The following is a 56,146-nucleotide window of genomic DNA, read 5'->3' on the forward strand; positions in this document are numbered from 1 at the left end:
TTATCACCATCAAGGACTTCGAGTATGGCGCGCCGCTGACCGTTGCGCCGGGCGCAATTGTCATGGTCACCAACATGGACTCAGCGGGCCATACCGTCACCGCGGACCAGGGCCAGGCATTTGACGTGGATGTCCGCGGAAGCGGCGGGACGGCCACGTTCACGGCGCCCTCGGCACCCGGGTCCTACCCGTACTTCTGCACCTATCACCCCAATATGCGCGGGACGCTGATAGTCAAATGAACATGGCACTGAGGGTACTGACAGCACTGGCTTTGTTCATCGATGCCGGGGTCCATATTTATCTGGCCCCCGGCTACCAGGCGGCCGCGCCTGGCGGAATCGGACAAGGCAACTTGTTCTATCTCGAATCGGCGGCGGCGGTGCTGACGGCGCTGTGGGTTCTGTTCCGCGGCAGCCGAGCCTCCTTTGCCCTGGCACTGGTGGTGGCCCTGAGCGCATTCGTCGCCGTGGTGTTATACCGGTATGTGGATTTTCCGGCCTTCGGACCCTTCCCCGCGATGTATGAGCCGGTGTGGTTTCTTGAGAAGTCGCTCAGCGCCGTGGCCGAAGGAGTGGGAGCACTCCTGGCCGCAGTAGGTCTGGTCCGTACCGCCCCGAAGCGACGGGCCGAGGGCAACTAGTGGGCGATCAGGGCATCTGCGCGGGTGGCAGGTTCTTGGCAGCGGGTCCCTGGATGACGGTTCCGTCGGTGGAGAATCGGGAGCCGTGGCAGGGGCAGTCCCAAGTGGTCTCGGCGGTGTTGAAGCCGACGGTGCAGCCCAGATGGGTACAGGTGGCGGAGACGGCGTGGACTTGCCCGTCTGCGTCTTTGTAGACGGCGGTGCTCTCGCCGTTGACTTTGATGACTGTCCCCTCTCCCGGCGAGAGGTCCGAGTGGCTGGGCCGGCGGCGGAGTTTGCTGGCCAGGACAGCTGCCACGGTCTTGAAGTTCTCCTCCGCGAACCGTTTCGCGCTGGCTGCCGGGGTGAACCGGTTGCTGTTGAACACCGAGGCCCAAGGGTTTTCCCGGCCGCTGAGGGTGTCGGCAAGAATGAGGGCGGCTGCGGTTCCGTTGGACAGGCCCCATTTCCGCAGACCGGTGATCACGTACACGTGCTTGGCGGCGGGGGACATGAGTCCGGCGTAGGGCAGCCCGTCGAGCGGGATGCCGTCCTGTGTGGACCAGCGGTAGGCGATCTTTTCCACGCCGAGGCGGTCGTGGGCGAAGGCTGCGAGTCTGCGGTACCGCGCGGCTGTGTCGCCGGGCTCGGATACGCGGTGGCCCTCACCGCCGGTAAGCACGTAGCTTGTGCCGTTGACGCTGGTGGTCAGAATGGATCGCATCGGTTCGTCGGCGCTGATGAACGTGGCGTCCAGCGGTGGCGTGTCCACGCGTCCGGCGACGAGGTAGGAGCGGTGCGGATGAGACCGCAGGTAGAACAATCCCTGGCCGCCCCACGGCACATTCGTGGCGACGATGATGCCGCGGGCCCGGACGGTGCCGTGTTCGGTATCGACGACGGCCGGGGAACCATCGTGGACCTGCTGCGCCCGGGTCTGCTCATAAACGAAGCTGCCCTCACCGTTGACCGCGCGGGCGAGACCCCGGAGGTATTTCACGGCATGGATTTGCGCCTGCCCGTCGAATCGGACCGCACCCTTGACCGGGAAGGGCAGCGGCACGTCGGTGGTGAAAGCGGCGGGCAGGCCGAGGCTGGCGGCAAGGTTGGCTTCCGTGCGCACGCGGCTGAGCGCGTCGTCGGATTCGGCGTAGGTGTAGTTGGCGACGCGGCGGAAGTCACAGTCGATGGCTTCCTCGGCCACGAGTTGCGCGACATGTTCGACTGCGGCCTGGTTGGCCTCCCCGTAGACACGCGCGGTGTCGTTGCCGTGTCGGCGCGCAAGTTCCGTGTAGGCAAGGCGGTGAAGGGAGGTGACCTTGCCCGTGGTGTAGCCGGTGACGCCGGTTCCGACGCGGGCGGTCTCGATGACCGCGACGGTCCGGCCGGTGCGTTTGAGTGCCAACGCGGCGGTCAGCCCGGCGACGCCGGCCCCGATAACCGCGACGTCCACCTCCAGATCCCCGCTCAAGACCGGATAATCGGTGGCTCCGGCGGTAGCGACCCAGAGTGAGCGGGGTTCACCTTCCGGCCGTCCACTGTTCGATGCGTCATTCACTGCGTCACCTCAGGATCACCCGGTACTGCTCGGCTGTGTTAAGGCTGCGTCAGCAGCAGCCGACGCCGAGGGACTGACGGCGACCGTCCCGAGGATTTTCTACTCCAGGGGACGGCCGCCGTCGTCGGTTTCCCACGAACCGTGGCGCTATGAGGTGCTTCCTTTCGTCTTCTCCATTGCATCCCTGCCCAGCCAGAGGCCCAGGCCGATCATGCCGAGGCCCAGAACCAGGTGCAGCCAGTTGTCAGCAGTGTTGAAAGGGACGAAGTTGGCAGCCGCGTTCATGTCGATGACCAGGCCGTAGATCCACAGGACCAGGTACACGATGCCGCCGCCGAGCAGGAACCAGCGGGCCATCGGGCTTGTCCGGGCCATAACGATCCCAGCCACACCGAACAGCAAATGCACGATGTTGTGCAGCACTGACACTTGGAAGACGCCAAGAAGCATGGCCCCGGACTCATGTCCCGCGAAGGTCATGGCGCCGTAATTGGTGGTGATTCCCGGGATGAACCCGAGGACTCCAACCAGCAGGAAAACTGCACCGATACCGATGGCGGTGTTGTGAAGTGTCAACCCCATCATGTGGTGTTGGGCAGGGTGTGACGCGGTAGTCATTTTGTCTCCCTTTCGCGCTGGTTGCCGGCTCTTCAGATGGAGAGCCGGCCTTGCGGCAAGGAGTCGCAAAAATCCTGCCGACGCCCACATCGTACTCCGGAAAACCGCGTGTGGGCAGGGTTCGCGTTAACAGTGCTTTGGGGGCCTCACCCAGGCGTGGACCGCCGCAGCCATCTTTCCCAGACGGCGCCGTCGCTGACATGCTGGTAGCGTGACTTCGATCTTGACCGAACCACCCCGTACCGCGCTCACATGGAAACTGGTGCCAGCGGTCCTGCTCTCGGTGTCCGGAGTGCTGCTATTCGGCGTCGAGAATGACCTCATGGGCTACGGCGTGCTTGCGTTGAGCCTCGTCACGGCCGCAGTCATCGACCGCGAATTCCTACGGCACCTCGCGCTGATTGCGGCGGGAATGGTGATCATCAGCCTGGTTCCGCTGAACGCTGATTTGAGCATCCCGCACATTGCTTTGATGGGTGGAGCCCTTGCGTTGGCCGTGCTGGTGCCGTGGCTGGTGTCCCGTTTCGCCTACCGCGAGAGGATCATCAAGTTTCCGGTGAACACGGGCCGCAAATGGCCGTTGAGCGCAAAGCTGTACCTGATCGTTGTTGTGGCCCTCGGCTACCTCATCCTTCCGGTCTACCTGATCCGCACCGGGGTGTATCAGAACTGGCCGGACGCCTCCGACCCCACCATTTTCTGGCGCCTCTTTCTCGGCGTCAACGCGGTTGGAATTTGGGACGAACTGTTCTTCATCTGCACCACGTTCACGCTGCTGCGGCGGCACTTCCCGGACTGGCTCGCCAACATCCTGCAGGCCGTGGTCTTCTCGTCCTTTCTGTGGGAGATCGGCTACATGGCCTGGGGACCGCTCCTTACGTTCCCGTTCGCGCTGCTGCAGGGATACACCTTCAAGCTGACCAAGTCGTTCACTTATGTTGTGACGGTGCACTTAGTCTTCGACTTTGTGCTGTTCCTCGCACTCGTGCACGCGCACAACCGCGACTGGCTGCCGATCTTCTTGTATTGAGGCCTGCTTGCGTGGAGCGGTCGTACCTTGGCCTATCCGGATGGACGTACTGGCTGGCGCAGCACAGTCCTTAGCTTCCCCGGAGGCACTCGCTTGGGGTCGTCCAGGTAGATCTCGTGGTGGTTCCCGTTTGGAACCAGGTTATGGGCGGGCAGGAACTTACTGTGCAGCCTGGCAAGGGTCGGCACTTCCCCACTGTTCGGCCCCACGTGCATGATCTGGGCGCACAGGCCTTCGTAAAGGCTTTCGATCCGCAGGCTGGCCGGCGGTTCACCCATGCTTGCTTTCGCCTTATCGACGGCATCCTCAAACATCGCCGCCGTCAGCCAGCCCGGTTCAAAGACGATCATCATCCGCCAGTTCAGTTTGTCTCGGTTTCCGCGGATGAGGTCCTGGATATCGTCCGCCCACCAGAGGCCTTCGAGCGGTGGTTCCACGAAGTGCTTGCCCATTTGCTTTCTGGCGAAAGGCTTCATGGGGTCGATGACTGCATACAACCACTTGATGGTGTTGCACTCGGCTACTTGATCCTGAAGCCTGCTCCAACAGGCTCAACGTCAGGGCATCCCGGCCAGGTGCGCGCACGCGTCCCACAAGCGCTTCCGGGCTTCGGGGTCCGATCCCATTCCGGGCGTCGGGAGCTCCTTGCGCTTGGCCCATAGCTTTCCGGAGACTCCCGCTGTTTCGCGTGACGTGGCGAGCCAGAGCGGTGTATCCGCGGCCTTTTCTGCGGGTGCTCCGAACGTGTTCGTGATCCAGCGGAATGGGCCCCCGACGTCCTGCAGCAGCGTCGTGTTCTTGACCAGTCCAGGATGGACGGCATTGGCGACCACGCCTGAGCCGCGCAGACGCTCAGCGAACTCCTGCGTGAGCAGAACCCGGGCCAGCATTGTGGGCGGCGTCGAGCGAAGGTAGCTGTACTTGCCGCTTGCCGTCTGGAGGTCGTCGAAGTTCAGCCTGGAATTGCCATACCGGGACGCGATGTTGACGATGCGGGGATTGCTGGGTGGTGCGGCTGCGCGGTGCGTGAGCGCGTCCAGCAGCAGGTTCGTCAGGAGGAAGTACGCCATCACATTAGTGGCGAAGGTCAGTTCTATTCCATCGCGGGTTACCTGACGCTCCTTGCGGAACACGCCCGCTGCGTTGACCAGCACGTCGAGCCGGTCGTGGCGGGACAGGAAGTCCGCCGCCGCCGCCTGGATCGAGGACTGGTCTGAGAGGTCACAGACCAGTGGTTCAAGTTTGGCGCCCGGAACGTGCCGGCGGATGCCCGCCATCGCCGCGCTCGCCGGGTTGTTGATCGCCCCGCCACGACCACCAAGGCACCCTCACGTGCAAGGCCCGATGCCACAGCGCCTCCCAAGCCGCCAGCTGGAAGTAGGAATTGTCACGGTCACGGACCTGAGGTCCGGGGAGCGATGGCCCAGCTTCGTCGAAGCCGCCCGGCGCGAGAAGGTGCTGTCGCTCCTGGCGTTGCGGATGCACCTGGAGGGCGAGGCCAGCGCAGGAATGATCTTCTACAGCTCCAGGCCGCACGGATTCGGCCGGGACGCCATGGAAGCAGCCCATTCCTTGGCTGCGGAGGCGTCGAAGGGACTGCGCCTCGTCCTCCGGATCGTGTCACTGCAGGAAACGGAGGAGAACCTTGGGGCGGCCATGGCTTCGCGGACGCCGACAGATCTCGCGCTGGGTGTCATCATCGGCCAGGAACGGTGCAGCTACGATGATGCGCTTGAGTGGCTCTTCCGTGCATCACGGACCCGCAACGTCAGTATCCGCGATTTGGCGGCCGAGATTGTTGCCGCGGCCGACGAGCCCCACCCCGTACGGATCCATTTCGACCACTGACCTACCTGAATGGCGGCAGTTCCTGTTAATCGGCAGAGGCCGGGGGCTCTTTGCGCTCCGGATCAAGTTTCTCAGAGCGGGGCGCTTTCACGCAGGCAGCGGTCCTCTGGGTCGATGGCGCCCATGATGCGCTTGCCGATGCTCGCCAGCTGGCGCGACTGCGCCTTCGTGAGGGGATCGAACACGAGCGCTCGGACTGCTTCCACGTGCCCCGGAGCGGTTTGGGTAATCTTCGCCCAGCCCTCGTCGGTGAGTGTGGCCAGGGTGATGCGTCCGTCGGAAGGATCCGTGGAGCGGTGAACCCAGCCCCGCTTTTCAAGCCGGCTGACAACCTGGGACAGGCGGGGGAGTCCGGACTCGGTGAAGCCCGCCAGGTCACTCATCCGGCGGGTTCGTTCCGGAGCTTCAGACAGGCCGGCAAGGACCATGTACTCAAAGTGGCTTATCCCGGCGTCCTGCTGCAGCTGGGAGTCCAGGGCGGCGGGGAGCTTCATCATGATGCCCACGAGGGTCAGCCACACCTCACGTTCATCCCTGCTCAGCCAGCGGGGTTCGACGGAATTTTCCATAGGGCAAGCCTAAGGCATTTACTTCATGAGTGAAGTTTTATGTCCGGCAAATCACTTGCGTCGTGAACTTATGACCAGTACTGTTTACTTCAACATTCAAGTACTTTCAGACTTCCTGAGGAGCCCAGATGACCGTCATGTCCGAGACCGTCGCGCGGCCATTCGAACAACCGGCCGCCGTCCGCAGCCAGGTCACCGTCCCGCTGCGCTTCCCTGATGGCTTCGCGGCCACAGCCGAGATCATGACGTTCCATGGGCTGGCCGACGGTAAGGAGCACCTGCTGCTCGCGCTCGGCGAATGGGAGCAGACGCTCCTGGACCAGGGCCCGGAAGGTACGGCCCCGCTGGTCCGACTGCACAGCGAGTGCCTCACCGGCGACGTGTTCGGCAGCGAGCGCTGCGACTGCGGACCCCAGCTGCGCGAGGCAGTCGAGGAGATTGCCGCCGTCGGGGGCTTCCTGCTGTACCTCCGGCAGGAAGGGCGTGGCATCGGCCTGTACTCCAAGCTCGACGCCTATGCCCTGCAGGACACCGGCCTGGATACCTACGAAGCCAACGTTGCCCTGGGTCGCGGCGAGGACGAGCGGGACTACAGCGCCGCCGCCCAGATGCTCGGAGCGCTTGGCGCCGGCCGGATCCGCCTCCTCACCAACAACCCGGACAAAGTAGGGCAGCTGACGGCCCTCGGCGTTGACGTCTCGGAGCAGGTCCCCACCGGCGTGCACCTCTCGGAGGCGAACCACCGCTACCTGGCCGCGAAGCGCAGCCATACAGCGCACACCATTGAGCTTCCCGAAGAGGTGCTCCCGGCCGTGATGCCGACCGCGGCGGCTGTGGCAGTTCCGACGCACGACGAGCTGCTAGCCCGGGTGGATGCCCTCGTTCCCCGGCTGCGGGAACGCGCATCTGAAACCGAGGAGATCCGCCGTATTCCGGAAGCCACCATGGCTGAACTGAAGGCGGCGGGCGTATTTCAGATGCTCGCGCCTAAGGCCGTGGGCGGCTTCGGCCTGGGGCTGGAAACCTACGTGGAGGTGGTCCGCCACCTCGCCCAGGGATGTGTCTCCACGGCGTGGAGCGTCGGGCACCTGGTGGAACATGTCTGGATGCTGGCCCGCTGGCCGCAGGAAGCCCAGGATGAAGTCTTCGCCAACGGGCCGGCGCCCTTGGCTGCCGCCACCGGCGCCCCTCCAGGTAAAGCAGAGAAGGTTCCCGGCGGGTTCATTATCTCGGGCCGCTGGAGCTTCGCCTCCGGTGTCATGCATTCTGAGTGGGCGCTCCTGGCTGTGCAGCACGGCGAGATCCGCCTACAGTGCCTGGTCCCGGTGTCCGATCTTGACCTCCTGGACGTCTGGCACACGGCCGGCCTGCGGGGGACAGGAAGCAACGATCTCCGGACGGAGAATCTCTTTGTCCCAGCGCACCGCGCTCTGGAGTGGAACCTCCTGGCCGCCGCGGACAACCCCGGCAGCCGCATCCATCCGGATCCGAACATCCACATCCCCATGGCCACGTTCCTGAACATGGTTGCCCCGGCAGCTGCTTTGGGGGCCGCTGAGCACGCCATCGAGGTGTTCCGGGACCTGATGATGGTGCGCAAGGTCAAGCAGACAACGCAGGCGCGGCAGGCGGATTCGCCGCTCGCGCAGGCCCGGTTCTCGCAGGCCTTCGGGCAGGTGGCGACTGCGCGGCTGCACTGGCAGGAAGCTGTCCGGGTGGTGGCCGCTTCCTACGGCCGGCGGCCGGTCGCTTTCACGGATGAGGAGCGGGCACAGTACCGGCTTTCCCTCGGTCTCAGTGGCGCGGCATCCGCCGAGGCTGTCCGCCTCATCCTGACGGGCTCCGGAGGGAGTGTTCACCGGCTGACGCACCCACTCCAGCGGATCCAACGCGATGTCAATGTACTGCTCAACCACGCCTCCCTGACCATGGATCCGATCCTGGAACAGGCAGGCCGCGGACTCCTGGACCTCGGGTTTTCCATCCCGGCGGAGCAGTTCTGACCGGGCGCATGGGACCCTTGCAGGACCGCCGGCTTCGGAGAAGGATATGACCCTCACTCGAGGAGGCCAACCATGGTCCAGCTTGGAAAGTTTGAACGGTACCTGATCGAGGAATTCTTCGACGACTACCGCGCCGGCGCAATGACGCACCGCACCTTCACCCGCCGGGTCGCATTCATCATGGGAAGCATGGCGGCGGCATCGGGCGCGATGCTGCTCGTCGGATGCACACCCGAGGAAGTCCCACGCAGCACGGACCCCATGCCCACACCCACGCCGTCATCGTCGACGGCGGGCACCGGCACCGCTTCTGCCGGTGCTGTTCCGGGGGCCAAAAGTCCGCTCTCCGTCCCGGAGGGCGCCGCGGGGCTGACGACGGCGACCGTGCGGTTCCCGGCCGAAAGAACCGAGATCAGTGGGTACCTCGCCCGGCCCGAATCCGGAGCAGCCGGCCCTGCGGTGCTGGTCTGCCACGAGAACCGCGGCCTGACCCCTCACATCCAGGACGTTGCCCGCCGCTTTGCCAAAGCCGGGTACGCGGCGCTGGCCCTTGACCTGCTCAGCAGGGAAGGCGGCACCGCCAGCCTTGACTCCGACGCCGTGTCGGGTGCACTGACCAGCGCCGGCGCCCCACGCCATGTTGCTGACTTCGCGGCGGCCTTTGACTACCTTCAGGGCCAGGACTTCGTGGACTCCGGACGCATCGCCATGAACGGGTACTGTTTCGGCGGCGGCATTACCTGGCAGGCGGCAACCGAGCTGGCCGGGCTGAAGGCCACCGCGGCGTTCTATGGTCCGGCGCCGGACCTGAACAAGGTGCCGGCCATCAAGGCCGCGGTGTTCGGGGTTTATGCCGAACGCGACGCGCGGATCACCGGCGCGATGCCGAGCCTCCGCGATGCCCTGGGCGCCACCACGGTGACGCACCAGCTCACCGTTTACCCCGGCGTCGACCATGCCTTCCACAACGACACCGGCGAGCGCTACAACGAAACCCAGGCCACGGCTGCCTGGAACGACACCCTCGCCTGGTTCGGACAGCACGTCTGAGGGGTGACGCCAGCACGGTTGATCTGCGTAGCGCTATCTGACGTTTTGAGCCTCCAGAACGACAGATAGCGCTACTCAGTTGGGAGGGCGGGGCACTCACCCGCGGCCGCGGGTAGTCTTGAAGGATGAGCACCGCAATCCCACTAACGCTCACCTTCGACGGGCGTTTCGCCCGCGAACTCGAGGAGTTGGCGGTTCCCTGGCAGGCAGAGGAAGCGCCAGACCCGCAGCTGCTGGTCCTGAACGAGCCGTTGGCCGCCGAACTGGGCCTGGACCCGTCCTCGCTGCGGACGCCCGAGGGGACCCGGTTGCTCATCGGCAACCAGATTCCTGACGGTGCCACACCGGTGGCCCAGGCCTATGCCGGCCACCAGTTCGGCGGCTACTCACCCCTGCTCGGCGACGGGCGGGCCCTCCTGCTGGGTGAGGTCACGGACATCCACGGGCAGCTTCGGGACATCCACCTCAAGGGCTCCGGCCGGACACCGTTCGCCCGCGCAGGTGACGGTCTCGCCGTCGTCGGTCCCATGCTGCGCGAGTACGTCGTCAGCGAAGCCATGCACGCCATGGGCATCCCCACCACGAGGTCCCTTGCCGTGGTGGCCACGGGCCGGCCCGTCCGCCGCGAAACCATGCTGCCCGGCGCCGTGCTCACCCGGGTGGCCAGCAGCCACTTGCGCGTTGGCAGCTTCCAGTTCGCCCGCGTCAACGGCGAGACGGACCTTCTGCGCCGCCTGGCCGATCACGCCATCAGCCGCCATTATCCGGACGCGGCGCTCGCCGACAAGCCCTACCTTGCGTTCTTCGATGAGGTCATAGCAGCACAGGCGTCACTGGTGGCGCACTGGATGCTGGTGGGCTTCGTCCACGGCGTGATGAACACCGACAACATGGCCATCTCCGGCGAGACCATCGACTACGGTCCCTGTGCGTTTATGGACGCCTTCAACCCCGGCGCGGTCTACAGCTCCATCGACGCGGACGGACGCTACGCCTACGCCAACCAGCCGGTCATCGCCGAATGGAACCTCACCCGGCTCGCTGAAGCACTCCTGCCCCTGCTCCATGAAGACCAGGACCAGGCCGTGGCGCTCGCCGTTGAATCCCTCGGCGCCTTCCGCACGCTGTACAGCGCTGCCTGGTCAGCCGGCATGAAGTCCAAGCTTGGACTGCACTCGGACACGAACGACGACGTTGCGTCGCCCCTGGTGGACGGTCTGCTGGCGCTGCTCCAGGAAGGCCAGGTGGATTACACGTCCTTCTTCCGTAGCCTCGGCTCGGCGGCCCGCGGGACCCCGGAAACTGCGCGGTCCATGTTTGCGGACCCGGGCGCCTTCGACGCCTGGGCCGCACGGTGGCTGGCCCTGGCGCCGGACGCGGACCTGATGGACCGGGTCAACCCCGTCTACATCCCCAGGAACCACCTGGTTGAAGAGGCCCTGGATGCTGCTATCGCAGGCGACCTGGACCCATTCAACCGGTTGGTGGACGTCCTGGCCGATCCGTACACGCAGCGCCCCGGGCTGGAACGCTACGCCGGCCCCGCCCCTGAAAACTTCGGGAGCTACCGGACCTTCTGCGGGACCTGAGCGAACACAAGGGATGGACGACGGCGGCGCGCGGCCGGGTGCCGCCCGCCGCCGTCGAGCATGGTCGGATCACGCTACGCGGACGAAGGACGCTCCGGCGAGCCAGCTGAGGGAGTGGACTTCGGTTTTGTAACCGTCCACCCCGCCGCTGACTACCTGGCCGTTGCCGGCGTAGACGCCCACATGGCCGGCCGTGATGACCAGATCCCCTGCGGCCGGGGTGCCCACCACCGTGCCGTACTGGTAGAACTGGCCGGGAGCCAGGTCACCCACGCTCTTACCCACCGAGCGCAGCGCCTTCTCCACCATGGCGGTGCAGTCCTGCTGCACGCCGAGCTGTGAAGTGGCGGAAGCCAGGATGGCCGCGCCGAGCGAGCCGGCCGGAGCCTGGGCTGCCGGTGCGGACGTTGAGGCCAGCTGTATACCGGTGTTGGTGGCGGAGGACGGCGCCGCTGCGGCCTTCGCCGCCGGAGCCGGTGCGGCGCCCGGTGCCGTGTAGCCGGCGCCGGGGATCCGGATCTGGTCGCCGGGGTAGATGATGGTGGTCAGCGAGAGTCCATTGGCGGCAAGGACGTCGTTGAGCGGGACGCCGTTGGTGGCGGAAATCTGGCCCAGCGTGTCACCCGAAACGACGGTGTGAACGTTGGCCGCGGCGGGGGCCGCTGCGGCGGGGGCCGGAGCAACAGCGGCCGGAGCCGCTGCCGCCGCACCGGTTTGGACCTGGGCGTTGGCAGTCCCGGCATCATCCGGGCCGTGGACGCCGGCCTGAGCCGGGACGCCGATGCCGAACAGCAGGCCGGATGCAGCAACAGCCACCAGGGCCGGACGGCCAAACGTCAGGGCGTGTGCTTTGGCCGTTGACGACAGGCCGACAGGGACGGTAGAGCTGGCAGAAACCACACGATGGCGTGCGGAAGCGGAATTCTTGGACACGGTTGATCGCCTCTCCCATGCCTGCGGGGTGAGCTGTCGGGTTCGGGTCGGAGATACCCGGCCGGTAGCGGCGCCGCACTAAACGGAGCGATACCGACTTAACCCCAAGGCTTCGCAAGAAGCCGTGGAAACGTGGTTCCCCCGTCCCTGCCAGCTGGAAAGCGACTGGATCCCGGTCAGCGGCAGGGCTCGGCATACTGGCGGGAATGGTCCGGCTTGAGCCGGGCCACCGTTTGACCATAACTTCTGCTCGGCGGCAATGTCACATTCCGGTAACGGAATGTAGGAGTGAAATTCACTCGTATGTCAGCGCGAATGCTCTACTCCCTGGTAACGATGTTGCAGGTCAACCCCCGTAATCCGTATATGCCCGGTAAGCTCACCAACTATGTCCCGGATTGTTCAAAAAATGCGGCTGCCCGCCCTCGCCGGCATGCTGGCGGTCGCCCTGGTAGGGTCGGCTGCGCTGCTGCCCTCACATGCCGCCGACGACGCCCCGCCCGGCGGCTATCCCTCGTGGCAGGACGTGCAGAACGCCAAGCAAAACGAGGCCGGCAAAGCGGCAGAGGTCACCAGGATCAACGGGCTGCTGGGCGGGCTTCAGGCCGAAGCGGAGGCGCTGGGCAATGCGGCCGTGACATCCGCCGCGGAGTACGCCCAGGCCGAAGCGGCGCTTCAGGCCGCCACTTCCACTGTGCATGCCCTGACCGCCCAGACGGCACGCGCCGCGGCCGAACTGGGACAGTACAAGAAGGAAATCGGTGCCCTGGCGGCGCAGTCGTATAAGACCGGTGGCACAAACATGGGTTTCTTCGTTGCTCTCGACGCCGTGCAGAACAACAGCATCCAAGGCCTGAATATCGTCCAGATCGTCAGCGACAAGACTGCAGCCCTGGTGAACAAATCCGCAGCCGCCGAACGCATTTCCCGCGCCCTGGCCGATCAGGAGCAGGCAGCCAGGGCAGAGCGCGAGCGTCTGTCCAGCGAAGCCAGAACCAAGCTCGCCGCCGCCCAGTCCGCCCAGCAGGCCATGTCCAGGCAGATCGCGGAGCAGCAGGAGCACGGCCAGGAACTGACCGCGCAGTTGGCATCCCTCAAGGGCACCACCGCTGCGGTGGAGGGTGAGTTCCGGCAGGGCCAGGTGGCCTTGGCCGCGTACGAAACGGCGCAGGCCGCCAAACGGGCCGCGGCGCAGGAACAGGCACGCCAACAGGCGGAGGCGGCAGCCAGGGCGGCGGCCCTCGCCGCTGCGCAGAAACCGGCTCCGGCCCCACCTGTTGTACCGGGAGTGCCAGCCCCCGCTCCTGTCCCGAGCCCGACGCCGGCTCCGCCGCCCGTCGTCGTCGTGCCTTCCGTGCCGGGCGGCGCTGTGAACGACCCCGCCGGCGCAAAAACCTACGCGGCCGGGCAGTTGGGCGCCTACGGCTGGGGCCAGGACCAGTTTCCGTGCCTGGCGTCGCTGTGGACCAAGGAGTCGAACTGGCTGACCACCGCCACCAACCCGTACTCGGGCGCATACGGCATCGCCCAGTCGCTGCCGGCCAGCAAGTATGCCAGCGCCGGCAGCGACTGGCTCACGAGCTACCGGACCCAGGTCAGTTGGGGCCTGTCCTATATCGCTGACCGCTACGGGTCACCGTGCAGCGCGTGGAACCATTCCGTGGCCAACAACTGGTACTGACCTGCCGGGGGAGGGCAGCCGGGTCACGTTCCCGGGGGCTTGGCGAATTCCGCGGCGCTGAAGAATTCAATGCCGACGAAGGCTTCGTCGCCGTCCACCCAGGCGTCATGCCCGGGTGGAATGGTGTACGAATCGCCGGCGCTGATGCTGATCCGGTTGCCACCGGTGGTCTCGACGTTGAGGGCACCGGAAACGCAGTATCCGACGTGGTTGTTCTGGCAGGACTCGGTCTGGACCACCGGCTTGATGCAGTCCGACCAGCGCCAGCCGGGACTGAACGTCAACCGGCCGACCGTGTAGTCGCCCAGGTTGACGACATCCACTTCGGTTTTCTCCGGCCGGCGCTTCTCATCCGGTGTGTTGTGGGACTTGACTGCCAGTTCTGTGACGATGTTTGTAGGCATGACACGCAGACTTTCTCTGTTGGTTTTGTGTCCGGCAGCTTTCTGTCCCTGGCTGCCAGACCACATCTGAGGCGCTTACGCTTGCCAGCATCCTCCCGCCGGCGGCGCTTGTCGAGACCCAAACCACTAGGCTTTTCCCATGCCCGATTTTGAACGGTTCCGGGTCCTGCTGGAAGAAGAGCGCGCCCGGAAACTCGAGCTGCTCCCCGCGCTCCGTGCGGACATCTCCTCGGCGAACGCCGCACGCCAGGATTCCAACGTGGATGACGAACACGACCCCGAGGGTTCCACCATTGCGTTCGAGCTGTCGCAGGCCTCGGCGCTCCTGAAGCAGAGCAGTGCGGGACTTGACCAGGTGGATGCGGCCCTGGCGCGGATTGCGGCGGGCACGTACGGAACGTGCGCCGTGTGCGGGGACCCCATCGCGGAGGGACGGCTCGAAGCCCGCCCGTCGACGCCGTTCTGCATCCTCCACGCGGCCACCGGGAGGGTGCTGTGAACGGGCGTGTGCAGGAGGCTGCCGGCTTCATCGATGCCACCCTGCAGAATGAGGGCGCCTGGTACCGGGCGGAAGGCGTGGAGTCCCGGGTGGGCGGGGCACTTGGGTCCTACGGATCGTCGGTGGGAGCCGTACGCGGCACCGTCCGCGACGCCGGCACGAAATTCAAGGATCTTGGCCACGACGAGGTGACCGCTTTGGCATCTCTCCTCTGGGGCCGGCCCGGTCCCGGCAGGCGGCCGGTCTATGAAAGGCGGCTCGCGGCCGTGGTGCTGCTGCAGTCCCGGGTTGCCCTCCTCCGCCACTCTGACCTGACCCGGCTGGAGGGCTTCATCAGAACCGCGCAGACCGGTGAGCTGGTGGACCCACTGATTGCCGACGTTGTGGTTCCGTTGCTGCAGGGACTGGGCGAAAGCGGCCGCCAGCGCGCCGACGTCGTCATCACCCGCTGGCACCAGGACCCCGACGATTCGCTTCGCCACGCTGCCCGGCTCATCGCGTCTCAGGGACCCGACCTGCAGCGCATTTCCGGGAACCGCGACGCGGAACGCGACTGACCCCTGTTCCCCGGTCCCCGTCAGTCGTACTCTGGGGCTTGGAGGTGATTGCCATGGAGGCAGCGCAGGGCGACAGGATTATCGTCCGGGGGAGGACCGTCGGATCTTCGGACCGGCACGGCGTGATCGTGGAAGTCCGTGGTCAGGAAGGTCATCCGCCCTACCTGGTCAGGTTCGACGACGGACACGAAACCGTTATGTACCCGGGCGGTGATTTCGCCGTCGAACGCGGTCACGCGGGACAGGCCGGCTGACGCGCCGCGGGCGGCCGCGCGTCCGGGCCACCGGGCACCTGTCAGACTGGTGGAATGGATCACTCCTTGGCTGCCACGTCCCCTGACGCGAACCTCACGATTCCACCGGCCCGGACCGGTCCGCGGGACCCCGGTGACGCCTGGGTGGAGGGCGGCGGCGGCAAGTTCTGGGGCAGGTTCGGTGCCGCGGGCGTGCTGGCTTATGACCCCGGCAAGGGCGTTCTCCTGCAGCACCGCGCGCTGTGGAGCCATAACGGTGGTACCTGGGGACTGCCCGGCGGAGCATTGCACCAGGGCGAGGACGCAGTCACCGGGGCCCTCCGCGAGGCGCACGAGGAAGCCGCGGTACCGGCCGCGGATGTGAGCGTCCTCTTCACGTCTGTGCTGGACTTGGGCTACTGGTCCTACACCACCGTTGTAGTGCTGGTGACCGCGCCTTTTGAGCCCGTAATCAGCGATCCGGAAAGCCTCGAACTCCAGTGGGTTCGGTTGGACGAGGTGGACGCGAAGGAGCTCCATCCCGGTTTCGCAAAATCGTGGCCGGACCTGCGGACGCGCATGCTGGAAGGGCGAGATTAGGGTTGCCTAAGTGCGGTGCGCCATAATGGTGTTCCGACCCCCTGCTGCGCATGAGGAAGAACATGACCGCCCCGCTCTCCGTGTTGCTCACACAGTCCACCAGTGCGGCCCACGAAGAAGCTGAGTCGTCCCCGTTTATGGGCGACCTGCTCAAGGGCAGGATGGACGCGGCCGCCGTCGCTGCCCTCACTGCCCAGCTGGACAAGGACGGGACCGAGGAGGTGCTCGCGCACGCCGCCCACGCCTTCCGGCTCAACGGCGGCATCTTCGCGGACCTGCAGCTCGCCGTCGGGGCCCGACCGCAGCCTGCGGCCTGACCCCATGGACCAGTTCCGGGATCTGCCCTTCGGCGTGGCGGCAGCCAGCCTGTTCGCGATTGTTATGCTGCGCGTGAATGCGACGTACTGGATCGGCCGGGGAGCCGCAGCAGGCATGGAACACACGCGGTTCGCGTCGTCCTGGAACGGCCGGCGTGCCGTCCACGCGAAGGAGCTGGTCCGCCGGTGGGGACCACTCGCCGTGACGCTTTCGTTCCTGACCATCGGCCTGCAGACCGCCGTCAACCTCGCCGCCGGCGCTGCGAAGATGCCGTTGCGGCGCTACCTTCCCGCCGCCGTCGCCGGTTCCATCCTCTGGGCACTGCTCTACGCCACCATCGGGCTCGCCGCCGTGGAGGCGTGGCTGGCGCTGGCTGCCGGCTCCCCGTGGGGGATTGTTGTGCTGGCCGCCGCAGCGGCCGGACTTATCGCCTGGCTGCTGGTACGGCGGCGGCGCCGGTCGCGGGGGAGCGCTGCCGACCGGGCCGAGGCAGGCACAGCGGATAGGGTGGGCTGAGCCACACAAGAACAAAGCGAAAGGGTCAATGGTGACTGCTGCACTCCCGGAACTGGCCGACGGCGATTTCTACTACCAGGCGCAGGGCGACGGCCAATTCCGCTCCACCATCCACGCCCAAGGGGCCTGGAACGAGCACGAACAGCACATGGCGCCAGCGTCCGGACTGATGGCGGACAGCCTGGAGCGCCACGAGCCGCGCGCCGACATGCGCATGGCCCGGCTGAGCTACGAGATCCTGGGCCTGATCCCGGGCGGCGGGTTCCACATCGAAACCACCACCCTCCGCCCCGGCCGGACCATCGAGCTCCTGCAGGCAGAACTGGTAGCCAACGGGCGGGTGGCCATCCGCGCCACCGCGTGGCGGATGATCACCAGCGACACGTCCGCGGTTGCCGCCGTCGAGGACACTGCCATCCCGGCACCGGATGAATGCAAACCGTTCGACGGCGCCGCCATCTGGCCAGGCGGCTATATCCGGTCCCTGGAGATGCGCGTGGCCGAGGGCCACCGGCCCGGCGCCGGCATCGTCTGGCTCCGCACGCAGCACCCCCTGACGGATAAAGCCGACAGCGGCGACCTGGCCCGCCTGATGGGCCTCGTTGACACAGCCAACGGGATCGCGGCCAGGGTCCCGCCGGGCAAGGACAGCTATGCGTTCCCCAACCTGGACCTGCAGATCCACATGTACCGCAGGCCCGACGGCGAATGGCTTGGCTTGGACAACGCCGTCTCCTTCGGAACCGACGGGATTGGCCTCACGTCCACCGTCCTGCACGATCTTCAGGGCCCGTTCGGCCGTGCCGAACAGATCCTGACGCTTCGCCGGACCTGACGGCCTTGCCCGTGACTACCGGACCGCTGTGACTACCTGTCCCTGTGACTAGTCGGCGCCGGTAATGCTTTTGTAGCTGTGCACCGCATTGCGCAGGGTGGGGAAGAAATGGTCCGCAGTGAACCGTGCGCTCGCCCCGAACCGGATCAGGCGGTCCTTGATCGGTCCCTTCATTTCTGCGAAGACCAAGCTGATACCGTCCTGCGCCAGTTCATCGTCGAGCAGAACGAGCTCATCCAGCGCTGTCGTATCAAGGCCTGTGATCGGCTCGGCTGCCACAATGACCCACTTCACCGGCCAGGGCGCAGCGTCCACCAGGCCGTGGATGTGCTCGGCGAACACTTCCCCGTTGGCAAAGAACAACGGTGCATCGAAACGGGCAATCACCAGGCCCTCCACCCGCCGGCCTTCGGGATGCCGGTCCAGGTCATGGAAGCCCGGAACGTCCGCCACGCTGGCCAGCTCAGTGCGGTAGGGATCCCAGGCGCGCTGGACAAAGGCCAGAAGGGACAGTCCAATGGCCACGGCAATTCCCGGCAGGACCCCTACAAAGGCGACGCCGAGGAATGTAACCACCAGGAGGAGGGCCTCCAGCCGGCTCATCCTGACGAGGCGCACGAGCGTTCGCACGTCAACCAGCGAAGACGCCGCCACGATCACCACGGCGGCGAGCGTGGCGGTGGGAAGGAAAGCCGTCACCCCCGGTGTGGCGACCATAAAAAGGACTACGAGCAAGGCTGCCACCACACCGCTGAGCTGCGTCTTCGCCCCGGCGTCGAGCACAATCGGGGTGCGGGAGGAACTTCCGCTCACCGGAAAGCCGCCCAGCACCCCGGTTGCCACGTTGGCGATGCCCAAGGCCCCCATTTCCTCATTGCCGTTGACCCTCGCTCCGCGTCGCGCTGCGAGGCTCTTGGACAAAGTGGAGGTGTCCGCAAAAGCAATCAGCGCGATGCCTGCTGCAGGGCCCACGAGCGACAGGACCTCGTCCACGCCAATTCCGCCCAGCGCAGGGGCCGGGAGTCCCTGCGGCAGGGCGCCCACCATGGGCAGCTGTCCGGCCAGGCCCAGTACGGCCACTGCGGCGATGGAGCCGGCCACCGCGAACAGGACGCTGGGCACCTTCCACGGAAGAAAACGGCCGGCGACAATGACGGCCACACTGCCGGCACCCACAGCCAGGGCGATGGGATTGATACCGCCGCTGAGGACGGCGTCCGCCAGGGACGTGAGGCGCTCAAAGAGGCCATCGGCCGAGACATCGATCCCCAGCAGCCGCGGAAGCTGGCTGACGGTGACGGCCAGTGCGATGCCGTTCAGGTACCCGACGCGGATCGGCCGGGACAGCAATCCGGTCACAAACCCCAGCTTGAAGATCCGGCCGGCTATCAGGAAGACGCCGATCAGGATGGCCAGCACTCCGGCCATGGTCACCGCCTTCTCCGGATCCTGCCCGGCCAGCGGAAGGATGGCGGCCGCGATCATGGGGGCCAGCGCCGAGTCCGGCCCCACAATGACAACCCGGGATGGCCCGAACACGGCATAGAAGATCATGGGCACCACGGAGGCGTACAGCCCGTTCACCGCAGGAAGCCCGCTGGCCTCGGCGTACGCCATCCCTGCCGGCACCAGGGCTGCGCTCAAGGCCGCCCCGGCCACCAGGTCCGACTTCAGCCAGGACCGTTTGTAGCCACGCGCAACACCAACGCCCGGTAGCGCCTTGTTGATCCAGTCGTGCCGCACTCGGGCCTCCAAATTGGTGAAATCAGGACGCGGGGGGCTCCTGGAACGGCGTCGAATCCTGGCCATATTCGGCGGTCACCAGAATCGGCAGGTGGTCGGAGGCGCCGCGGGGCAGGGTTTCCACATTCTCGATGTTCAGTCCCAGGGACGTGGCAAAGTCGAAGTGGCCCTTGAATACTTTGTAGCGGGTGTAGGTCCTGCGGTCGCTGAGGGAGAGTTCGTAGCCGGTGTTCTTCATGTGTTCGTTGAGGTTCTTGGTGAAGAAGGGGTAGTTGAAGTCACCCACCATCAGAGTCATAAGGCCGGTGCCCATACCCAGGAGTTCCGCGTGGGCCGCGTGGATCTGGTTGCGCCGCAGCGAGTTGGTGGCGGTCAGCGGAGCGGCGTGGAACGAGGCGATAACCAGTTCGTGATCGGTCTCGTTGTCCCGCACGCGCGTGCCGATGAGGCGCTCATGGGCGGGCGCCAGGACCATGTCGTGCAGGGACTTTTTGAGCGCGAAGGTCTTGGTGCCGTGGGCCGTGAACCGGTCAGGCCGGTAGTAAATGGCCAGCCCAAGGCGGTTGCCCTTGGTGGAGTCGGCGAGCTGCAGCGGACCCAGCGTGTCCGGCAGGTCCGAGGTGTCACACTCCTGGAGGCACAGGGCATCGACGCCGAAGTTCTGGGCAAGATCAACCAGTTCCCCACTGGCCTGGTGCTTGCGGAGGTTGTAGCTAATGACGCGTATCAGTGGATTACCTCTTCTGAGGAGTAGCGGGTGGACCCAGTTCCTGAGTTTAGCCACCCGATGGGGGACGGTGCAGCAATACACCGCTGGATGTCAGGTGGCGCGGAACACCAGCCAGCCGGCGAGGGTGGACAGTCCCGTCAGGGCGGCACCCCACAGGATGTCCACAACAATGAGCTGCACCGGCCACGTCTTGAGCGTGGCGGCATTCGTCAGGTCATACGTCGCGTAGGCAAAGGCGCCCAGGGCGGCCCCATAGCCGACGGCGGTCAGCCAGCTGCCGCCGTCGAGCGCCGGCCGCAGCGCAAAGAAGACAATCCCCGCTATGTACATGACATAGAAAGCCACGGCGTAACCTAAGTGTGGCTTGTCTGCGAGCAGGTCACCGATGTGGCTGCGGTAGAACGGGTTCATGAGCTTGAGCCAGACGGCGTCGATGACCGCGAACGCAGCCGCGACGACAAGGAATTGCAATATGACCATAAGGGAGCTTAGCAATATGCAGGACGCCGAAGCGGGACTCCGGACGCTCACCGTGGTGCGGCAGGATCATTCCCTCGGCGCCGCACGTGACCTGGAATTCGGCCTCGAACTGCTGACCCAGGCGAAGACCGGCAGGATCGGCCCCACGCTGCGGCTGTACCGGCCCGCGCCGACTGTTGCCTTCGGCCAGCGGGATACCCGCCTGCCCGGCTTCGACGCGGCCGCCCGGGCCTGCCGCGAGCACGGATTCGAACCCCTGGTGCGGAAGGCCGGCGGACGCGCCGCCGCCTACCACGAGGGCACGCTGGTGGTGGACCATGTGATGCCCCATGCGGACGCCATTGCCGGTTCCAAGGGCCGGTTCAGCTTCTTTGGTGAGCTGCTGGCGCAGTCCCTGCGGGACGTCGGTGTGCAGGCAGCGGTTGGCGAAATTCCGGGGGAGTACTGCCCCGGGGAGTTCAGCGTTCACGGCACCCACCCGGACGACCCGGCGCACCGGATCAAGCTCGTGGGCACAGCGCAGCGCGTGGTGAGCGGCGGGTGGCTGTTCAGTTCCGTGATCGTGGTGGAAAATTCCGCCCCCATCCGCAGCGTCCTGACGGACAGCTATGCAGCCCTGGGCCTGGATTGGGACCCAGCCACCGCCGGCGCGGCCAACGATCTGGTGCCTGGCCTCATGGTCCAGGATGTTGAGGACGCCGTTATTGCCGCGTACGCGGGCCACGCCTCCCTCCAGCATGCCGACTTCAGCAGCTATGCAGGATTGGATACTCGGGAGGCGTAGCCCGCGCTTGCCGGGCTGGCTGGCCCGGTTTCAGACCGGCCGGGGCCCCTTTAGTGGCCCCGGGCGATCCATTCGTCCAGGTGCGGGGCTTCGACCCCGATGGTGGTGCTGGCGCCGTGGCCGGTCCGGACCACCGTTCCGGCCGGGAGCGGCAGCAGCCACGTCCGGATCGACTCGATGATGGTGGGGAAGTCGCTGTAGGACCTGCCCGTGGCGCCGGGGCCGCCCTGGAACAGGGTGTCGCCGCTGAAGAGCGAGCCCTCGCCGTCGGGTCCGTCAGCCAGGTGGAAGGACACCGAGCCGGGCGAGTGACCGGGGGTGTGCAGGGCCGTCAGGCTGGCCCCCGCCACTTCAATGACGTCGCCGTGATTGATGGCGACGTCGGGTTCCACATCCGGGTAGACGTTCCGCCACAGCATCCAGTCTTCCCGGTGGAGGTGGATCGGTGCCTGGACGAGGTCCCAGAAGTCAGCTACTGAACGGATGTGGTCGTCGTGGCCGTGGGTCAGCAGGATCGCCTTGAGCTTCCGGCCACCGACGGCCGCGGCTACGGCCTTGGCATCGTGCGCGGGGTCGATCACCACGCATTCCTCCTCGTTGCCCACGATCCAGACGTTGTTGTCCACATCCCAGGTACCGCCGTCGAGCGAAAACGTTCCGGACGTGACGAGACGATCGATCCGGACGCTCACAGTTCCACCACCGAACGCAGCACGGAACCGGAGTGCATCTTCTCGAACGCTTCCTCCACCTGGTCGATGGTGATCCGCTCGGTCACGAATGCATCCAGGTCCAGCTTGCCCTGCTTGTAGAGGCTGATCAGCATGGGAAAGTCCCGGGACGGCAGGCAGTCGCCGTACCAGGAGGACTTCAGCGAGCCGCCGCGGCCGAAGACGTCCAGCAGGGGCAGCTCCAGGGTCATCTCCGGCGTCGGGACGCCCACCAGCACCACGGTGCCGGCGAGGTCGCGGGCGTAGAACGCCTGCTTGTACGTTTCGGGGCGCCCGACGGCGTCAATCACCACGTCAGCGCCGAAGCCGCCGGTGAGTTCCCGGATTTTCTCGACAGGGTCCGTTGCGGAGGAGTCCACGGTGTGGGTGGCGCCGAGGCCCTTGGCACGGTCCAGCTTTTTCGCGTCGATGTCGACGGCGATGATGGTGGTTGCGCCGGCGAGCGCGGCGCCGGCGATGGCGGCCACGCCCACACCGCCGCAGCCGATGACGGCGACCGTATCACCGCGCTTGACGCCCCCGGTGTTGATGGCGGCGCCCAGTCCGGCCATGACGCCGCAGCCGAGCAGGCCGATGGCGGCAGCATCGGCGTCGGGATCCACCTTGGTGCACTGGCCGGCGGCAACGAGGGTCTTTTCCGCGAAGGCGCCGATGCCCAGGGCGGCGGACAGTTCGGTGCCGTCCTCAAGCGTCATCTTCTGGGTGGCGTTGTGGGTGTTGAAGCAGTACTGTGCCTGGCCCTTGGCACAGGCGCGGCAGTTGCCGCAGACGGCCCGCCAGTTGAGCACCACGCGGTCGCCCGGGGCGACGTCCGTGACGTCGGGGCCCACGGCGCTGACCACTCCGGTGGCCTCGTGGCCCAGGAGGAACGGGAAGTCATCGCTGATGCCGCCCAGTTTGTAGTGCAGGTCGGTGTGGCAGACGCCGCTGGTGATGATGTCCACCAGGGCCTCGCCCGGGCCCGGTTCCGGGACCAGGATGGTCTCCAGAGTGACCGGGGCCCCTTTGGAGCGGGCTACGACACCTTTGACTTTATGGACCACGAAAGGCTCCCTCAATGCAGATAGACAGAACGGGACCACACGGATGTTGGTCCCGTTCTGTCTACCACACGAGCTGCCGTGGTCAGGCTGCGAGGCGGCTCTTTACCTCGGCAGCGGAGGGGTTGGTGGCGGCGGTGCCGTCGGGGAAGAGCACGGTGGGGACGGTGCGGTTGCCGCCGTTGAGCTTCTCCACGAGGTCGGCTGTGCCCTCCACCTCTTCGATGTTGATTTCCGTGTAGCCGATGCCCTGCGCGTCCAGCTGCTTCTTCAGCCGGTTGCAGTAGCCGCACCAGGTGGTGGAAAACATGGTGATGGTGCCGTTCTCGGGGGTAAAGTCCACGGAGCTCTCCTGAAATCGTTGAGGGGGTTCGTTCCTGTCAACGGTAACCCGCGGCGGGCTATTCCCTGAGCCTGCCCGGCGGATGCGGTGCCGGATGACAGTACATAACGCTGATGGCATGCTGGAGCCATGTGTGGACGCTATGTGATGGCACGGGCCGTGGGTGACTTGCTGGCCGACTTTGATGCCCAGCTGGAAGAGGAAGTGCACCTTCCGCCGTCATGGAACGTGGCGCCGACCGACCACGTGCCGATCGTCTTGGAACGGCTGATCGACGACGGCCCCGTGCGGCAGCTGCATGTGGCCCGCTGGGGCCTGGTGCCGTCCTGGGCGAAGGATCCGGGCATCGGCCCCAAGATGATCAACGCGCGGAGCGAGACTGTGCTGGAGAAGCCGGCCTTCCGCAAGGCCGTGAAGTCACGTCGCTGCGCCGTCCCGGCGGACGGGTACTACGAATGGAAGCAGGGCACCGGCAAAGCCAAACAGCCCTACTACGTCCATCCAGGCAAAGGCAGCGGGATGGTGTTCGCGGGCCTGTATGAGTGGTGGAAGGATCCGTCCAAGGCCGAGGGTGATCCCGGACGGTGGATGCTCTCCACATCCATCCTGACGGCAGACACCCCGCCGCCCGGTGCCGAGTCCACAATTTTCGGCAAGCTCACCGCCTTGCACGACCGCGTGCCGCTGCCCATGGACCGGGCCACGATGGCGTCGTGGCTTGATCCGCAGATCGATGACGCCGCCTTCCTCGTGGACCTGGTCCGGGCCCACGTGAAGGAAGTCGCGGCCGACTGGCATGTGGATTCGGTAGGCACCGAGGTGGGCAACGTACGCAACAACTCCCCGGAACTGATCCGGCCGGTGGAAGCCTTGTTCTAAACCGGCACTCGGGGCCACATGCCCCTAAACGGTGACCTTGCCGGCGTCGTCCACTGTCCACGTGGGGTTGTAGGCAACTTCCCAGCGGAAGCCGTCCGGATCGGCGAAATAGCCGCTGTACCCGCCCCAGGGCTGGGTGACCGGCGCGGCGACGATAGTTGCCCCGGCCGATGCCGCTTCCGCCATGACCCGGTCCACCGCCTCGGTGCTGGGCAGGTTGTGGCTGAGCGTGATGCAGGGGACCGGGCCGGGGGCACCTACCCCCGCCTCGGCGTGCATCTGCGCGGCGTCCCACAGGGAAAGGATGAGGCCGTGGTTGACCTGGATGAACACCACATCGCCGGGAAACTCGCGGTGGACAGGCCAGCCGAGGCCCTCCGCGTAGAACCGGCGGGAGGCGTCAACACTGCGAACGCCTAGTGAGATGAAGTCGACTCTGGGCTGCATGCTTCGATACTCTCAGTTGATGGCAACAATTCAAGGAAACGATAGGGACGCTTTGGCCGACAAAGAACAGCTCGCTGCGGTTCGGATTGCGGTCGACGAAGTTGACGAGCAGATTGTCACCCTCATTGCGCGGCGTGAACGCCTGATCCGGATCGCCGGAACCCTGAAAGGGGACGACGCTGAAGTCCGCGCCCCCGGCCGGGTGGAACGGGTGATCGAGCATGTCCGGGCCGCCGCGGAAAAGAAGGACATTGACCCGGACATCGTGGAATCAACGTACCGGGCCATGATCTCGGGGTTCATTGAACTCGAAATGAAGGTCCACAAAGAAAGCAGCTGACGACGCGCCGGGTGCTGTCCGGACACAGTTCCGGCAGCACCTGCCGCGGTGTTCCCTAGAGCGTTTCGTCGACTTAGAGCGCTTCGTCGACGGCGACGCCCGACTGGAACTCCCGGCCGTCAGCCTCGCTGAAGGCCGACATGATGTGGCCCTTGCCCAGGCCATGGACGGCCGCGACGGGGAAGTTGCCGGTGATGGTGCTGCCCGAGTGCGTCACGCCGCCAAGATCAAAGTTTTCCTCGGCGCTCTGGTCATGGCTGAACGAGTAGAAGGCAATGGCCTCCCCGTTCATGAACTCAATGCCCAAGCGTCTTTGCGATGAGTAATCAGGGCTCGCCGCCACCAGTCCCACTACGTACGCACCTGCCCCCGGTATGTTGCCGTCGATATCAAAGGTTGCCACGAGCTTTTCGTCCTGGGCCTTGATGCTTACGTGCTTGAGGAGTGCGTCATTGGTGCTCATGCCACAATCCTGCCTCCCTGCTGCCCGTCCGTCCACCCCTGTCTAGGTTTTGTCGGAGCGTCGTCGTAGACTCAAGGTATTCGAACATGTATTCGAATACCTTGCTTTTGCATCAGCATTTTGCATCAGCTCCGTTCAGTTCCGGGAGGCGCCCATGGGTATGTTCAGCGAGTCCGTGGACGTTGTCTGCACCCCCGCCGGCCAGCCGCTGAACCTCCAGTGGGCCGGACGGCACTACACGGTGTGCGCCGAGCCCGTCCGGTGGTATGAACGCCGGCAGTGGTGGGCCGAGGAACGCCGTGCGCCGCTCGGCAGCGGGCCGGGGCTGGTGGACCACGAAATCTGGCGCGTCCAAGTGCAGGCGGACCCGCGGGGTGCCGGCCCCCGGGATGCAGGAGAGCCGCTCACCCTGGACCTGAGCCGGCATACCGGCAGCGGCCGCTGGAGGCTCCTGCGGATCCACGACGCCCTCCGGCCACAAACAGCATGAGCTTCTCCCACCTTCACGTTTCCACGGCCTTCAGTGCACACTATGGCGTTGCCTGGCCCGACGAACTGGCCCAGGTTGCCGCCGCGGACGGCGCAACCGCGCTCGCCTGCACGGACAGGGACGGCCTCTACGGCACCATCAAACACCTCAAAGCCTGCATGGAAGCCGGCATCGACCCCATCGTGGGGGTGGACCTTGCGGTTTTCGACGACGACGGCGACCACCGCACCCAGCTCGCCGGCAGGGTGGTGGTGCTCGCCCGCGGCCACAACAACGGGGCGGGCTACCGCGCACTGTGCCGGCTGGTGTCCGATGCCCATGCCCGCACCTCCGGCAAAGCCGGGGGAGCGGTGCCCGTGGCGGTCACCCGCGCCGAACTCGCCTCCCGCACGCTCGACCCCAAAACCCTGAAACCGGTCCTGACGGTCCTGATCGGCCCGGATTCCGACGTTGGACGGGCCATGAGCGGCCGGCGCTACCTCCGTCCGCGCACCCTTTTCAAAAGCTGGCTGGACGCCATGCCCCCAAGAACCCTGGTGGCGGAAGTCGTTTCCCAGCTCACTGCCCCCGGAGCGCCCCTGAGCACCGCCCACGCAGTACGAATGCTCAAACTCGCGGAAGAACACCACGTACCCGCCGTGCTCACCAACGCTGTCCGCTACTGCGCAGAGGACGGCGCCGCCACAGCTGACGTGCTCGACTCCGCCCGGACGCTGAAGTCCCTCCCCGAGCTCGCGGCCGAACCGCTGCTCCAGCCCAACGGGCAGGCCTGGCTCAAATCCTCAGCGCAGATGCTTCAGCTCGGCAAGGAAATCATCCGCGCCGCAGGGTATGGCGCAGCGGACCTCAAACAGCTGATGGCGCAGACCGAGGCGCTCGCCGACTTCTGCCGGATTGACCCGGTGACTGACATGGGCTGGAAGCAGCCGGTGGTCCCCGAGGCATCGGTCATAGGCATCAGCCGGGACCCGCACGATGAACTGGTGCAGCGCTGTGAGGCCGGGATCAGCAGGCGGTTCCCCGGAATATCAGGCTCAGCCCACAAGGACATGCGCTCGCGGCTGGAGCACGAGCTGGGAATCATCAGGAACCTCGGGTTTTCCTCCTATTTCCTCACGGTCGCGGAGGTCTCCCGGATGATCATGGACATGGGGGTCAGGGCAGCCGCCCGCGGTTCCGGGGCCTCCAGCCTGGTCAACTACCTGATTGATGTCAGCCAGGTGGACCCCCTGCAACACGACCTGATCTTCGAACGTTTCCTGTCCCGGGACCGGGCCACGTTGCCGGACATCGACATCGACGTCGAAAGCGCCGAACGGCACAACGTGTACCGGCGGATCTTTGACCGATTCGGTTCCGAGCGCGTCACGCTGATGAGCATGCAGAACGGGTACCGCGCACGCGGTGCCGTCCGCGACGCCGGGATGGCCCTGGGGATGGACGATGACGACGTCGGTGAGATAGCCAAGCAGCTGTGGCGTTTTTCGGCCCGGAAATTCCGTGAGGCACTGGTTGAGAAACCTGAGCTGCGGGAGTTCGCCGGGCGGGTGGAACAACGGGACTTCGCCGAAAACCAGCAGCTTGACCTGCTGGTGGACCTCACGGAACGGCTGGACCGGCTGCCCCGTCATATCTCCATGCATCCCTGCGGGGTGATCCTGGGCGATGCCACGCTGCTTGACCGGACCCCTGTGCAGCCCAGCGGGCTGGGGCTGCCCATGAGCCAGTTCGATAAACACGACATGGATCCCATGGGCATGCTCAAGCTTGATGTCCTGGGGGTCAGGATGCAGAGCGCGATGGCGTTTGCCGTCCGGGAAGTCATCCGGATCCATCCTTCCAAAGCGGAAGTGGTGGCGGCAGGGGCCCACCCTGCAGGTCCTGACGGGACCGGGCCGGACTACATCGCCGAGAACGGCCACATCGACCTCAACGCCGTGCCGCTGGATGATGAACCAACCTACGAACTGATCCGCAGCACCCACACCCTGGGCTGCTTCCAGATCGAGTCACCCGGCCAGCGTGAACTGATCGGCAAGCTGGCGCCGCGTGAGTTCAATGACCTCATCATCGACATTTCGCTGTTCCGGCCAGGCCCCATGAAATCGGACATGGTGCGGCCTTTCCTGGAGCACCGGCACGGCTTCGCGCCGGAGGTGTACCCGCACCCGGACCTGAAACCCGTGCTGCAGGAAACCCATGGCGTCACTGTCTTCCATGAACAGATCCTGAAAACCTTCCACGTGATGACCGGCTGCGGCCTGGCACGCGCGGATGAGTTCCGCCGGGCGCTCGGCAACGAGGTCCACGAGCTGAAAGTGGAAGAGTTCTTCCGCAAGGAGGCCCGGGTCAAGGGGTACTCCCCGGAAGTGGTGGACAAGGTCTGGGGGACCCTGAAAGCCTTTGGCAGTTTCGGCTTCTGCAAGGCGCACGGTGCGGCATTTGCCGTTCCCACCTACCAGTCCGCCTGGCTCAAGACGCACCACCCCGAGGCTTTCCTAGCCGGGCTGTGGGAACACGATCCCGGAATGTACCCCAAACGGCTGCTGGTGGCCGAGGCCCGCAGGCTGGGCATCCCCATCCTGCCGCTGGACATCAACCGCAGCCAGGCCGAGTACCGGGTGGAACGGGTGACGGACGGGCCGGACGCCGGCAAGCTGGGGATCAGGCTGAGCCTTAACGGCATCTATGGCCTGTCCGGGACCGAGCTCAAGCGGATTGTCGCCGGCCAGCCCTACGACTCCCTGGCTGACCTCCGTGCCCGGTCCAGGCTGAGCAAGCCAAGCATCAAAAGGCTCGCCCAGCTGGGTGCCTTTGACTCCCTGCACCGTGAATCGGGAGGCGCCGCCAACCGCGCAGACCTCGTCCAGCACCTGCAACAGCTCCAGGCCGCGGGCGGTACCCGGAAGGGCCTCGACATCATGGACGGGCAGCTGTCCCTGCCGCTGGGGGATGTGGAGCTGCGGAACGTCAAGCCCGGGCTTCCCGCGCCCACCCTGGTGGAAAACGTCCGGGCAGAACTGGACCTGATGGCCATTGATGTCAGCGGGCACCTGATGGACAGCCACCGGCCCATGCTGGACCGGCTGGGGGTCACCACTGCAGACAAACTGTTGAGCCTGCGCAACGGCACCGAGGTGCTGGTGGCCGGGGTGCGCATCGCCACCCAGACACCGCCCATGCGTGGCGGCCGGCGGGTGGTGTTCATCAGCATCGACGATGGCACCGGCTGCGTCGACTCCGTGTTTTTCCATGAAGCCCAGGAACAGGCGGGGCTGCTGCTGTTCGGCACCAGGCTGCTGCTGATCCGGGGCACCACCCGGCGGACAGGTCCCCGGGGAATCAGCCTGAGCGCCAGCATGGCCTGGGACCTGAGCCGGGTGGAATCCCTGCCGTTCGCGGCGGATCGGGTGGAGAGCACCGATGTGCCGCATCCTTTGGACGGGATCAGCCGAAGCCTGGCGATTACCGGAATGGGCGGCTGAGCGGCCGCGGTCCCGTTGGTCGGCCTCCCGGGAACCCGATAGCATTGACGATGGCTGGCTGTGGTCCCCGTACGCCGCAAGCTATGAAGCCTAAAACTTTGAATAGGAGACACCCGTGTCAGATGCCCAGCAGATCACCCTCATCGTCGATGGCGAAGAGACCAAGGTGACTACCGGGACAACCGGTGCGGAACTCTTCTTTGAGCGCCGCGATGTTGTTGTTGCCCGCGTCAACGGCGAGCTGAAGGACCTGGACCAGGAGCTGCCCGAGGGCGCCGAGATCGAGGGCGTCACCATCGATTCCCCGGACGGACTGGACGTACTCCGCCACTCCACCGCCCACGTCATGGCCCAGGCCGTGCAGCAGCTGCGCCCGGACGCCAAGCTGGGCATCGGCCCGTACATCACCGACGGCTTCTACTTCGACTTCGACGTCGCAGAACCGTTCACCCCCGAGGACCTCAAGACCCTCGAGAAGATGATGCTCAAGATCGTCAACCAGAACCAGAAGTTCGTCCGCCGCGTGGTCAGCGAGGACGAGGCCCGCGAGGCCATGAAGAACGAGCCCTACAAGCTCGAACTCCTGGGGAAGAAGAACAACGCCGCCGAAGCCGGCGAGGGCGTCAACGTCGAGGTCGGCGCCGGCGACATCACCATCTACAACAATGTCGAGCGCAAAGAGGGCACCACGGTCTGGTGCGACCTCTGCCGCGGCCCGCACCTGCCCAACACCAAGCTCATCTCCAACGCCTTCGCCCTGACCCGATCCTCCTCCGCGTACTGGCTGGGCAACCAGAAGAACCAGCAGCTGCAGCGCATCTACGGCACCGCCTGGCCCACCAAGGAAGCGCTCAAGGCCTACCAGGAGCGCATCGCCGAGGCTGAGCGGCGCGACCACCGCAAGCTCGGCGTCGAACTTGACCTGTTCTCCTTCCCTGACGAGCTGGGCTCCGGCCTGCCCGTGTTCCACCCCAAGGGCGGCATTATCCGCAAGGAGATGGAGGACTACTCCCGCCAGCGCCACGTCGACGCCGGCTACGAGTTCGTCTACACGCCCCACATCACCAAGGGTCACCTGTACGAAGTCTCGGGCCACCTGGACTGGTACAAGGAGGGCATGTTCCCGGCCATGCATGTGGACGCGGAACTCAACGAGGACGGCACCGTGCGCAAGCCCGGCCAGGACTACTACCTGAAGCCGATGAACTGCCCCATGCACAATCTGATCTTCCGCTCGCGTGGACGGTCCTACCGCGAACTGCCCCTGCGTCTCTTCGAGTTCGGTTCGGTCTACCGGTACGAAAAGTCCGGCGTGGTACACGGCCTGACCCGGGTCCGTGGCATGACACAGGACGACGCCCACATCTACTGCACCCGCGAGCAGATGAAGGACGAACTCACCAAGACCCTGAAGTTCGTGCTCGACCTGCTGAAGGACTACGGCCTGAACGACTTCTACCTGGAGCTGTCCACCAAGGACCCGGAGAAGTACGTCGGCGAAGACGCAGCCTGGGAAGAAGCTACCCGGACACTCGCCGAAGTGGCCGAGGAATCCGGCCTGGAACTCGTCGCGGATCCGGGCGGCGCGGCCTTCTACGGCCCGAAGATCTCCGTCCAGACCAAGGATGCACTCGGGCGAACCTGGCAGATGTCCACCATCCAGCTGGACTTCAACCTCCCGGAACGCTTCGAGCTGGAATTCCAGGCAGCTGACGGCACGCGCCAGCGTCCTGTGATGATCCACCGTGCGCTCTTCGGTTCCATCGAGCGGTTCATGGGTGTCCTCACCGAGCACTACGCCGGCGCGTTCCCCGCGTGGCTTTCCCCCGTGCAGGTGGTGGGCATCCCGGTGGCCGAAACGTTCAACGAATACATGTTCGACGTCGTTGACCAGCTCAAGGCGGCGGGCATCCGCGCAGAGGTGGATACGTCCTCGGACAGGTTCCCCAAGAAGATCCGCACCGCCAGCAAGGACAAGATCCCGTTTGTCCTGATCGCCGGCGGCGACGACGCCGAGGCGGGCGCGGTGTCCTTCCGTTTCCGTGACGGGAGCCAGGACAACGGCGTGCCGGTGGCCGAGGCCGTCAAGCGGATCACGGAAGCCGTCCGTAACCGGACCAGCTAGCGGAAACGGATAAGAACACGGTGCAGGAGAACACAGGCGCAGGCTATCCAGGGGATGCCGGCGTGACAGATGACTTTGAGCTCGCGGGCGTGCCGGATGCTTTCCAGCGCCTGTGGACTCCGCACCGGATGGCCTACATCAAGGGCGGCCAGCACCAGTTCAAGGGCGAGTTCGACTGTCCCTTCTGCGTGGGTCCGGGCCGGACTGACGAGGAAGCCCTGATCGTCTACCGGGGGAAGACCAGTTACGTGGTCCTCAACCTGTTTCCCTACAATCCGGGGCACCTCCTGGTCTGCCCGTACCGGCATGTCCCGGACTACACGGACCTCACGGTGGAAGAGACCGCGGAATTTGCGGAGATCACCCAGACGGCCATGCGGGTCCTGCGCAAGGTGGCGAACCCGGGCGGGTTCAACCTCGGCATGAACCAAGGCGTAGTTGGCGGGGCAGGAATCGCCGCGCACCTGCACCAGCACATCGTGCCGCGCTGGGGCGGGGACGGCAACTTCTTCCCCATCATTGCCCAGACCAAGGCCATCACGCAGACCCTGGATGAAGTCCGCCAGCAGGTTGCAGAGGCCTGGCCCGGGGAGACGGATGCTGAATAGGCATGCGCGCGGGTTTTTCACCGCGCTTTTCACTCCGCTTGCGCGCTGGCTCCTGAAAATCGGTGTTTCCCCTGATGCTGTGACGGTCATCGGAACCGCCGGCGTGGTGGTGGGTGCGTTGGTCTTCTACCCCCTCGGCCAGCTCTGGTGGGGGACCCTGTTCATTACCGCGTTCATTTTCTCGGACGTGCTTGACGGCATTATGGCCCGGCTGCGGGACACTGGCGGCCGCTGGGGAAACTTCCTGGACTCCACCCTGGACAGGATCGCCGACGGCGCGCTGTTCGCGGGTGTGGCCATCTGGTTCTTCACCGGGGGCGACGATTACGCCATCGCCGTCGCCGCCATGCTGTGCCTCGTTTTGGGCATGGTGGTCTCGTATGCGCGGTCCAAGGCCGAATCCCTTGGCTTCACGGCGAATGTGGGCATCGCCGAGCGCGCCGAGAGACTGGTTTCGGTGCTCGTGGTCACCGGATTTACCGGCCTGGGATTGCCCCCGGTGGTTCTTCTGGTGACGCTTGGACTCCTGGCCTTGGCCAGCCTCATCACGATCATCCAGCGCGTAGCCACCGTCCACCGCCAGGCCTTTGCGGAGTCCGCAGCTTCGGATTAAGCCTGATTAAGCCCGCCGCCTGCCGTGGGACTAGTATTGTGACTGCCCGGTCAATGGATCCGGCAACCCGGTGCGTGTACTTTCGGTTTCTTGCCGCCCTCACGCCCGGCGAAGATCATCTATCTACCCATAGGGGTTTTTGTGTCTACACCTGATGTAAGCAGCGAAGCCGGTTCGTCCGCGAACAGCGTCACGGGCAGCAACCGCGTCAAGCGGGGCATGGCCGAGATGCTCAAGGGCGGCGTCATCATGGACGTCGTCAACGTTGAACAGGCCCGCATCGCCGAAGACGCCGGTGCCGTTGCAGTGATGGCGCTCGAACGCGTTCCGGCCGATATCCGTGCCCAGGGCGGCGTGTCCCGGATGTCGGACCCGGACATGATCGAGGCGATCATCGCAGCCGTGTCCGTCCCGGTCATGGCCAAGGCCCGGATCGGCCACTTCGTGGAGGCCCAGGTCCTGCAGTCGTTGGGCGTGGACTACATTGACGAGTCCGAGGTCCTGACCCCGGCCGACTACGTCCACCACATCGACAAGTGGAACTTCAAGGTTCCCTTCGTCTGTGGCGCCACGAACCTTGGTGAGGCGCTGCGCCGCATCAACGAGGGCGCGGCCATGATCCGTTCCAAGGGTGAGGCCGGCACCGGCGACGTCTCCAACGCCACCGGGCACATGCGCCAGATCCGCGCCGAGATCGCCAAGCTTGCCGCTCTGCCCGAGGACGAGCTCTACGTCGCGGCCAAGGAACTGCAGGCCCCGTACGAACTGGTCAAGGAAGTTGCCGCGGCCGGTAAGCTCCCGGTGGTGCTGTTCACCGCGGGCGGCATCGCCACCCCAGCCGACGCTGCGATGATGATGCAGCTCGGCGCTGACGGCGTGTTCGTCGGTTCGGGCATCTTCAAGTCCGGCAACCCGGCCCAGCGTGCCGCTGCCGTGGTCAAGGCCACCACGTTCTTCGATGACCCCGACGTCATTGCCAAGGCCTCCCGCGGCCTCGGCGAGGCCATGGTGGGCATCAACGTCGACGAGATCCCGCAGCCGCACCGCCTCTCCGAGCGCGGCTGGTAACAACTCCAAAGCAGTACGACGGCGGCGGGTCACTTTTCGAAGGTGGCCCGCCGCCGTCGTCGGTGGTTGAGCCTGTCGAAACCCCATCGATTGCTCCGTAACCGCCGTTATGGGCCCTCAAAACGGCTGTTACGGAGCAACCGATGAGGGGGTTAGTCGAGGCCGCGGCGTTTCAGCAGGGGCTCCAGCCGGGCGTCCCGGCCGCGAAGCGCGCGGAAGGATTCCAGCGGGTCCCTGCTGTTGCCGCGGGAGAGCAGCTCCTGGCGGAAGCGTTCACCGTTGGTGCGCGTTATGCCGCCGTTCTCGGTGAACCAGTCCACGGTTTCGGCATCCAGCGCCTCACTCCAGATGTACGAGTAATAGCCGGCCGCATAGCCAGCCCCGGCGAAGATGTGCTGGAAATAGCCGGTGCGATAACGCGGCGGGATCAGGGCATGAGCCACGCCCACGGCCGCGAGGGACTTCGCCTCAAACGCCAGGACGTCGTCGGGGATTTCGGTTTCGTCCAGCACATGCCAGGCCAGGTCCAGCAGCGCGGCACCGAGGTATTCCGTGGTCCCGAAGCCTTCGCCCCAGAGCCGTGAGTCGTTCAGCTTGTCCACCACCTGCTGCGGAAGCGGTTCGCCGGTGGCGTGGTGCCGGGCATAATGGGCAAGCACCTCCGGCCACAGGATCCACATCTCGTTGACCTGCGACGGGTATTCCACAAAGTCACGGGGGACAGCAGTCCCGGCGAACCGCGGATACGTCACGTTCGACAACAAGCCGTGGAGTGCGTGTCCGAACTCGTGGAAAGTGGTGCGCAGCTCGTCCAGCGTCAGGAGTGTGGGCTCGCCTGCCGGCGGCTTGGAGATGTTGAGGTTGTTGATCACCACGGGCCGGGTGCCCAGCAGGCCCGACTGGTCCACCAGCGAGTTCATCCAGGCGCCGCCCCGCTTGGATTCGCGGGTGTAGTAGTCGCCCAGGAACAATCCCAGTCCGCTGCCGTCCTGGTCCCGGACTTCCCAGACGCGGACATCCGGGTGGTAGCCTGCGAGGTCCTTGCGTTCGTGGAACGTGATGCCGTAGAGGGATGTGGCGGCGAAGAAGACGCCGTCCCGGAGCACGCGTTCCAGCTCGAAATAGGGGCGGAGTGCCTGCTCGTCCACGGCGTATTTTTCCCGCCGCACCTTGGCTGAGTAAAACGCCCAGTCCCAGGCCTCCAGCGGATGCCCTGCCGCCTCGGTCAGGGCCGCAGCCTCGGCGTCGGCATTGCGCACAGCCGCCGGGGCCAGCCTGGTCAGCATGGACTGGACCGCGTCAAAGTCGCGGGCCGTCTGGCGGTCCACCACGAGTTCGGCATAGTTGGCGAAACCCAGAAGGGCTGCCTTTTCAGCGCGCAGGCGTGCCGTCGACCTGGCCAGTTCCAGGACGTCCAGGCTGCCGCCATCACTGCCCCGGCCGATGGAAGCTTCAAACAGCCGACGGCGGATGTCCCGGTTTTCGAGGGCAGCCAGGGCAGGCTGGTTGCTGGGCTGGATCAGCGTCAGCAGGAATTTTCCGTCGTGGCCAACGGCGCGGGCCGCCTCAGCAGCGCTGGCGACATCGTCCGCCGGCAAGCCGGCCAGTTCGGCTGCCGTGTCCAGCAGCAAGGCAGAAGATTTCATGGCCTCCTTGACCCGCTGGCCAAACTCCGTGCCCAGTTTGGACAGCTCCGCGTTGATTTCCTTCAGCCGTTCCTGGTCCGGCTTTTCGAGCTGGATCCCGGACTGGCGGAATTCCTTCACGTACTCCTCCACGAGCCGGACGGACTCACCGTCCTGCCCGGAGGTGTCAATCGCCGCGAACCTGTCGAACAGTGCCCGGTTGAGGTAGATTTCGTCCTGATGCGCCGAAATGCGGGGTGAGAGTTCGGTTTCCAGGTCACGGATTTCGTCTGTTGCGTCGGCTGAGGCAAGGGTGAAGAAGGAGTCGGCCGCCCGCTGGAGCAGTTGGCCGGACTTCTCCATGGCCAGGGCCGTGTTCTCGAAGTCCGCCGGCGCCGGGTTGTCCACGATCGCCAGGATTTCCACCAGATGTTCCGTCAGGCCAGCGTCGATGGCTTCGGCGTAATCGGTTGGTTTGATCCGGGCAAAAGGCGGCAGCCCATAGGGCAGCGCGCTGGCGCTGAGGAGGGGATTCGTCATCACGCTAACCTTTCACACTGGCGCATGCTTCTCAACGCGCGGCTTTGCCGAATTTGCGCGGCGGCCAGACCTACAATGACGCTTATGGGGAAAAGGTTGGGCGCTGCTTCGGTGCGCGCTGTTGCTGTTCGTTCCGCTGCTGCGGTGTCCGCCGGCGCCCTGGCCGCTGCCCTGCTGGCAGGATGCGGCCTGGTCGCCGAACAGACCGCTCCTTCCTCCGGTGCAGCTGCGAGTACCGGCGCCGGGACAAGGCAGCCAAGCCCGACGGCGACCCCCACCCCGACGCCCACTCCCACCCCCGGCGCGGGGCCGGCCTGCCCCACGCTGCGGTGCACGTCCGTCGTCGTGACCGGCGACATGCTGGTCCACACCCAACTCTGGCAACAGGCCCGCGACGATGCCGCCGCAGCAGACAAACCAGGGCTGGACTTCACCCCGCTCCTCGAAGGCCAACGAAAGTACATCCACGCCAGCGACCTCGCTATCTGCCACCAGGAAACGCCCGTGGCCGGGCCCGATGGCCCGTTCTCCGCGTACCCGTCATTCAACGTCCCGCCGCAGATCATCACAGCCGTTAAGGCGGTGGGGTACCAGGCCTGCACCACCGCGAGCAACCACACGATCGACCGGAGCACGGACGGAGTACTGCGTACCCTGGACGCCCTGGATGCGGAGGGGCTGAAGCACACCGGTTCCTACCGCACCCAGACCGAGTCGCAGGGAATCCTGATCCTGCAGACCAACGCCGCCAAGATTGCCATCATCCAGGGAACCTACGGGCTCAACGGCCAATACCCTGAATACGACTGGCAGGTGGACATGCTGGACGCGCCCACCATGATCGCCAAGGCCGTGAAGGCGCGGGCTCTCGGCGCGGACATCGTGCTCGGTGCCATGCACGCCGGCGACGAGTATGCCAGTGAAGCCAACGCTCAGCAGCAGGAGGTGGCCCACGCCCTGGTGGACAGCGGCCAGTTCACCATGATCTACGGCCACCACACCCACTCGGTGCTGCCCATCGAAAACTACAAGGGAACCTGGATCGTCTACGGCCTGGGCAACGGAGTCGCCGAACTGTCGCCCTGGTACGTAGTGAACAACGAGGGCCTGCTCGTGCGGGCACAGTTCAGCCAGGACGCAGCCGGGAAGTGGACGGCGTCGGACCTGACCTGGGCCCCCTCGGTGATTGTCCGCGACCCGTACCGCTGGTGCTCGGTGGCAACCGATGCACCGCAAGGCGTCTGTGCAACTCCCGAGGCCGACGCCGCCACCAGGGTGAGGACCGCCACGGTGGTGGACTCGATGGGCGCGGCTGCTGCCGGCGCGCACGAACTGCTGATCACCAAGGATCCCTGAGACGGTTCGACGGGGAAATCGTCCGCGCAGCGCTACTCAGCGCGGACGGCGCGTTGCGTGCTCCCGGGCCAGCACCGCGTAGCGGTCGTCCGGGGCGCCGGCCGTGAAGGTGCCGTATTTACGCTCGGCGGCGGTCCTTATGAGGAAGTCGGCGATGGCAGGGTTCTTGGGCAGCAGCGAACCGTGCAGGTAGCTGGCCACCACATTCTTGTAGCGCGCGCCCTCGTGGCCGTCGCTGCTGTTGTTGCCGGTACCTTTCGCGGTGGTCCCCAACGGCCGGACGCCCGCACCCAGCGTGGTCTGCCCGCTGTGGTTCTCGTATCCCAGCACCTCGCCGAACTCTTCGGTGGCCACCCGGACGTTGCCGATCAGGCGCTCGTCCGTGCCGTGTGTCTCCACGTCCAGGACACCGATGCCCGGTATGACCGAGCCTAAGCGGGTCTTGAAGAAGCGCCCGAACAGCTGGTACAGCCCGCAGATCACCAGCATGGGTGCGCCGTCCTCGGCCAGCTTCGTGAGGACGCCGGCCTGCGACTGCAGGTCGTCCTTGATGACCAGCTGTCCGCTGTCCTGGCCGCCGCCCCCGACAATCAGGTCAACGTCGGCCGGAAACTCGTCGCCGACGTTGTACTCCAACAGATCCGGGGTGAAGCCGTGCCAGCTGATCCGCTGCTTGAGCACCAGGGCGTTGCCCCAGTCGCCGTAGATGTTCATGTCCCGCGGGTAGAGCTGCAGGACCCGGATGGTCCCCTTGGAATTCTGTTCGACGCCGTCCGGCCCGATGCCGGTTGATTCAGCGGTCATGAGACCACCTCCACTGTGGTGATTTTGGACAGCTCGCGGCGGATGGCCAGCATGGCTGTGTAGGTGCAGAAGATCCGCTTCGGTTTGCCCTTGGCGTCCCGGATGAACGCGGCGAGTGCGGGCGCGATCTCCGGCTGGACCCCGCAAATCCGGACGTCGTCATACTGCAGCCGCAGCGCCATGTCGTAGGCGCGGGAACCTGTCAGCTGGTCCACGCCGCCGTCGCGGAGCGAATCGAATTCCACGTCCCAGAGCCAGGACATGTCCCGGCCGTCGGCGTAGTTGTCGTTGATGGCGATCATGGTGGCGTAACCGCCCGCGGGGAAGGACTTCAGTCCCAGCCGGAAACCGCTGGGGTTCTTCACCAGGACGAGGTCCAGGGGCTGGCCGTCCACCGTGAGGCTTTCGCCGCGGCCGAACGCCGGCTCCACCTGGGACAGCGCGGTGAGCAGGGTGGCGTGGTCGGCTGTGGCGGCACCGCCGCCACAGATGCTGCGGGCCAGGGTCAGCGCCGCAGCCGCGTTAAAGATGTTGTAGACGCCGCGGAGCTTCATCGCGGTGGTGACCGTGGCGCCGTCGTACTCAAAATCGGCGGTGTCCGGCCCCACTTTGCGGAGTACGACGTCGGCGGCTGGCTTGTGGGGGAGCGCTGCGGGGGCGGGGCTGCCGGGCGCTGCCCGCATGTCGTCGTCGTTGGGGAACGTGCTAAGGAGCGAATCGTCCAGGCCGAAGTACTGGACGTCCTGGCCGGTGAGGGTTTCCGCGATGCGGGCCACCCGCGGATCCTCCCGGTTGAGGACCACGGTTCCGGTGGTTTTGTCGGCGATGTGCTGCAGCAGCTGGGCCGTTTTGTCGATCTCGCCGAACCGGTCCAATTGGTCACGCAGGACGTTGAGCAGCAGGCTGTACCGCGGCGGAACACGGTTCACAAAATGCGTGGCGTGGGCTTCGTCGAGCTCCAGCACGGCGACGTCGGCCCGGAGCCTGCCGCGCCAGTCCACTTCGCCCAGCAGGGCCGCCGCCACGCCGCGGGTGAAATTGCTGCCGGTGCGGTTGGTGAAGACCTTCAGGCCCTGGCTTTCCAGGAGTTCCACCACCATCTTGGTGGTAGTGGTTTTGCCGTTGGTTCCGCTCACCACGGCGACGCCGTGGGGGATCGTGGAGAGTGTCCGCTGCATAAAGCCGGGATCGATTTTTTCGACCACCAGCCCGGGCAGCGCGGACCCTCCGCCCCTGAGCCGGGACACCCGGCGGACCAGCTTGCCGAGCGGAACACTGATGTAAAGCATGCTCTGTAATATATCCCAGCAACGGCATAGAACCCTTCCCGGAAGCGCTTCCGGCGCCGCCCCGGGACCAGCGCACATTATGCTGATTGGATGACAAACCCCCTTTCGGCTGCTTCTGCACGCGTGGGCTCGGGCCTCCGGATCGGCGTCCTGGCACTTCAGGGCGACTTCCGCGAACACCTCCGGGCCGTGGAAGCTGCGGGTGCCGCCGGCGTCGGAATCCGCCGCCCCTCCGAACTGGACGGCCTGGACGGCCTCATCATTCCCGGCGGAGAATCCACGGCCATCGACAAGCTGGCCCGCGCCTTTGAGCTGGCCGGACCGTTGAAGGACCGGATCCGCGACGGACTGCCGGTCTACGGTTCCTGCGCCGGCATGATCCTCCTCGCCGACGAGATCGCCGATCCGGCCACAGACCTGGCCGGCAACCCGCAGCAGACCTTCGGCGGCCTGGACATCACAGTGCGGCGCAACGCCTTCGGCCGCCAGCGCGAGTCATTCGAAACGGACCTGGATTTCAAGGGCCTGGACTTCAGCGCCACGGAATCCGGTGTCGCTCCGGTGCACGCGGTGTTCATCCGCGGACCCTGGGTGGAACGCGTCGGCGACGGCGTGGAGATACTGGCACAGGTGGAGCCCGCAGACCCTGAGCTCGCGTCCCACGCGGCGACTCTGCCGGGGACAGCTAGAATTGTTGCAGTGCGTTCCGGCCACCTGCTGGCCACCTCCTTCCACCCGGAAGTGACTGGGGAGAAACGCGTACATGAACTTTTTATCCGCATGATCAGAGGAGACGCGTAAAGCATGTCAGGACACTCCAAATGGGCGACTACCAAGCACAAGAAGGCCATCCTCGATAGCCGCCGTGCAAAATCGTTCGCCAAACTGATCAAGAACATCGAAGTCGCCGCGCGTATGGGCGGACCGGACCTCGCCGGCAACCCGGGCCTGGAACTCGCCGTCACCAAGGCCAAGAAGACCTCCGTTCCGGCCGACAATATCGACCGTGCCATCAAGCGTGGCGCCGGCCTCACCGGCGAAGTGGTTGACTACACCGAGATCATGTACGAATGCCGCGGCCCGCAGGGTTCGGCGCTGCTGATCGAGTGCCTCACGGACAACAAGAACCGAGCCGCCTCCGAGGTCCGCCTGGCCATCTCCCGCAACGGCGGCACCATCGCCGATCCCGGTTCGGTGAGCTACCTGTTCAGCCGCAAGGGCGTTGTCTCGCTGCCGAAGAACGGCCTGAGCGAGGACGACGTCCTGATGGCCGTCCTCGACGCCGGAGCCGAGGAAGTCAAGGACAACGGGGAAAGCTTCGAGATCCACTCCGAGCCGACCGACCTCCAGGCCATCCGCGATGCCCTCAAGGAAGCCGGAATCGAATACGAGACCGACGAGGCCGAGTTTGTGCCGTCCATGCAGGTGCCGCTGGACCTCGATGCCGCCAAGAAGTTCATGAAGCTCGTGGACGCCCTGGAAGAGCTCGACGACGTCCAGAACGTGTACAGCAACGCCGACCTCAGCGACGAAGTCCAGGCCGCCCTGGAAGCCGAGTGACCTTCGGCTTTGTGGCCTAAGGCGGATGTCCCAGGGTGACCCTGCGCGTATTAGGCGTTGACCCGGGCCTCACCCGGTGCGGCATCGGCGTGGTGGACGTCGAGCGGAACAGGCGCGCCACAATGGTGGCAGTCGGAGTGGTGGGTACCTCTCCCGAGGAGACCCTGGACCAGCGCCTGCTGGTTATTGCCTTGGCCATCGACGAGTGGCTGGACCGCTACGAACCCCAGGTGCTCGCCGTCGAACGCGTTTTTTCCCAGCTCAACGTCAGCACGGTAATGGGCGTGGCACAGGCCTCCGGTGTGGTGATTGCCGCCGCGGCCCGGCGCGGCATCCCGGTGGCTCTGCATACGCCGTCGGAAGTGAAAGCAGCGGTGACCGGCAGCGGTACCTCCAACAAGGAAGCCGTGACCAAACTCGTCACAAAAATCCTCAGGCTGGACGCGCCGCCGCGGCCGGCGGACGCTGCAGATGCCCTGGCCCTTGCCATCACCCACGCCTGGCGCGCGGGCAGCGGAGCCGCGGTGGCCACCACCGGCCCCGGCAGCCTGTCGCTGACGCCTGCCCAGCGCGCGTGGGCCGATGCCGAGGTGAAAGCGCGCCGCGCACGCTGAATGTCCGGGGCGCTTGCTAGGGTATTCGTAGATATGTTCGGATAGCCGGTCCTACCCCCAAGAGCCCGGCAGTACACCAGGAGCCCGGCTTTGATCAGTTTCCTTCGCGGAACCGTAGCGCACGTTGGCCTTTCCGCTGCCGTGATCGACCTCAACGGGGCGGGCATGAGCGTCAACGCTACACCGCAGACCCTCAGCCGCCTCCGCACCGGCGAGGAAGGCAAGCTCTTCACGTCGCTGATCGTGCGCGAGGATTCCCTCACCCTGTTCGGTTTTGCCACCGACGACGAACGCGAGGTCTTCGATGTCCTGCTCAGCGTCAGCGGCGTAGGTCCGCGGCTCGCGCTGGCGGTGCTCGCCGTGCACGAGCCTGAAGAGATCAGGGTTGCCGCGCACACGAGTGACAGCAAGACGTTCACCACGGTGCCCGGCATCGGCCCCAAAGTGGCCGGCCGGATTGTGCTGGAACTGGCCGGCAAGCTGGTGCCCCACGGAACGGCAGGTGCCGCCGGCGTGTCCACTCCGGCCGAAGCGGCCTGGAAGCCCCAGGTGGTGGCGGCCATGACCAGCCTCGGGTGGTCGGAAAAGGATGCCGGTGCCAGCATCGAGAAGGCCCTTGCAGACGATCCCGAGGTGGAATTCCGTGGCAATGTGGCCGAGATCCTGCGGACCACGCTGCGCTGGCTGGGCCAGGACGGCGCGCGGGCCGGTAACCGCGTAGGCAGCCGTGGCTGAGCCTTCTGTGGTGGCGGCTGGGGAGGAACCCGAGGAACGGGCGATTGAAGCCGCCCTCCGGCCGAAGAACCTCGATGACTTCGTCGGCCAGCACCGGGTCCGCAGGCAACTCTCGCTGGTCCTGCAGGCCTCCCGGATGCGGGGGCGCAGCGCGGACCACGTGCTGTTTTCCGGCCCTCCGGGCCTCGGCAAAACAACCCTGGCCATGATCGTGGCCGCTGAAATGAACGCGCCACTGCGGATCAGCAGCGGTCCGGCCATCCAGCACGCCGGCGACCTCGCCGCCATCCTTTCCTCCCTTTCCGAAGGGGAGGTCCTCTTCCTGGACGAGATCCACCGGATGTCCAGGCCGGCAGAGGAAATGCTCTACATGGCCATGGAAGATTTCCGTGTGGACATTGTGGTGGGCAAGGGCGCCGGGGCCACCGCCATTCCGTTGGAACTGCCGCCCTTCACCCTGGTGGGTGCCACCACGCGCGCCGGTCTGCTGCCCGGCCCGCTTCGGGACAGGTTCGGGTTCACCGGGCATTTGGAGTTCTACAGCGTTGCCGAGCTCGAACTGGTGCTCAGGCGCTCCGCCGGCCTGCTGGACCTCAAGGTCAACTCTGCGGGCTTCAGCGAAATTGCCGGCCGGTCCCGCGGTACGCCACGTATCGCCAACCGCCTGCTCCGCCGGGTCCGGGACTGGGCACTCGTGCATGGGATTGAGCAGATTGATGCCCGCGCCGCTTCCGCTGCCCTGGACATGTATGAAGTGGATAAGCGAGGCCTGGACCGGCTGGACCGGGCAGTCCTGGAGGCACTCATTACGAAGTTCGGCGGGGGACCCGTGGGACTTTCCACCCTGGCCATTGCGGTGGGGGAGGAGACCGAGACCGTGGAAACGGTGGCGGAACCGTTCCTGGTGCGCGAAGGCCTGCTGGGCCGGACGCCCAGGGGACGCATCGCCATGGCTCCGGCCTGGACCCACTTGGGTTTCGCCGTACCGGCAGGAGTTTTCGGGCAGGAACCGCTTGATCTGTTCGAACCGGACCCGGAAAGCGCCGAGTCCGCGGCCGAATGGGCACCGAACGGCCAATAGCACTGTCCTCCCAGCTTTTCCCTTTAGACTGGTATGACTCCCGGCACGTTCGGGTCTGTGTTCCCGCGACGGCTCCGAGGAGCCGCTGCCTGCCAGGCAGGATTCTCTGCAATGGGGAACGACGCGGACGCTGCCAAACACCCGATACGCCAGTACAGAACGGAATCTTCCCTGTGGATCCAATGAACATCGTCTTGTTCGCAATGCTCGGAATCTTTATCTTCATGATGTTCCGCCGCAACAAGAAGACCAAGGAGCAGCAGGCAACGCTGCAGTCCCAGTTCGAGCCCGGTGTTGAGGTCATGACAAGCTTCGGACTCTTCGGCCGGATTGTCTCCATGGACGACGCCGAGAACAAGGTTGTCCTGGAACTCTCGCCCGGGAACCTGGCCACCGTCCACCGCCAGTCAGTGACCAAGATCGTGGAGCCTGTCGAAGCCGAGACTCCGGTCGTCCCGGATGACGCCTCAGCCCTGACCACTGAAGAAGCGGGCACCCCGACGGCATCCGCCGAAACCCCGGACGAGACCCTGAAGCGACACAACGACGAGGGCAAGAAGGACAGCTAGTCCTCGCCGCACGGCAGCCCGCGTTACAACACCTCTACGGCTGGGGACAACCGCCGGTGGGACTGATAGCTCCCGCCGGTGGTTCCTCCGTAAATAAGAGAAAGATTCACAATGGCACGAACTGGCCCTAACAACTCAGGCCTGAGGGTACTGGTGTGGCTCGGCGTAGTCCTCGCCGTGCTGACCGCCGTCCTGGCCGGCGGCACCCTTGCCGGACAGGCAAGCTGGGCACCCAAACTGGCACTGGACCTCGAGGGTGGCACCCAGATGATCCTGGCGCCCAAGGTTGAGGGCGGTTCGGACATCAATGAAGAGCAGCTCAACCAGGCCGTGGCCATCATCCGCCAACGTGTGGATGGTTCAGGTGTTGCCGAAGCGGAAATCAGCACGCAGTCAGGCCGCAACGTAGTGGTCAGCCTTCCGGGTACACCCACGAAGGAAACCCGCGACCTGATCCAGGCCTCCGCGGACATGAACTTCCGTCCCGTATTGCTGAACGGCGACGGCGCGCCCGTCCCAACGGAATCCCTCACCCCCGAAGACCAGCTTCCGAAGCCCACGGCGGAGCCCGCCAACGGCAGCGATATCAACTGGATCACCGCGGACATCTACCGGCAGTTCGAAACCATGGACTGCAACAATCCTGCGCCGGAGAGCCCGGAAGCCTCCGATCCCACTAAACCCCTGGTTACCTGCGAACCGGCAACAGAGACCACGCCGGCCATCAAGTACATCCTGGGTCCAGTGGAGGTCAAGGGCGGCAACATTGTCACGTCCTCCTTCCAGCTGCAGCAGGGTGCGCAGGGCGCTGTGACCAACGACTGGGCCGTCAACATCCAGTTCGACGACGAAGGCACCGCCAAGTTCAAGTCGGTCACCGAACGCCTGAACCAGTTCTATGTGGCAGCCGGCGGCGAAACCGGCAACGACCCCAAGGCTCAGTTCGCCATCGTTCTCGACGACCAGGTCATTTCCGCGCCGCGCTCCTTGGCCGTCATCACCGACGGACGTCCGCAGATCACCGGCGGATTCACCGAACAGACCGCCAAGGTCCTTTCCGACCAGCTTCGCTTTGGTGCACTGCCCATCAGCTTCGAGATCCAGAGCGACCAGCAGATCTCCGCCACCTTGGGTGGCGAACAGCTCCGTATGGGCCTCCTTGCAGGCATCATCGGTTTGCTCCTGGTGGTGGTCTACTCACTCTTCCAGTACCGGGCCTTGGGCCTGGTGACCATTGCATCGCTGGTGGTGGCCGGCGCCCTGACCTATCTGGCCATCGCCCTCCTGGGCTGGACCGAAAACTACCGGCTTTCCCTGGCCGGCGTGGCTGGCCTCATCGTCGCCATCGGCCAGACCGCTGACTCGTTCATCGTCTACTTTGAACGCATCCGCGATGAACTCCGCGAAGGCCGTGGATTGGTCTCCGCGGTGGAGAACGGCTGGAAGCGGGCCAAGCGCACTGTCCTGGCCTCCAAGGCCGTGAACCTGCTGGCCGCGCTGGTGCTTTACTTTGTGGCCGTCGGCAACGTCCGCGGGTTCGCTTTCACGCTGGGTCTGACGGCCATTGCCGACCTCATCGTGGTCTTTATGTTCACGCACCCGACGCTGCAGCTCCTGGCGCGCACCAAGTTCTTCGGGGAGGGCCACCGGCTCTCCGGCCTGGATCCCAAGCGGCTGGGTGTTGTGCCGCTCTACCGCGGCGCCGGGCGCCTGCGCACGCCGGAGGCCAAGCCGTCCGTGGTCCGCGCCAAGAACACCGGCGCGGCGGCCGAGGCTGAACGACGCATGACCATCGCAGAACGCCGCCTCGCGGAAAAGCAGGAGCAGCTCACCGGCTCCTCCAAGAGCGCAGCCAAGGAGAACAAGTAATGTCCAGCAGCTTCGCCAATTTCGGCAACGAGCTCTACACCGGGAAGCGCTCCTACAACTTCGTCGGTGCCAAGAAACTGTGGTTCATCATCGCGGCGGTGGCGGTGGCGCTGTCCATCCTCATTCCGGTTGCCAAGGGTGGCTTCAACCTTGGCATCGAATTCCGCGGCGGTTCGGAGTTCACCGTCTCCAACGTGCAAAGCACCGACTCGGCCCTTGGTGAAAAAGTTGTCGAAGACGTTGTGGCCGGCAGCGTTCCGCGTGTCGCCAATGTCGCCGGTACCACCATGCGGATCCAGACGGACAAGCTCACGGATGACGAGACTCTCCGGATCAAGGAAGGCCTCACCTCGGCCTACGGCGTCACTAACAACGAGGTGACATCAACCTTTATCGGACCCACCTGGGGTGCGGATGTCACCAAGCAGGCCCTGATTGGCCTGATCGTCTTCGTGGCCCTGGCCGCGGTGCTGATGGCGCTGTACTTCCGGACCTGGAAGATGTCACTGTCTGCAATGGCTGGAATGCTGGTGACGATGATGATCACCGCCGGCGTGTATGCCCTCAGTGACTTCGAGGTGACGCCCTCAGCCATCATTGGGTTCCTGACGGTGCTCAGCTACTCCCTCTATGACACGGTGGTGGTCTTCGACAAGATTCGTGAGAACACCGCGGATCTCGATGCGTCCACGCGCCGTACTTTCGGTGAGGAAGTCAACCTCGCCGTCAACCAGACCCTGGTGCGTTCCATCAACACCATGATGGTGGCCATTCTCCCGGTCGGTGCCATCCTGTTCATCGGGGCCGGCCTGCTGGGGGCCGGCACGCTGCGCGACCTGTCGCTGGCACTGTTCGTCGGAATTCTGATCGGTACGGCGGCCACGATATTCATCGCTGCCCCGATGTATGCCTGGCTGCGCCAGAACGAACCTGACCTGGTGAAGCAGGCGAAACGCGTCGAACACCGCAGGTCCGCCAACAACGCCCGGACCGAAGAATCGGCTGAGCCCGCAGAGGCCTGACCTTTTGCATCAAAGCGGGCCGGGCGGCGTCGGAATACCGACGTCGCCCGGTCCGTTTCGCATTCAGGCGCCGGTTACATAAGTGAACTGGCGGGGGAATAGACTGGGGTAATTAAACAGTCGTGAGGGGTGCTTCATTGGAAGAACGTTCGGCGTCGGTGCCAGCGGCAGGCGGGGATAACAGTCCGGGACACGGAGTTCAGACCGGACTGACCGCTTCCGCACGCCCGGCGCCAGTTGTTCCCGTGGACAAATCGGGCGCCCGCCCTACATTTCCCGGACGCCGCGAACGTACCCGCTCCCGTCTGGCCCGGCTGACCGGCCGCGGCACGGCAACCTATTCGCCCATTCTTGAGCCGCTGCTGCGTACCGTCCGTGCGAACAACCCAAAAGAAGATTTTGATCTCATCCAGCGCGCCTTCGAGGTGGCTGAGCAGAGCCACCGTGGGCAGAAGCGCAAGAGCGGTGATCCCTACATCACCCACCCCGTGGCCGTAGCCACCATCCTCGCTGAGCTGGGCCTCAGCGGAACCACACTCGCCGCGGCACTGCTGCACGACACGGTCGAGGACACCCCTTACACACTGGCGGACCTCAAAAGGGACTTCGGTCCCGAGGTTGCCATGCTGGTGGACGGCGTCACCAAGCTGGACAAAGTCAGCTTTGGTGAAGCCGCGCAGTCCGAGACCGTCCGCAAGATGGTTGTGGCCATGGCCAAGGACATCCGGGTCCTGATGATCAAGCTCGCGGACAGGCTCCACAACGCCAGGACCTGGCGGTTTGTCTCCGCGGAGTCATCGGCACGAAAAGCCCGCGAAACCCTGGAAATATTCGCGCCCCTGGCCCACCGGCTGGGCATGAACACCATCAAATGGGAGTTGGAGGACCTGTCCTTCGCGGCCCTCTATCCAAAGGTCTATGAGGAAATCGTCCGGATGGTGGGCGACCGCACCCCGGAACGGGAGAAAAGCCTCGGCGTCATCCGGGACCAGATCACTGAGGATCTCCGTACTGCCCGGATCAAGGCCACCATCACCGGCAGGCCGAAGCACTATTACTCGATCTACCAGAAGATGGTCGTCCGGGACAAGGATTTCGACGACATCAACGACCTCATGGGCGTCCGTGTACTCGTCGATTCGGTCCGGGACTGTTACGCCGCCCTGGGCACTATGCATTCGCGCTGGAACCCGCTGCCGGGGCGGTTCAAAGACTACATCGCCATGCCCAAGTTCAATATGTACCAGTCGCTGCACACCACGGTGATCGGACCCGGCGGCAAGCCCGTGGAGATCCAGATCAGGACCCACGAAATGCACCGCCGTGCTGAGTACGGTGTGGCCGCCCACTGGAAGTACAAGGATCAGCCCAGCCGTACGGCTGTCGGGCCGGGCAGCCCCCGCGACGGTGACATGGGCTGGCTGAGGTCCCTGGTGGACTGGCAGCAGGAAACGTCCGATCCCGGGGAGTTCCTGGACTCGCTGCGGTTTGAGATCAATGCCCGCGAAGTCTTTGTCTTTACCCCCAAGGGTGAGGTCATGGCACTGCCCGCCGGATCGACTCCGGTGGATTTTGCCTACGCCGTCCACACCGAAGTGGGACACCGCACCATCGGCGCACGGGTCAACGGCAAGCTTGTGCCCTTGAACAGCGAGCTAAACCACGGTGACTGGGTTGAGATCTTTACCTCCAAGGCCGAAGGTGCCGGGCCCAGCCAGGACTGGCAACACTTCGTCAAGAGTGCCCGCGCCCGGAACAAGATCCGTCAGTGGTTCAGCAAGGAACGGCGCGAAGAAGCAATCGACCGCGGCAAGGAACTGCTGACCCGCGCCATGCGCAAGCAAAACCTGCCCCTGCAGCGCCTGATGACGCACGAGGCCCTCGCGGCGGTAGCCGCAGAGTTCAAGTACCTTGACATCTCGGGCCTCTACGCCGGCGTGGGCGACGGTCATACGTCAGCGCAGTCGGTCATGGAGAAACTCGTTCAAAGCCTGGGCGGCAACGAGAGCACTGACGACGACATCACTGAAGTCAGCATCCCCACGCAGGTGGCCAAAACCAAGTTCTCCGATTCCGGCGTGGTGGTGCGCGGCGTTGGCGATGTCTGGGTGAAGCTCGCGCGCTGTTGCACGCCCGTTCCGCCGGACCCGATTCTCGGCTTTGTCACCCGCGGCTCCGGTGTTTCGGTGCACCGCACGGACTGCACCAACATTTCGGATCTCCGGGACCAGCCCGACAGGATTGTCGAGGTGGACTGGGCACCCACCCAGTCAAGTGTTTTCCTGGTGGAGATCCAGGTTGAGGCGCTGGACCGGAAGTCCCTGCTCTCCGACGTCACGCGTGTGCTGTCCGAGAACCACGTCAACATTCTGGCGGCAAGCGTGAACACCTCCACCGACAGGGTGGCCATCTCCAGGTTCGCCTTCGAGATGGGCGACCCCAAGTACCTCAGCCACGTTCTCAGTGCCGTGCGGCGCATCGACGGCGTGTTCGACGTCTACCGGACCACCGGTAACAAGCGCCGGAGCTAGCAAGGCCAGCTTTTCCAGTGCGGCCCGTTTGTGGGGGACCCGCGGGCTGGCCTCAATGGCCAGAATCAGCAGGCGCAGCCGCACGTCCCGCTCCGGACGGGCCAGCAACCCCGCCAGTGCTGGCAAGGCCCGGTGGGCGTCGACATGCAGGGCGATGTCGACGGCGGTGCGGAGTGGACTCGACACCATCAGCCCGCCCATGCTGACAACGTCGAACGGACCAAGCCGGACTTCATGGAGCGTGCAGCCCCTTGTGTTGCGGAGGCTCGAAATCCGCCGCTTCGCATCCACAAGCAAGGCCAGCCGGTCCGGTTCAGCCGCACAGCCGTAGATCCAGGCCGCCGTCATCCGCCCGGCCACCACGCGCTGCCTGACGGCCGCCGGAACCGCGTTGGCCACCGTTCTGGCCCGCACCTGGGGTGACGCGGGAGCATCCGGCAACGTGAAGCCGTGCTGGTGGAACTGCGCCAGGACACCGTCCGCTGCCAGCGACTGGAGTTCGGGCCACGCGAAAGGCTTGCCGGGCGAATACAGGTCCGGGTATTGGGGTGGTGGGGAGGTGGCCATCCCTCCATCCTGCCGCGTCTTCCCTTAATGCGCACAGGCCCGGTCCCGGTTATGTGGATAACCGGGGCCGGGCCTGTGCGTCCTCCGACAGACGCCTGATGAAGGCGTCCTCAAACTACTTGCTAGGAAAGCTCGCTGGCCGAGCGCTGGATCTGGTCCAACCAGGCCTGCCTCGCCTCGAGGGCTTCGCGGGCCCCCTTGATCTTGCGCTGGTCGCCGGCTTTCTCGGCCTTGGCGAGATCGTCCTGCAGGCCGGAAATGGCTGCTTCCAGCTGCGACAGGGCGCTGTTGGTGCGGGCCTTCGTCTCAGGGTTGGAGCGCTGCCAGTTTTCCTCTTCGGCGTTGCGGACTGCGTCCTCCACCTTGCGGAGGCCGGCTTCGATGCGGCCCATGTCGGCGCGGGGCACCTTGCCGGCTTCTTCCCAGCGGTCCCGGACAGACTGGAGCGCCTTCTTCGCCGCGGCCAGGTCCTTGACCGGCAGAATGCTGTTCGCTTCGACGAGGAGCGCTTCCTTCACCGTGAGGTTGGCGGCGTATTCCTGGTCGATCTCCTCATTGGCTGCCTGCCGGTGCGTGAAGAACACATCCTGCGCGGCACGGAAACGGGCCCAGAGGGCGTCGTCGTCCTTGCGGCTGGCGCGCGGTGAGGCCTTCCATTCATCCATGAGCCGGCGGTATTCGCCGGCCGCAAAGCCCCAGTCGGTGGACGAGGACAGAGCCTCGGCTTCGGCGATGAGCTTCTCCTTGGCCGATTTTGCGGCCGAGTTGGTGCTGTCCAGCTGGGAGAAGTACGCGCGGCGGTGACGGTCGAAAACTGTGCGGGCGGCACGGAACCGCTTCCACAAGGCGTCCTCGTTGCTGCGGCCAAGCCGGATGCCGCCCTTCTGGGCTGTCTTCCAGCTTTCAAAAAGATCGTTCATCCGGGCGCTGGAGGTCTTCCATTGGATCTGTGCGGGATCCTGCCCCGAGATCTCTTCGGCTTCGGCCACGATGGCCTCGCGGGCCGCGAGCTCGGCGGAGCGAACGGCGTCGTGTTCTGCCTTCTCTGCCTTTTCGAGTTCTGCGATCTGCACGGAAACAGCGTCGAGCCGCGCTTCGGTGGAACGAAGATCTCCCACCATGTTCCGCTCCGCCAGCTGCTCGCGCAGGTGCGTGACGGTCTTCTGCATATCGGTGCTGGGCGCCTTGGAGCTGATGCGCTGTTCCAGGAGCAGGACCTGCGCAACTATGTCGTCATGCTTCCGCGCGAAGTAGGCAAGGGCTTCGTCATTGCTGACGCCGGGGTACTGGCCCACCGGGTGCTCATCGCCGTCGATCGTCAGGAATACGTGGCCGTCACCCTCGACACGGCCCCACTTTGCAGCTTCCGCCAGCGAAGTCGCGGAGGCGACGGGTGCCGGTGCTGCCACAGGTGCGGCTGCTGCCGGCTTGGGCCGGGCAGCGAAGGCTGCCGGTGACGGGGCGGGTCGAGGTGCCGGAGCAGGCACCGGAGCCGGGGCTTCTTCAGCCGCGCTCTCGCCTTCAGCCGCGCTCTCTTCAACCGGGGCGGCCGGGACCTCGGCACGTTCGGCCTGGAGGCCCACGCTCTCTGGATCCACGTCCGCTTCAGTTGCGGTTTCGTCAACCGTGGCCTGTTCGGCGGTTGCCTGGACAGCGTCTGCCTGGTCAGCCACGGGGGCCGCTACCTCGGTCAGGTCTGCTGCTGTTTCGTCGGATTTCTGACTGTCTGTCACCGCTAAAAGTCTTTCGCTTGGAGGGAAATACTCACGTACTGCACCGCGGCCGTAACGGCCTGGCTTCCTACTTCAGAGAAACCGAGTCTATCGTGACTGGTTGCACAGGTGCGCCGTCTGATGCGCTGGAGCCGGGCTTGATTCCCGCGGCGGCAATGGCGTTGACTGCTTCCATTCCAGAGGTCACCTTGCCCACCACCGTATAGCCCCCGGCAGAGTCGGCGGGAATCACCGTGTCTTTGTAGACCACAAAGAACTGCTTGCCGTTACCGTAGGCGTTGTCGCCGGACCGGGCGATGGCAATCGTGCCCGCAGGGTAGATGTTGTCTGCCGGGGTGTTTTCGAGGGGACCCCAGGTGTACTCGGGGTCGGCAGCAGCGGTGGCGCCACCGCACTGCAGGAGTCCGAAGGTGTCGCCCGTGGTCAGCCGGTGGCACGCGCTGCCGTTGTAGAAGCCATCGTCCGTCAATGCTTTGAAGACCGCGGCAGCCTGGGGTGCCTTGGTACCGTCGATTTCGACGCCGAGCACGTTCCCGTTCAGTGCCAATTCACCGGTAAACACCTTCCCGGCGGCAGTGTCCGGGGCCGGGATGTTCGCGCCGTTCGTGGCCGGCGCGGAAGGCGTGGGGGAGTCGGTTGGGCTGGTCAGGCCGGCCTCCGCGGCGGCGAATTCCTCTTCGGTGGGATTGCCGGCAAAGGCAGTGAACTGAAGCACGACGGCGAGCAGGACGGCGGCGGTTCCGGCGCAGGCGGCGATGAGGTTGTCGCGCTTGCGGCGTTTCTCCTGGTCCCGCCGCAGCTCGCGCTTTGCCTCCATCTGCTGGATGCGCCGTTTGGCTTCGCGGGCGTTGCGTGGACTGGCCGCCAATGGTCCTCCTTGTATCGGGCCGCGTCCGGTAGGAACTGAATCCGGAGGCGGTTGTCTGCCGGCAGCCTTGCGGCGCCGGCCGCCGTATTAGAGATGCCGGCGGATGACGCATAAACTGACTGCCGCACATAGTTTATGCATGAGTTGCCGGACTGCCGCCGTTCCCCGCCCGTTTCGGGCGGAATGCCGGGCAAAGTCCCAGGCACCCTTCATCAAGAGGAGAACATCCACCATGGCACGCACAGCCTCCCTGTCCGGATTCCCCGAGTGGCTTCCTGAGGAGCGGCTGGTGGAGCTGCACGTGCTGGACACCCTTCGCAAGGTTTTTGAGCTGCACGGCTTCGCGTCCATCGAGACCCGTGCCGTGGAAACCGTGGGCCAGCTGCTGCGCAAGGGTGAGATTGATAAGGAGGTCTACGGCCTCAGCCGCCTTCAGGACGACGATGCCGACACCTCCGACGCGGGCAAGGCCGGCAAAGCTGACCCCAACGCCCTCGCGCTCCACTTCGACCTCACTGTGCCTTTTGCGCGGTACGTCGTTGAGAACGCCGGGTACCTGGCGTTCCCGTTCCGGCGCTACCAGATCCAGAAAGTCTGGCGCGGGGAGCGCCCGCAGGAAGGCCGGGCCCGCGAATTCACCCAGGCAGACATCGATGTGGTGGGCGACGGCGAGCTGCCGTTCCGCTATGACGTGGAGATTGCCCTGGTCATTGCCGAAGCCTTGAGCGCACTGCCGATTCCGGACTTCCGCCTCCGGATCAACAACCGCAAGCTTGCCGAAGGCTTCTACCGCGGCATCGGCCTGGATGACACCGCCGGTGTGCTCCGCAGCATCGACAAGCTGGAAAAGATCGGCGCAGCCAAGGTCGCAGATCTGCTCAAGACCGAACTGGGTGCTACTGATGACCAGGCGCAGGCCGCGCTGAAGCTGGCAGGAATCCGTACCGAGGACACCTCGTTTGTGGCCCAGGTCCGTGCGCTCGGCGTGACGAACGACCTCCTTGAGGAGGGCCTGAATGAACTGGAACAGGTGATCGAAGCGGCCGTGCAGCGCGCGCCGGGCAAGGTTGTTGCCGATCTCAGCATCGCCCGCGGCCTGGATTACTACACCGGCACGGTGGTGGAGACGGTCCTGGTGGGCCACGAACAGCTCGGTTCCATCTGCTCCGGCGGCCGCTACGACGCGTTGGCGAGCAAGGGCAACCGCAAGTTCCCCGGCGTCGGCCTCTCCATCGGTGTGACGCGGCTGGTTTCGCGCATCCTGAGCCAGGGCCTGGCCAAGGCCTCCCGTTCGGTGCCCACCGCCGTGCTGGTGGCGCTCACCACTGACGACAGCTGGGGTGCCGCGCAGGACGTTGCCGCCCAGCTCCGCAGCCGGGGCATCGCCACCGAAGTCGCTGCCAAGGCCGAGAAGTTCGGCAAGCAGATCAAATTCGCGGACCGCCGCGGGATCCCGTTCGTCTGGTTCACCGACGACGACGGCAAGCACCAGGTCAAGGACATCCGGTCCGGCGAGCAGGCCGACGCCGATCCCGCAACCTGGACGCCGCCGTCGGAAGACCTTAACGTCCAGGTCACAACAGTCCAGGTGCCAGCGGCAGCAGCCCAGCCGGCCTGACCGACCCGGTGTTGGCGGCAGCTAGCGGCGCAGCCGAAGCACCACGAACCGGCCGGCCGCGCCGACGGCCAGCACGGCGGCCATCCCCAGCACCGAGACGTGCGGCAGCGTGAAAGCCAGCAGCAGGCAGCTGATGAAGCCAACCACATTGAGCCACCTCGGACCGTGGGCCGGGTGCTCCTCCAGGGTGTACGCCGCGGCGTTCGTCACCGCGTAGTAGATGAGCACACCGAAGCTGGAGAACCCCACCACCGTCATCACGTCAGTGGTCAGGATCAGGAAGATCACGACGGCGCCCACCGCCAGTTCCGCCACGAACGGCACCGTGTGCTTGCCGCCCACTCGTGCCAGGGGCGCCGGCAGATCGCGTTCCCGCGCCATGGCCAACGTTGTGCGGCCCACTCCCGTGATGAGCGCAAGCAACGCACCTAGGCACGCCGCTGCCGCGCCGGCCTGAACCACCGGCGCACCGGCGGCGAGTTGCGAATTGACCACAGCGTCCAGCAGCGGGGCCGTGGTGGCGGCCAGCTTGCCTTCGGTCAAGTGGTTTTGGAGCAGCAGCGCCAACGCCAGGTAGATGACGAAGGCGCCGGCGAGGGCAGCCAGGATCGCACGCGGAATGGTCCTGGCCGGATCCTTGACTTCCTCTCCGAGGGTGGCGATGCGCGCATAGCCGGCGAAGGCGAAGAACATCAGGCCGGCGGCCGGCAGCACGCCACTAAAGCCGGCGGTAGCTCCGCCGTCGGACGTTCCGCCTGCCGAAAAGTCCGCAGGATGCGGCCCCACGATGGCGGCAGCGGCAACAAACACCAGGGTGGCCAGGACAACGCACAGCAGGATTCTGGTCAGGAGTGCTGTGCGGGTAATGCCAAACAGGTTCACGGCGGTCAGCGCCACCACCGCAGCGATGGCAACCGGCACCGCGTAGCCCGGTGACACATAGTGGCCGAACGTCAGGGCCATGGCGGCGCAGGAGGCCGTCTTGCCGCTGACAAATCCCCAGCCGGCCAGGAAACCGCGCCATTCCCCCAGGCGCTTCCGGCCGTACACGTACGTTCCGCCGCTGGCCGGATACCGTGCAGCCAGTTCCGCGGAGGCCACCGCGTTGCAGTAGGCCACGGCACCCGCGATCAGGACCGAAAGGACCAGGAAATTTCCGGCCAGGCCCGCGGCGGGGGCGAAGACCACAAAAACGCCGGCCCCGAGCATGGAGCCCAGGCCGATGGACGTGGCGTCAAACACGCCGAGCCTCCGTTGAAGCTGCTGGTGTTCGGGCATGGGGGAGTCGCGCCTTTCCAGCGGGTAAACTCAGACGGGATTGTTCCCGGAACGATCCTATGCAGTTTTATCTTTTGTTTTCCTGCTGTCGTCTTCAGAAAGGCGTGCTGTGCTGCGCACACATGACCTCGGATCCCTTCGCTCCGAGCACATTGGACAAACCGTAACCCTGGCTGGCTGGGTGGGCCGCCGTCGTGATCACGGTGGTGTTGCATTCGTGGATCTGCGCGATGCGTCCGGCGTGGCCCAGGTTGTGGTCCGTGAGGAAGAGGTCTTCCATGGCCTGCGCAACGAGTACGTCCTGCAGATCACCGGCACCGTCTCCAAGCGCCCGGAGGGCAACGAGAACCCCGCTCTGGCCACTGGCGCCATCGAGGTCATGGCGGACAAGGTGGTTATCCTCAACACCTCCGATCCGCTGCCGTTCCAGATCGACGAGCACGTGGAGGTCGGTGAGGAAGCCCGCCTGAAGCACCGCTACCTCGACCTGCGCCGCCCCGGCCCCGCCCGCAACCTCCGGCTGCGCTCCGAAGCCAACCGGATTGCCCGTGAACTGCTCCACCAGGACGGTTTTGTCGAGATCGAGACCCCCACGCTGACGCGTTCGACGCCGGAAGGCGCCCGCGACTTCGTGGTCCCCGCCCGCCTGGCGCCG

Annotated in this window: 57 protein-coding genes, 1 pseudogene and 1 riboswitch (2 of these 59 only partly in view); of the genes and pseudogenes, 36 read left to right on the forward strand and 22 right to left on the reverse strand. The window is 65.4% G+C overall.

Features of this window, described 5'->3' with window-relative positions; genetic code table 11:
- A protein-coding gene (locus NG698_RS21790; protein WP_252599487.1) for a cupredoxin domain-containing protein crosses the window boundary here: on the forward strand, positions 1-242 show its 3' portion. It extends 142 nt beyond the left edge of the window; 242 of the gene's 384 nt are visible here — the last part of the coding sequence; the start codon falls outside the window, past its left edge; its stop codon occupies positions 240-242.
- A gap of 2 nt (positions 243-244) precedes the next feature.
- Complete coding sequence (locus NG698_RS10100) at positions 245-643, forward strand: hypothetical protein (protein WP_252599486.1); 399 nt, start codon at positions 245-247, stop codon at positions 641-643.
- Between the two features lie 7 nt (positions 644-650).
- On the opposite strand, the gene NG698_RS10105 is transcribed toward NG698_RS10100, so the two are convergent.
- Both NG698_RS10105 and NG698_RS10110 read right to left on the reverse strand, forming a co-directional pair.
- Positions 651-2,180 (reverse strand): FAD-dependent oxidoreductase, encoded by a 1,530-nt coding sequence (locus NG698_RS10105; protein ID WP_252609560.1) that lies wholly within the window; start codon positions 2,178-2,180, stop codon positions 651-653.
- Between the two features lie 147 nt (positions 2,181-2,327).
- Positions 2,328-2,798 (reverse strand): DUF4383 domain-containing protein, encoded by a 471-nt coding sequence (locus NG698_RS10110; protein WP_252599484.1) that lies wholly within the window; start codon positions 2,796-2,798, stop codon positions 2,328-2,330.
- Positions 2,799-3,009: 211 nt separating this feature from the next.
- Here NG698_RS10110 and NG698_RS10115 point away from each other — a divergent pair, with 211 nt between their 5' ends.
- Positions 3,010-3,828, forward strand: coding sequence for a CPBP family intramembrane glutamic endopeptidase (locus NG698_RS10115; RefSeq protein WP_252599483.1), 819 nt, complete (start codon positions 3,010-3,012; stop codon positions 3,826-3,828).
- A gap of 32 nt (positions 3,829-3,860) precedes the next feature.
- Here the strand turns inward: NG698_RS10115 and NG698_RS10120 are convergent, their stop codons facing one another.
- Together NG698_RS10120 and NG698_RS10125 are read right to left on the reverse strand one after the other, a co-directional pair.
- Positions 3,861-4,325 (reverse strand): GyrI-like domain-containing protein, encoded by a 465-nt coding sequence (locus NG698_RS10120; protein ID WP_374209881.1) that lies wholly within the window; start codon positions 4,323-4,325, stop codon positions 3,861-3,863.
- A 60-nt stretch (positions 4,326-4,385) separates the two neighbouring features.
- On the reverse strand, positions 4,386-5,105 hold the full coding sequence (locus tag NG698_RS10125) for an SDR family NAD(P)-dependent oxidoreductase (protein WP_252609570.1): 720 nt from the start codon (positions 5,103-5,105) through the stop codon (positions 4,386-4,388).
- Between the two features lie 67 nt (positions 5,106-5,172).
- On the opposite strand from NG698_RS10125, the gene NG698_RS10130 reads away from it, so the two are divergent.
- Positions 5,173-5,676, forward strand: a complete 504-nt coding sequence (locus NG698_RS10130) for an ANTAR domain-containing protein (protein WP_252599480.1) — start codon at positions 5,173-5,175, stop codon at positions 5,674-5,676.
- Between the two features lie 71 nt (positions 5,677-5,747).
- On the opposite strand, the gene NG698_RS10135 is transcribed toward NG698_RS10130, so the two are convergent.
- Positions 5,748-6,245, reverse strand: a complete 498-nt coding sequence (locus NG698_RS10135) for a MarR family winged helix-turn-helix transcriptional regulator (RefSeq protein ID WP_252599479.1) — start codon at positions 6,243-6,245, stop codon at positions 5,748-5,750.
- 128 nt (positions 6,246-6,373) lie between these two features.
- Here NG698_RS10135 and ribA point away from each other — a divergent pair, with 128 nt between their 5' ends.
- The 3 genes from ribA to NG698_RS10155 all read left to right on the forward strand — a co-directional run bounded on the left by ribA (position 6,374) and on the right by NG698_RS10155 (position 10,887).
- Positions 6,374-8,248, forward strand: coding sequence for a GTP cyclohydrolase II RibA (gene ribA / locus NG698_RS21755; protein ID WP_305887091.1), 1,875 nt, complete (start codon positions 6,374-6,376; stop codon positions 8,246-8,248).
- 72 nt (positions 8,249-8,320) lie between these two features.
- Positions 8,321-9,298, forward strand: a complete 978-nt coding sequence (locus tag NG698_RS10150) for a dienelactone hydrolase family protein (protein ID WP_252599478.1) — start codon at positions 8,321-8,323, stop codon at positions 9,296-9,298.
- Positions 9,299-9,423: 125 nt separating this feature from the next.
- The gene (locus NG698_RS10155; protein ID WP_252609572.1) at positions 9,424-10,887 is read left to right on the forward strand and encodes a protein adenylyltransferase SelO; all 1,464 of its coding nucleotides are present in this window, start codon (positions 9,424-9,426) and stop codon (positions 10,885-10,887) included.
- A 69-nt stretch (positions 10,888-10,956) separates the two neighbouring features.
- On the opposite strand, the gene NG698_RS10160 is transcribed toward NG698_RS10155, so the two are convergent.
- A complete protein-coding gene (locus NG698_RS10160) occupies positions 10,957-11,820 on the reverse strand; it encodes a C40 family peptidase (protein WP_252609574.1) in 864 nt (287 codons plus the stop codon).
- A 3-nt stretch (positions 11,821-11,823) separates the two neighbouring features.
- A riboswitch (cyclic di-AMP (ydaO/yuaA leader) is annotated at positions 11,824-11,994 on the reverse strand.
- 214 nt (positions 11,995-12,208) lie between these two features.
- Here NG698_RS10160 and NG698_RS10165 point away from each other — a divergent pair.
- Positions 12,209-13,501: an aggregation-promoting factor C-terminal-like domain-containing protein gene (locus NG698_RS10165; protein ID WP_252609576.1), complete on the forward strand. Its 1,293-nt coding sequence runs from the start codon at positions 12,209-12,211 to the stop codon at positions 13,499-13,501.
- 23 nt (positions 13,502-13,524) lie between these two features.
- On the opposite strand, the gene NG698_RS10170 is transcribed toward NG698_RS10165, so the two are convergent.
- Positions 13,525-13,905, reverse strand: coding sequence for a cupin domain-containing protein (locus NG698_RS10170; protein WP_058932317.1), 381 nt, complete (start codon positions 13,903-13,905; stop codon positions 13,525-13,527).
- 139 nt (positions 13,906-14,044) lie between these two features.
- On the opposite strand from NG698_RS10170, the gene NG698_RS10175 reads away from it, so the two are divergent.
- From NG698_RS10175 to NG698_RS10205, 7 genes are all read left to right on the forward strand, one after another.
- Complete coding sequence (locus NG698_RS10175; protein WP_252599474.1) at positions 14,045-14,404, forward strand: TraR/DksA family transcriptional regulator; 360 nt, start codon at positions 14,045-14,047, stop codon at positions 14,402-14,404.
- Positions 14,401-14,961: a DNA alkylation repair protein gene (locus tag NG698_RS10180; protein ID WP_252599473.1), complete on the forward strand. Its 561-nt coding sequence runs from the start codon at positions 14,401-14,403 to the stop codon at positions 14,959-14,961. Before NG698_RS10175 ends, NG698_RS10180 begins: the two co-directional genes overlap by 4 nt.
- Before the next feature lie 53 nt (positions 14,962-15,014).
- On the forward strand, positions 15,015-15,215 hold the full coding sequence (locus tag NG698_RS10185; RefSeq protein ID WP_056340407.1) for a DUF1918 domain-containing protein: 201 nt from the start codon (positions 15,015-15,017) through the stop codon (positions 15,213-15,215).
- Positions 15,216-15,269: 54 nt separating this feature from the next.
- Positions 15,270-15,794, forward strand: a complete 525-nt coding sequence (locus tag NG698_RS10190) for an NUDIX domain-containing protein (RefSeq protein ID WP_252609578.1) — start codon at positions 15,270-15,272, stop codon at positions 15,792-15,794.
- Between the two features lie 62 nt (positions 15,795-15,856).
- The gene (locus NG698_RS10195; RefSeq protein ID WP_252599471.1) at positions 15,857-16,111 is read left to right on the forward strand and encodes a biliverdin-producing heme oxygenase; all 255 of its coding nucleotides are present in this window, start codon (positions 15,857-15,859) and stop codon (positions 16,109-16,111) included.
- A gap of 4 nt (positions 16,112-16,115) precedes the next feature.
- Entirely contained in the window at positions 16,116-16,628 is a 513-nt protein-coding gene (locus tag NG698_RS10200; RefSeq protein WP_252599470.1) for a DedA family protein, read from the forward strand.
- Positions 16,629-16,659: 31 nt separating this feature from the next.
- Complete coding sequence (locus NG698_RS10205) at positions 16,660-17,463, forward strand: thioesterase family protein (RefSeq protein ID WP_252599562.1); 804 nt, start codon at positions 16,660-16,662, stop codon at positions 17,461-17,463.
- Positions 17,464-17,511: 48 nt separating this feature from the next.
- Here NG698_RS10205 and NG698_RS10210 read toward each other — a convergent pair whose 3' ends face one another.
- The 3 genes from NG698_RS10210 to NG698_RS10220 form a co-directional block, all read right to left on the reverse strand.
- A complete protein-coding gene (locus tag NG698_RS10210; RefSeq protein WP_252599469.1) occupies positions 17,512-19,206 on the reverse strand; it encodes a SulP family inorganic anion transporter in 1,695 nt (564 codons plus the stop codon).
- 22 nt (positions 19,207-19,228) lie between these two features.
- Positions 19,229-19,933: an endonuclease/exonuclease/phosphatase family protein gene (locus NG698_RS10215; protein ID WP_104060881.1), complete on the reverse strand. Its 705-nt coding sequence runs from the start codon at positions 19,931-19,933 to the stop codon at positions 19,229-19,231.
- A gap of 93 nt (positions 19,934-20,026) precedes the next feature.
- Positions 20,027-20,416 (reverse strand): DUF2177 family protein, encoded by a 390-nt coding sequence (locus NG698_RS10220; protein ID WP_252609580.1) that lies wholly within the window; start codon positions 20,414-20,416, stop codon positions 20,027-20,029.
- Here NG698_RS10220 and NG698_RS10225 point away from each other — a divergent pair.
- Entirely contained in the window at positions 20,409-21,200 is a 792-nt protein-coding gene (locus tag NG698_RS10225; RefSeq protein ID WP_374209882.1) for a lipoate--protein ligase family protein, read from the forward strand. The two genes, NG698_RS10220 and NG698_RS10225, sit on opposite strands and share 8 nt — an antisense overlap.
- Positions 21,201-21,250: 50 nt before the next feature.
- Here the strand turns inward: NG698_RS10225 and NG698_RS10230 are convergent, their stop codons facing one another.
- From NG698_RS10230 to NG698_RS10240, 3 genes are all read right to left on the reverse strand, one after another.
- A complete protein-coding gene (locus tag NG698_RS10230; protein ID WP_252609582.1) occupies positions 21,251-21,892 on the reverse strand; it encodes an MBL fold metallo-hydrolase in 642 nt (213 codons plus the stop codon).
- A complete protein-coding gene (locus NG698_RS10235; protein ID WP_252609583.1) occupies positions 21,889-22,974 on the reverse strand; it encodes an S-(hydroxymethyl)mycothiol dehydrogenase in 1,086 nt (361 codons plus the stop codon). Before NG698_RS10235 ends, NG698_RS10230 begins: the two co-directional genes overlap by 4 nt.
- An 82-nt stretch (positions 22,975-23,056) precedes the next feature.
- Complete coding sequence (locus tag NG698_RS10240) at positions 23,057-23,314, reverse strand: mycoredoxin (protein WP_056340387.1); 258 nt, start codon at positions 23,312-23,314, stop codon at positions 23,057-23,059.
- Between the two features lie 147 nt (positions 23,315-23,461).
- Here NG698_RS10240 and NG698_RS10245 point away from each other — a divergent pair, with 147 nt between their 5' ends.
- Positions 23,462-24,193, forward strand: coding sequence for an SOS response-associated peptidase (locus NG698_RS10245; RefSeq protein WP_252609619.1), 732 nt, complete (start codon positions 23,462-23,464; stop codon positions 24,191-24,193).
- 24 nt (positions 24,194-24,217) lie between these two features.
- Here the strand turns inward: NG698_RS10245 and NG698_RS10250 are convergent, their stop codons facing one another.
- Positions 24,218-24,640: a VOC family protein gene (locus tag NG698_RS10250; RefSeq protein WP_104060766.1), complete on the reverse strand. Its 423-nt coding sequence runs from the start codon at positions 24,638-24,640 to the stop codon at positions 24,218-24,220.
- Between the two features lie 19 nt (positions 24,641-24,659).
- Between NG698_RS10250 and NG698_RS10255 the strand changes: the two genes are divergently transcribed.
- Positions 24,660-24,980: a chorismate mutase gene (locus NG698_RS10255; RefSeq protein WP_104060765.1), complete on the forward strand. Its 321-nt coding sequence runs from the start codon at positions 24,660-24,662 to the stop codon at positions 24,978-24,980.
- Between the two features lie 73 nt (positions 24,981-25,053).
- Here the strand turns inward: NG698_RS10255 and NG698_RS10260 are convergent, their stop codons facing one another.
- Positions 25,054-25,443 (reverse strand): hypothetical protein, encoded by a 390-nt coding sequence (locus tag NG698_RS10260; RefSeq protein WP_252609585.1) that lies wholly within the window; start codon positions 25,441-25,443, stop codon positions 25,054-25,056.
- 154 nt (positions 25,444-25,597) lie between these two features.
- On the opposite strand from NG698_RS10260, the gene NG698_RS10265 reads away from it, so the two are divergent.
- From NG698_RS10265 to pdxS, 6 genes are all read left to right on the forward strand, one after another.
- On the forward strand, positions 25,598-25,933 hold the full coding sequence (locus NG698_RS10265) for a DUF6504 family protein (protein WP_104060764.1): 336 nt from the start codon (positions 25,598-25,600) through the stop codon (positions 25,931-25,933).
- Entirely contained in the window at positions 25,930-29,418 is a 3,489-nt protein-coding gene (locus NG698_RS10270; protein ID WP_252599466.1) for a DNA polymerase III subunit alpha, read from the forward strand. Before NG698_RS10265 ends, NG698_RS10270 begins: the two co-directional genes overlap by 4 nt.
- A gap of 115 nt (positions 29,419-29,533) precedes the next feature.
- The gene (gene thrS, locus NG698_RS10275; RefSeq protein ID WP_252599465.1) at positions 29,534-31,543 is read left to right on the forward strand and encodes a threonine--tRNA ligase; all 2,010 of its coding nucleotides are present in this window, start codon (positions 29,534-29,536) and stop codon (positions 31,541-31,543) included.
- Positions 31,544-31,563: 20 nt separating this feature from the next.
- On the forward strand, positions 31,564-32,151 hold the full coding sequence (locus NG698_RS10280; protein WP_252599464.1) for an HIT family protein: 588 nt from the start codon (positions 31,564-31,566) through the stop codon (positions 32,149-32,151).
- Positions 32,141-32,764, forward strand: a complete 624-nt coding sequence (pgsA, locus tag NG698_RS10285) for a phosphatidylinositol phosphate synthase (protein WP_058932331.1) — start codon at positions 32,141-32,143, stop codon at positions 32,762-32,764. The genes NG698_RS10280 and pgsA overlap by 11 nt, the downstream gene beginning before the upstream one ends.
- 141 nt (positions 32,765-32,905) lie before the next feature.
- Positions 32,906-33,832: a pyridoxal 5'-phosphate synthase lyase subunit PdxS gene (gene pdxS / locus NG698_RS10290; RefSeq protein WP_308216167.1), complete on the forward strand. Its 927-nt coding sequence runs from the start codon at positions 32,906-32,908 to the stop codon at positions 33,830-33,832.
- Between the two features lie 152 nt (positions 33,833-33,984).
- On the opposite strand, the gene NG698_RS10295 is transcribed toward pdxS, so the two are convergent.
- The gene (locus NG698_RS10295) at positions 33,985-35,997 is read right to left on the reverse strand and encodes a M3 family metallopeptidase (protein WP_252609586.1); all 2,013 of its coding nucleotides are present in this window, start codon (positions 35,995-35,997) and stop codon (positions 33,985-33,987) included.
- Between the two features lie 84 nt (positions 35,998-36,081).
- Here NG698_RS10295 and NG698_RS10300 point away from each other — a divergent pair, with 84 nt between their 5' ends.
- Positions 36,082-37,353: a CapA family protein gene (locus tag NG698_RS10300; protein WP_252609587.1), complete on the forward strand. Its 1,272-nt coding sequence runs from the start codon at positions 36,082-36,084 to the stop codon at positions 37,351-37,353.
- A gap of 36 nt (positions 37,354-37,389) precedes the next feature.
- Here the strand turns inward: NG698_RS10300 and NG698_RS10305 are convergent, their stop codons facing one another.
- Complete coding sequence (locus NG698_RS10305) at positions 37,390-38,157, reverse strand: type 1 glutamine amidotransferase (RefSeq protein WP_252609588.1); 768 nt, start codon at positions 38,155-38,157, stop codon at positions 37,390-37,392.
- Entirely contained in the window at positions 38,154-39,446 is a 1,293-nt protein-coding gene (locus NG698_RS10310) for a Mur ligase family protein (RefSeq protein ID WP_252609589.1), read from the reverse strand. Before NG698_RS10310 ends, NG698_RS10305 begins: the two co-directional genes overlap by 4 nt.
- Before the next feature lie 90 nt (positions 39,447-39,536).
- On the opposite strand from NG698_RS10310, the gene pdxT reads away from it, so the two are divergent.
- From pdxT to NG698_RS10355, 9 genes are all read left to right on the forward strand, one after another.
- Positions 39,537-40,247, forward strand: coding sequence for a pyridoxal 5'-phosphate synthase glutaminase subunit PdxT (gene pdxT, locus NG698_RS10315; protein ID WP_252609590.1), 711 nt, complete (start codon positions 39,537-39,539; stop codon positions 40,245-40,247).
- 3 nt (positions 40,248-40,250) lie between these two features.
- Positions 40,251-41,006: a YebC/PmpR family DNA-binding transcriptional regulator gene (locus NG698_RS10320; RefSeq protein ID WP_058932337.1), complete on the forward strand. Its 756-nt coding sequence runs from the start codon at positions 40,251-40,253 to the stop codon at positions 41,004-41,006.
- A 35-nt stretch (positions 41,007-41,041) separates the two neighbouring features.
- Positions 41,042-41,620 (forward strand): crossover junction endodeoxyribonuclease RuvC, encoded by a 579-nt coding sequence (gene ruvC / locus NG698_RS10325; protein WP_252599459.1) that lies wholly within the window; start codon positions 41,042-41,044, stop codon positions 41,618-41,620.
- Between the two features lie 90 nt (positions 41,621-41,710).
- Positions 41,711-42,355 (forward strand): Holliday junction branch migration protein RuvA, encoded by a 645-nt coding sequence (gene ruvA / locus NG698_RS10330; protein WP_252609591.1) that lies wholly within the window; start codon positions 41,711-41,713, stop codon positions 42,353-42,355.
- The gene (gene ruvB / locus NG698_RS10335; protein WP_252599458.1) at positions 42,348-43,436 is read left to right on the forward strand and encodes a Holliday junction branch migration DNA helicase RuvB; all 1,089 of its coding nucleotides are present in this window, start codon (positions 42,348-42,350) and stop codon (positions 43,434-43,436) included. Before ruvA ends, ruvB begins: the two co-directional genes overlap by 8 nt.
- A gap of 182 nt (positions 43,437-43,618) precedes the next feature.
- Positions 43,619-44,005, forward strand: a complete 387-nt coding sequence (gene yajC / locus NG698_RS10340) for a preprotein translocase subunit YajC (protein WP_252599457.1) — start codon at positions 43,619-43,621, stop codon at positions 44,003-44,005.
- Positions 44,006-44,116: 111 nt separating this feature from the next.
- Positions 44,117-45,874 (forward strand): protein translocase subunit SecD, encoded by a 1,758-nt coding sequence (gene secD / locus NG698_RS10345; protein WP_058932341.1) that lies wholly within the window; start codon positions 44,117-44,119, stop codon positions 45,872-45,874.
- On the forward strand, positions 45,874-46,896 hold the full coding sequence (gene secF, locus NG698_RS10350; protein WP_252599455.1) for a protein translocase subunit SecF: 1,023 nt from the start codon (positions 45,874-45,876) through the stop codon (positions 46,894-46,896). The genes secD and secF overlap by 1 nt, the downstream gene beginning before the upstream one ends.
- A 137-nt stretch (positions 46,897-47,033) precedes the next feature.
- Positions 47,034-49,427 (forward strand): RelA/SpoT family protein, encoded by a 2,394-nt coding sequence (locus NG698_RS10355; RefSeq protein ID WP_305884330.1) that lies wholly within the window; start codon positions 47,034-47,036, stop codon positions 49,425-49,427.
- Between the two features lie 108 nt (positions 49,428-49,535).
- On the opposite strand, the pseudogene NG698_RS22095 reads toward NG698_RS10355, so the two are convergent.
- The 3 genes and pseudogenes from NG698_RS22095 to NG698_RS10370 form a co-directional block, all read right to left on the reverse strand.
- A pseudogene (locus NG698_RS22095) lies at positions 49,536-49,994 on the reverse strand (type IV toxin-antitoxin system AbiEi family antitoxin); the annotation flags it as partial.
- A gap of 122 nt (positions 49,995-50,116) precedes the next feature.
- Complete coding sequence (locus NG698_RS10365) at positions 50,117-51,727, reverse strand: DUF349 domain-containing protein (RefSeq protein WP_252599453.1); 1,611 nt, start codon at positions 51,725-51,727, stop codon at positions 50,117-50,119.
- A gap of 67 nt (positions 51,728-51,794) precedes the next feature.
- Entirely contained in the window at positions 51,795-52,595 is an 801-nt protein-coding gene (locus NG698_RS10370; RefSeq protein WP_252599452.1) for a peptidylprolyl isomerase, read from the reverse strand.
- Positions 52,596-52,827: 232 nt separating this feature from the next.
- Between NG698_RS10370 and hisS the strand changes: the two genes are divergently transcribed.
- Positions 52,828-54,213, forward strand: a complete 1,386-nt coding sequence (gene hisS / locus NG698_RS10375; protein WP_252609594.1) for a histidine--tRNA ligase — start codon at positions 52,828-52,830, stop codon at positions 54,211-54,213.
- A gap of 21 nt (positions 54,214-54,234) precedes the next feature.
- On the opposite strand, the gene NG698_RS10380 is transcribed toward hisS, so the two are convergent.
- Positions 54,235-55,491, reverse strand: a complete 1,257-nt coding sequence (locus NG698_RS10380; RefSeq protein ID WP_252609596.1) for an APC family permease — start codon at positions 55,489-55,491, stop codon at positions 54,235-54,237.
- Between the two features lie 109 nt (positions 55,492-55,600).
- Between NG698_RS10380 and aspS the strand changes: the two genes are divergently transcribed.
- Positions 55,601-56,146, forward strand: partial view of an aspartate--tRNA ligase gene (gene aspS, locus NG698_RS10385; protein WP_252609597.1) — the start only. It continues 1,242 nt past the right edge of the window; 546 of the gene's 1,788 nt are visible here — the first part of the coding sequence; the start codon lies at positions 55,601-55,603; the stop codon falls past the right edge of the window.

Origin of the sequence: Pseudarthrobacter raffinosi (genome assembly GCF_023913735.1) — a bacterium.
GTDB lineage: Bacteria > Actinomycetota > Actinomycetes > Actinomycetales > Micrococcaceae > Arthrobacter > Arthrobacter raffinosi.

What these genes read in the sequence shown, in the direction of transcription:
- NG698_RS10100 (WP_252599486.1), top strand. Translation starts at nt 245, where the DNA reads ATGGCACTGAGGGTACTGACAGCACTGGCTTTGTTCATCGATGCCGGG.
- NG698_RS10110 (WP_252599484.1), bottom strand. Translation starts at nt 2,798, where the DNA reads ATGACTACCGCGTCACACCCTGCCCAACACCACATGATGGGGTTGACA.
- NG698_RS10125 (WP_252609570.1), bottom strand. Translation starts at nt 5,105, where the DNA reads ATGGCGGGCATCCGCCGGCACGTTCCGGGCGCCAAACTTGAACCACTG.
- NG698_RS10130 (WP_252599480.1), top strand. Translation starts at nt 5,173, where the DNA reads ATGCCACAGCGCCTCCCAAGCCGCCAGCTGGAAGTAGGAATTGTCACG.
- NG698_RS10135 (WP_252599479.1), bottom strand. Translation starts at nt 6,245, where the DNA reads ATGGAAAATTCCGTCGAACCCCGCTGGCTGAGCAGGGATGAACGTGAG.
- ribA (WP_305887091.1), top strand. Translation starts at nt 6,374, where the DNA reads ATGACCGTCATGTCCGAGACCGTCGCGCGGCCATTCGAACAACCGGCC.
- NG698_RS10150 (WP_252599478.1), top strand. Translation starts at nt 8,321, where the DNA reads ATGGTCCAGCTTGGAAAGTTTGAACGGTACCTGATCGAGGAATTCTTC.
- NG698_RS10155 (WP_252609572.1), top strand. Translation starts at nt 9,424, where the DNA reads ATGAGCACCGCAATCCCACTAACGCTCACCTTCGACGGGCGTTTCGCC.
- NG698_RS10165 (WP_252609576.1), top strand. Translation starts at nt 12,209, where the DNA reads ATGTCCCGGATTGTTCAAAAAATGCGGCTGCCCGCCCTCGCCGGCATG.
- NG698_RS10170 (WP_058932317.1), bottom strand. Translation starts at nt 13,905, where the DNA reads ATGCCTACAAACATCGTCACAGAACTGGCAGTCAAGTCCCACAACACA.
- NG698_RS10175 (WP_252599474.1), top strand. Translation starts at nt 14,045, where the DNA reads ATGCCCGATTTTGAACGGTTCCGGGTCCTGCTGGAAGAAGAGCGCGCC.
- NG698_RS10185 (WP_056340407.1), top strand. Translation starts at nt 15,015, where the DNA reads ATGGAGGCAGCGCAGGGCGACAGGATTATCGTCCGGGGGAGGACCGTC.
- NG698_RS10190 (WP_252609578.1), top strand. Translation starts at nt 15,270, where the DNA reads ATGGATCACTCCTTGGCTGCCACGTCCCCTGACGCGAACCTCACGATT.
- NG698_RS10195 (WP_252599471.1), top strand. Translation starts at nt 15,857, where the DNA reads ATGACCGCCCCGCTCTCCGTGTTGCTCACACAGTCCACCAGTGCGGCC.
- NG698_RS10200 (WP_252599470.1), top strand. Translation starts at nt 16,116, where the DNA reads ATGGACCAGTTCCGGGATCTGCCCTTCGGCGTGGCGGCAGCCAGCCTG.
- NG698_RS10225 (WP_374209882.1), top strand. Translation starts at nt 20,409, where the DNA reads ATGACCATAAGGGAGCTTAGCAATATGCAGGACGCCGAAGCGGGACTC.
- NG698_RS10220 (WP_252609580.1), bottom strand. Translation starts at nt 20,416, where the DNA reads ATGGTCATATTGCAATTCCTTGTCGTCGCGGCTGCGTTCGCGGTCATC.
- NG698_RS10245 (WP_252609619.1), top strand. Translation starts at nt 23,462, where the DNA reads ATGGCACGGGCCGTGGGTGACTTGCTGGCCGACTTTGATGCCCAGCTG.
- NG698_RS10250 (WP_104060766.1), bottom strand. Translation starts at nt 24,640, where the DNA reads ATGCAGCCCAGAGTCGACTTCATCTCACTAGGCGTTCGCAGTGTTGAC.
- NG698_RS10255 (WP_104060765.1), top strand. Translation starts at nt 24,660, where the DNA reads ATGGCAACAATTCAAGGAAACGATAGGGACGCTTTGGCCGACAAAGAA.
- NG698_RS10260 (WP_252609585.1), bottom strand. Translation starts at nt 25,443, where the DNA reads ATGAGCACCAATGACGCACTCCTCAAGCACGTAAGCATCAAGGCCCAG.
- NG698_RS10265 (WP_104060764.1), top strand. Translation starts at nt 25,598, where the DNA reads ATGGGTATGTTCAGCGAGTCCGTGGACGTTGTCTGCACCCCCGCCGGC.
- NG698_RS10270 (WP_252599466.1), top strand. Translation starts at nt 25,930, where the DNA reads ATGAGCTTCTCCCACCTTCACGTTTCCACGGCCTTCAGTGCACACTAT.
- pgsA (WP_058932331.1), top strand. Translation starts at nt 32,141, where the DNA reads ATGCTGAATAGGCATGCGCGCGGGTTTTTCACCGCGCTTTTCACTCCG.
- NG698_RS10295 (WP_252609586.1), bottom strand. Translation starts at nt 35,997, where the DNA reads ATGACGAATCCCCTCCTCAGCGCCAGCGCGCTGCCCTATGGGCTGCCG.
- NG698_RS10300 (WP_252609587.1), top strand. Translation starts at nt 36,082, where the DNA reads ATGGGGAAAAGGTTGGGCGCTGCTTCGGTGCGCGCTGTTGCTGTTCGT.
- NG698_RS10305 (WP_252609588.1), bottom strand. Translation starts at nt 38,157, where the DNA reads ATGACCGCTGAATCAACCGGCATCGGGCCGGACGGCGTCGAACAGAAT.
- NG698_RS10310 (WP_252609589.1), bottom strand. Translation starts at nt 39,446, where the DNA reads ATGCTTTACATCAGTGTTCCGCTCGGCAAGCTGGTCCGCCGGGTGTCC.
- pdxT (WP_252609590.1), top strand. Translation starts at nt 39,537, where the DNA reads ATGACAAACCCCCTTTCGGCTGCTTCTGCACGCGTGGGCTCGGGCCTC.
- NG698_RS10320 (WP_058932337.1), top strand. Translation starts at nt 40,251, where the DNA reads ATGTCAGGACACTCCAAATGGGCGACTACCAAGCACAAGAAGGCCATC.
- yajC (WP_252599457.1), top strand. Translation starts at nt 43,619, where the DNA reads ATGAACATCGTCTTGTTCGCAATGCTCGGAATCTTTATCTTCATGATG.
- secD (WP_058932341.1), top strand. Translation starts at nt 44,117, where the DNA reads ATGGCACGAACTGGCCCTAACAACTCAGGCCTGAGGGTACTGGTGTGG.
- secF (WP_252599455.1), top strand. Translation starts at nt 45,874, where the DNA reads ATGTCCAGCAGCTTCGCCAATTTCGGCAACGAGCTCTACACCGGGAAG.
- hisS (WP_252609594.1), top strand. Translation starts at nt 52,828, where the DNA reads ATGGCACGCACAGCCTCCCTGTCCGGATTCCCCGAGTGGCTTCCTGAG.
- NG698_RS10380 (WP_252609596.1), bottom strand. Translation starts at nt 55,491, where the DNA reads ATGCCCGAACACCAGCAGCTTCAACGGAGGCTCGGCGTGTTTGACGCC.